This is a genomic window from Pelomonas caseinilytica, assembly GCF_021353235.1.
In the GTDB taxonomy this organism is placed as follows: domain Bacteria; phylum Pseudomonadota; class Gammaproteobacteria; order Burkholderiales; family Burkholderiaceae_C; genus Pelomonas; species Pelomonas caseinilytica.
In genome coordinates this window covers 165,113-220,391 of sequence record NZ_JAJTWT010000003.1, presented here as the reverse complement: position 1 = coordinate 220,391, position 55,279 = coordinate 165,113, and the positions used below count along the sequence as shown (strand labels likewise).

Annotated in this window: 50 protein-coding genes and 2 pseudogenes (2 of these 52 cut by a window edge); 21 read left to right on the top strand and 31 right to left on the bottom strand. The window is 70.6% G+C overall.

The genetic code is table 11. From position 1 onward, the window contains the following. The 3 genes in view from LXT12_RS08420 to LXT12_RS08410 are tightly spaced (at most 40 nt apart) and all read right to left on the bottom strand, a layout consistent with a single transcriptional unit that may run on beyond the window. Positions 1 to 626 carry the 5' portion of a bifunctional protein tyrosine phosphatase family protein/NAD(P)/FAD-dependent oxidoreductase gene (locus LXT12_RS08420; RefSeq protein ID WP_233391100.1) on the bottom strand. The gene continues 1,042 nt to the left of window position 1, outside the view, so 626 of the gene's 1,668 nt are visible here — the first part of the coding sequence; it begins with the start codon at positions 624 to 626; the stop codon falls past the left edge of the window. A 40-nt stretch (positions 627 to 666) separates the two neighbouring features. After that, complete coding sequence (locus LXT12_RS08415; RefSeq protein WP_233391098.1) at positions 667 to 1,563, bottom strand: MBL fold metallo-hydrolase; 897 nt, start codon at positions 1,561 to 1,563, stop codon at positions 667 to 669. Positions 1,564 to 1,588: 25 nt separating this feature from the next. After that, entirely contained in the window at positions 1,589 to 1,774 is a 186-nt protein-coding gene (locus LXT12_RS08410) for a YgaP family membrane protein (RefSeq protein WP_233391097.1), read from the bottom strand. A gap of 274 nt (positions 1,775 to 2,048) precedes the next feature. On the opposite strand from LXT12_RS08410, the pseudogene LXT12_RS08405 reads away from it, so the two are divergent. The 12 genes and pseudogenes from LXT12_RS08405 to LXT12_RS08355 all read left to right on the top strand — a co-directional run. Beyond that, positions 2,049 to 3,200: pseudogene (locus LXT12_RS08405) on the top strand (sigma-54 interaction domain-containing protein); the annotation flags it as partial. Between the two features lie 9 nt (positions 3,201 to 3,209). Next, positions 3,210 to 3,389: a winged helix-turn-helix transcriptional regulator gene (locus LXT12_RS27115; protein ID WP_419964768.1), complete on the top strand. Its 180-nt coding sequence runs from the start codon at positions 3,210 to 3,212 to the stop codon at positions 3,387 to 3,389. Positions 3,390 to 3,564: 175 nt separating this feature from the next. Further along, positions 3,565 to 3,747, top strand: coding sequence for a cytochrome oxidase putative small subunit CydP (gene cydP, locus LXT12_RS08400; protein WP_233391095.1), 183 nt, complete (start codon positions 3,565 to 3,567; stop codon positions 3,745 to 3,747). After that, the gene (locus tag LXT12_RS08395; protein WP_233391094.1) at positions 3,744 to 5,300 is read left to right on the top strand and encodes a cytochrome ubiquinol oxidase subunit I; all 1,557 of its coding nucleotides are present in this window, start codon (positions 3,744 to 3,746) and stop codon (positions 5,298 to 5,300) included. Before cydP ends, LXT12_RS08395 begins: the two co-directional genes overlap by 4 nt. A 10-nt stretch (positions 5,301 to 5,310) precedes the next feature. After that, complete coding sequence (gene cydB, locus LXT12_RS08390) at positions 5,311 to 6,453, top strand: cytochrome d ubiquinol oxidase subunit II (RefSeq protein ID WP_233391091.1); 1,143 nt, start codon at positions 5,311 to 5,313, stop codon at positions 6,451 to 6,453. A 21-nt stretch (positions 6,454 to 6,474) separates the two neighbouring features. After that, complete coding sequence (gene petA, locus LXT12_RS08385; RefSeq protein ID WP_233391089.1) at positions 6,475 to 7,080, top strand: ubiquinol-cytochrome c reductase iron-sulfur subunit; 606 nt, start codon at positions 6,475 to 6,477, stop codon at positions 7,078 to 7,080. 13 nt (positions 7,081 to 7,093) lie between these two features. Beyond that, positions 7,094 to 7,216, top strand: coding sequence for a cytochrome bd-I oxidase subunit CydX (gene cydX / locus LXT12_RS08380; protein ID WP_233391087.1), 123 nt, complete (start codon positions 7,094 to 7,096; stop codon positions 7,214 to 7,216). Further along, positions 7,213 to 7,509 (top strand): cyd operon YbgE family protein, encoded by a 297-nt coding sequence (locus LXT12_RS08375; RefSeq protein WP_233391085.1) that lies wholly within the window; start codon positions 7,213 to 7,215, stop codon positions 7,507 to 7,509. Before cydX ends, LXT12_RS08375 begins: the two co-directional genes overlap by 4 nt. A gap of 334 nt (positions 7,510 to 7,843) precedes the next feature. Then, the gene (locus tag LXT12_RS08370) at positions 7,844 to 8,086 is read left to right on the top strand and encodes a hypothetical protein (RefSeq protein ID WP_233391083.1); all 243 of its coding nucleotides are present in this window, start codon (positions 7,844 to 7,846) and stop codon (positions 8,084 to 8,086) included. Then, positions 8,079 to 10,052, top strand: coding sequence for an AAA family ATPase (locus tag LXT12_RS08365; RefSeq protein WP_233391082.1), 1,974 nt, complete (start codon positions 8,079 to 8,081; stop codon positions 10,050 to 10,052). The genes LXT12_RS08370 and LXT12_RS08365 overlap by 8 nt, the downstream gene beginning before the upstream one ends. A gap of 79 nt (positions 10,053 to 10,131) precedes the next feature. Then, positions 10,132 to 10,632: a YdeI/OmpD-associated family protein gene (locus LXT12_RS08360; protein ID WP_233391079.1), complete on the top strand. Its 501-nt coding sequence runs from the start codon at positions 10,132 to 10,134 to the stop codon at positions 10,630 to 10,632. A 462-nt stretch (positions 10,633 to 11,094) separates the two neighbouring features. Then, positions 11,095 to 12,285 carry a hypothetical protein gene (locus tag LXT12_RS08355; protein ID WP_233391078.1) on the top strand — a complete coding sequence of 397 codons (1,191 nt, stop codon included), beginning with the start codon at positions 11,095 to 11,097 and terminating at the stop codon, positions 12,283 to 12,285. Positions 12,286 to 12,405: 120 nt separating this feature from the next. Here the strand turns inward: LXT12_RS08355 and glmS are convergent, their stop codons facing one another. After that, a complete protein-coding gene (gene glmS / locus LXT12_RS08350) occupies positions 12,406 to 14,265 on the bottom strand; it encodes a glutamine--fructose-6-phosphate transaminase (isomerizing) (RefSeq protein WP_233391077.1) in 1,860 nt (619 codons plus the stop codon). A 133-nt stretch (positions 14,266 to 14,398) separates the two neighbouring features. On the opposite strand from glmS, the gene LXT12_RS08345 reads away from it, so the two are divergent. Continuing rightward, on the top strand, positions 14,399 to 14,878 hold the full coding sequence (locus LXT12_RS08345; RefSeq protein ID WP_233391076.1) for an Lrp/AsnC family transcriptional regulator: 480 nt from the start codon (positions 14,399 to 14,401) through the stop codon (positions 14,876 to 14,878). Between the two features lie 79 nt (positions 14,879 to 14,957). Beyond that, positions 14,958 to 16,034 (top strand): NF038122 family metalloprotease, encoded by a 1,077-nt coding sequence (locus LXT12_RS08340; RefSeq protein ID WP_233391074.1) that lies wholly within the window; start codon positions 14,958 to 14,960, stop codon positions 16,032 to 16,034. Here the strand turns inward: LXT12_RS08340 and LXT12_RS08335 are convergent. The 6 genes from LXT12_RS08335 to LXT12_RS08310 form a co-directional block, all read right to left on the bottom strand. After that, a complete protein-coding gene (locus LXT12_RS08335; RefSeq protein ID WP_233391072.1) occupies positions 16,024 to 17,205 on the bottom strand; it encodes a class I SAM-dependent rRNA methyltransferase in 1,182 nt (393 codons plus the stop codon). The genes LXT12_RS08340 and LXT12_RS08335 overlap by 11 nt on opposite strands. Further along, complete coding sequence (locus tag LXT12_RS08330; RefSeq protein ID WP_233391070.1) at positions 17,202 to 18,683, bottom strand: hypothetical protein; 1,482 nt, start codon at positions 18,681 to 18,683, stop codon at positions 17,202 to 17,204. Before LXT12_RS08330 ends, LXT12_RS08335 begins: the two co-directional genes overlap by 4 nt. Before the next feature lie 113 nt (positions 18,684 to 18,796). Further along, a complete protein-coding gene (locus LXT12_RS08325; protein WP_233391067.1) occupies positions 18,797 to 19,720 on the bottom strand; it encodes a tyrosine recombinase XerC in 924 nt (307 codons plus the stop codon). After that, positions 19,717 to 20,430, bottom strand: coding sequence for a DUF484 family protein (locus LXT12_RS08320; protein WP_233391066.1), 714 nt, complete (start codon positions 20,428 to 20,430; stop codon positions 19,717 to 19,719). The genes LXT12_RS08325 and LXT12_RS08320 overlap by 4 nt, the downstream gene beginning before the upstream one ends. Next, the gene (gene dapF / locus LXT12_RS08315) at positions 20,427 to 21,266 is read right to left on the bottom strand and encodes a diaminopimelate epimerase (protein ID WP_233391064.1); all 840 of its coding nucleotides are present in this window, start codon (positions 21,264 to 21,266) and stop codon (positions 20,427 to 20,429) included. The genes LXT12_RS08320 and dapF overlap by 4 nt, the downstream gene beginning before the upstream one ends. Positions 21,267 to 21,345: 79 nt before the next feature. Further along, entirely contained in the window at positions 21,346 to 22,227 is an 882-nt protein-coding gene (locus LXT12_RS08310) for a lysophospholipid acyltransferase family protein (RefSeq protein WP_233391063.1), read from the bottom strand. Positions 22,228 to 22,355: 128 nt separating this feature from the next. On the opposite strand from LXT12_RS08310, the gene metK reads away from it, so the two are divergent. Both metK and LXT12_RS26900 read left to right on the top strand, forming a co-directional pair. Beyond that, positions 22,356 to 23,537 carry a methionine adenosyltransferase gene (gene metK / locus LXT12_RS08305; RefSeq protein WP_233391062.1) on the top strand — a complete coding sequence of 394 codons (1,182 nt, stop codon included), beginning with the start codon at positions 22,356 to 22,358 and terminating at the stop codon, positions 23,535 to 23,537. A 393-nt stretch (positions 23,538 to 23,930) separates the two neighbouring features. Continuing rightward, a complete protein-coding gene (locus LXT12_RS26900) occupies positions 23,931 to 25,466 on the top strand; it encodes a methyl-accepting chemotaxis protein (protein ID WP_304622758.1) in 1,536 nt (511 codons plus the stop codon). A gap of 496 nt (positions 25,467 to 25,962) precedes the next feature. On the opposite strand, the pseudogene glcF (LXT12_RS08290) reads toward LXT12_RS26900, so the two are convergent. From glcF (LXT12_RS08290) to LXT12_RS08240, 11 genes and pseudogenes are all read right to left on the bottom strand, one after another. Then, positions 25,963 to 26,160 (bottom strand): annotated as a pseudogene (gene glcF, locus LXT12_RS08290) (glycolate oxidase subunit GlcF); the annotation flags it as partial. Between the two features lie 32 nt (positions 26,161 to 26,192). Then, on the bottom strand, positions 26,193 to 27,908 hold the full coding sequence (locus LXT12_RS08285; RefSeq protein ID WP_233391060.1) for a ricin-type beta-trefoil lectin domain protein: 1,716 nt from the start codon (positions 27,906 to 27,908) through the stop codon (positions 26,193 to 26,195). Between the two features lie 66 nt (positions 27,909 to 27,974). Further along, entirely contained in the window at positions 27,975 to 28,763 is a 789-nt protein-coding gene (locus LXT12_RS08280; RefSeq protein ID WP_233391058.1) for an NPP1 family protein, read from the bottom strand. A 280-nt stretch (positions 28,764 to 29,043) separates the two neighbouring features. Further along, entirely contained in the window at positions 29,044 to 31,044 is a 2,001-nt protein-coding gene (locus LXT12_RS08275; protein WP_233391056.1) for a phosphatase PAP2 family protein, read from the bottom strand. Between the two features lie 496 nt (positions 31,045 to 31,540). Beyond that, positions 31,541 to 32,782: a glycolate oxidase subunit GlcF gene (gene glcF, locus LXT12_RS08270; RefSeq protein WP_233391055.1), complete on the bottom strand. Its 1,242-nt coding sequence runs from the start codon at positions 32,780 to 32,782 to the stop codon at positions 31,541 to 31,543. A gap of 118 nt (positions 32,783 to 32,900) precedes the next feature. After that, entirely contained in the window at positions 32,901 to 33,971 is a 1,071-nt protein-coding gene (gene glcE / locus LXT12_RS08265) for a glycolate oxidase subunit GlcE (protein WP_233391053.1), read from the bottom strand. Continuing rightward, on the bottom strand, positions 33,968 to 35,446 hold the full coding sequence (locus LXT12_RS08260; protein ID WP_233391052.1) for an FAD-linked oxidase C-terminal domain-containing protein: 1,479 nt from the start codon (positions 35,444 to 35,446) through the stop codon (positions 33,968 to 33,970). The genes glcE and LXT12_RS08260 overlap by 4 nt, the downstream gene beginning before the upstream one ends. Positions 35,447 to 35,458: 12 nt before the next feature. Further along, positions 35,459 to 36,310 carry a substrate-binding periplasmic protein gene (locus LXT12_RS08255; RefSeq protein ID WP_233391050.1) on the bottom strand — a complete coding sequence of 284 codons (852 nt, stop codon included), beginning with the start codon at positions 36,308 to 36,310 and terminating at the stop codon, positions 35,459 to 35,461. A gap of 13 nt (positions 36,311 to 36,323) precedes the next feature. Further along, positions 36,324 to 37,121 carry a PhaM family polyhydroxyalkanoate granule multifunctional regulatory protein gene (locus LXT12_RS08250; RefSeq protein ID WP_233391048.1) on the bottom strand — a complete coding sequence of 266 codons (798 nt, stop codon included), beginning with the start codon at positions 37,119 to 37,121 and terminating at the stop codon, positions 36,324 to 36,326. A gap of 31 nt (positions 37,122 to 37,152) precedes the next feature. Further along, positions 37,153 to 38,076 (bottom strand): TraB/GumN family protein, encoded by a 924-nt coding sequence (locus tag LXT12_RS08245; RefSeq protein ID WP_233391046.1) that lies wholly within the window; start codon positions 38,074 to 38,076, stop codon positions 37,153 to 37,155. Beyond that, on the bottom strand, positions 38,073 to 38,564 hold the full coding sequence (locus LXT12_RS08240; RefSeq protein ID WP_233391044.1) for a retropepsin-like aspartic protease family protein: 492 nt from the start codon (positions 38,562 to 38,564) through the stop codon (positions 38,073 to 38,075). The genes LXT12_RS08245 and LXT12_RS08240 overlap by 4 nt, the downstream gene beginning before the upstream one ends. Before the next feature lie 75 nt (positions 38,565 to 38,639). On the opposite strand from LXT12_RS08240, the gene LXT12_RS08235 reads away from it, so the two are divergent. Together LXT12_RS08235 and LXT12_RS08230 are read left to right on the top strand one after the other, a co-directional pair. After that, the gene (locus tag LXT12_RS08235; protein ID WP_233391042.1) at positions 38,640 to 39,119 is read left to right on the top strand and encodes a BON domain-containing protein; all 480 of its coding nucleotides are present in this window, start codon (positions 38,640 to 38,642) and stop codon (positions 39,117 to 39,119) included. Positions 39,120 to 39,133: 14 nt separating this feature from the next. Continuing rightward, complete coding sequence (locus tag LXT12_RS08230; RefSeq protein ID WP_233391040.1) at positions 39,134 to 39,955, top strand: DUF6279 family lipoprotein; 822 nt, start codon at positions 39,134 to 39,136, stop codon at positions 39,953 to 39,955. A gap of 18 nt (positions 39,956 to 39,973) precedes the next feature. Here LXT12_RS08230 and LXT12_RS08225 read toward each other — a convergent pair whose 3' ends face one another. The 5 genes from LXT12_RS08225 to LXT12_RS08205 form a co-directional block, all read right to left on the bottom strand. Further along, on the bottom strand, positions 39,974 to 41,266 hold the full coding sequence (locus LXT12_RS08225; protein ID WP_233391038.1) for an ABC transporter permease: 1,293 nt from the start codon (positions 41,264 to 41,266) through the stop codon (positions 39,974 to 39,976). After that, entirely contained in the window at positions 41,266 to 42,573 is a 1,308-nt protein-coding gene (locus tag LXT12_RS08220; RefSeq protein ID WP_233391036.1) for an ABC transporter permease, read from the bottom strand. Before LXT12_RS08220 ends, LXT12_RS08225 begins: the two co-directional genes overlap by 1 nt. Further along, the gene (locus LXT12_RS08215; protein WP_233391034.1) at positions 42,573 to 43,859 is read right to left on the bottom strand and encodes a TolC family outer membrane protein; all 1,287 of its coding nucleotides are present in this window, start codon (positions 43,857 to 43,859) and stop codon (positions 42,573 to 42,575) included. The genes LXT12_RS08220 and LXT12_RS08215 overlap by 1 nt, the downstream gene beginning before the upstream one ends. 64 nt (positions 43,860 to 43,923) lie before the next feature. Then, positions 43,924 to 44,607, bottom strand: a complete 684-nt coding sequence (locus tag LXT12_RS08210; RefSeq protein WP_233391787.1) for an ABC transporter ATP-binding protein — start codon at positions 44,605 to 44,607, stop codon at positions 43,924 to 43,926. A 664-nt stretch (positions 44,608 to 45,271) separates the two neighbouring features. After that, positions 45,272 to 46,552: an efflux RND transporter periplasmic adaptor subunit gene (locus tag LXT12_RS08205; RefSeq protein ID WP_233391032.1), complete on the bottom strand. Its 1,281-nt coding sequence runs from the start codon at positions 46,550 to 46,552 to the stop codon at positions 45,272 to 45,274. A 203-nt stretch (positions 46,553 to 46,755) separates the two neighbouring features. On the opposite strand from LXT12_RS08205, the gene LXT12_RS08200 reads away from it, so the two are divergent. After that, positions 46,756 to 48,804 carry a methyl-accepting chemotaxis protein gene (locus tag LXT12_RS08200; RefSeq protein WP_233391031.1) on the top strand — a complete coding sequence of 683 codons (2,049 nt, stop codon included), beginning with the start codon at positions 46,756 to 46,758 and terminating at the stop codon, positions 48,802 to 48,804. Between the two features lie 136 nt (positions 48,805 to 48,940). On the opposite strand, the gene LXT12_RS08195 is transcribed toward LXT12_RS08200, so the two are convergent. From LXT12_RS08195 to LXT12_RS08175, 5 genes are all read right to left on the bottom strand, one after another. Continuing rightward, positions 48,941 to 50,167: a DUF1501 domain-containing protein gene (locus tag LXT12_RS08195; RefSeq protein ID WP_233391030.1), complete on the bottom strand. Its 1,227-nt coding sequence runs from the start codon at positions 50,165 to 50,167 to the stop codon at positions 48,941 to 48,943. 118 nt (positions 50,168 to 50,285) lie between these two features. Then, positions 50,286 to 51,824, bottom strand: a complete 1,539-nt coding sequence (locus tag LXT12_RS08190) for a DUF1800 domain-containing protein (protein ID WP_233391029.1) — start codon at positions 51,822 to 51,824, stop codon at positions 50,286 to 50,288. A gap of 102 nt (positions 51,825 to 51,926) precedes the next feature. Next, positions 51,927 to 52,304 (bottom strand): response regulator, encoded by a 378-nt coding sequence (locus LXT12_RS08185; protein ID WP_233391028.1) that lies wholly within the window; start codon positions 52,302 to 52,304, stop codon positions 51,927 to 51,929. Between the two features lie 212 nt (positions 52,305 to 52,516). Continuing rightward, positions 52,517 to 53,242, bottom strand: coding sequence for an Hpt domain-containing protein (locus LXT12_RS08180; protein WP_233391026.1), 726 nt, complete (start codon positions 53,240 to 53,242; stop codon positions 52,517 to 52,519). 6 nt (positions 53,243 to 53,248) lie between these two features. After that, positions 53,249 to 53,839 carry a response regulator gene (locus LXT12_RS08175; protein WP_349255013.1) on the bottom strand — a complete coding sequence of 197 codons (591 nt, stop codon included), beginning with the start codon at positions 53,837 to 53,839 and terminating at the stop codon, positions 53,249 to 53,251. A 114-nt stretch (positions 53,840 to 53,953) separates the two neighbouring features. Between LXT12_RS08175 and LXT12_RS08170 the strand changes: the two genes are divergently transcribed. Together LXT12_RS08170 and LXT12_RS08165 are read left to right on the top strand one after the other, a co-directional pair. Then, a complete protein-coding gene (locus LXT12_RS08170; RefSeq protein ID WP_233391025.1) occupies positions 53,954 to 54,598 on the top strand; it encodes an HD-GYP domain-containing protein in 645 nt (214 codons plus the stop codon). A 38-nt stretch (positions 54,599 to 54,636) separates the two neighbouring features. After that, positions 54,637 to 55,279, top strand: partial view of an ABC transporter substrate-binding protein gene (locus LXT12_RS08165; RefSeq protein WP_233391024.1) — the 5' portion only. Its footprint extends 131 nt past the window's final position; 643 of the gene's 774 nt are visible here — the first part of the coding sequence; it begins with the start codon at positions 54,637 to 54,639; its stop codon lies off the right edge, out of view.

Sequence of the window (55,279 nt, the reverse complement as noted above, 5' to 3'; positions counted from 1 at the left end):
ATGGTGCGCGCGGTGGTGGCGGCGTCGAAGACACCGCCGCCCACCAGGGTCCAGCCCGGCTGGTAGTAGTGGACGTCGGCGGGGTCGATGATGGCGATGTCCAGCCCCGGCTGGCGCGCCAGCAGGCTGGAGGCCACGGCGATGCCGGCCGCGCCGCCGCCGATGATGACGATCTCGTGCGTGGCATCGGCCACGTCCACCGGCGTCTTGCCGCCGTTGACGAGGCGGCGCACCACGCCCTTGAGGTCGTAGCCCGCGCGGGCGGCGCGCTCGATGATCTCCGGCAGGGGCCGCTGCCCCGCTTCCGACAGCGCCCACATGGTGGTCGAGCGCATGCCCGTGCGGCAGAAGGCCAGCACCGGCTTGGGGCTGGAGGCCATCAGCGCGCCGAAGGCCCGCCCCTGCTCGTCGGTGACCTTGCCCGATTCGGCCGGCAGGTAGTGCATGGCGATGCCCAGGCCGCTGGCCGCGGCCACCAGCTCGGCGAACACGGGCTGGTCGTTGCCCTCGCCGTCGGGGCGGTTGCAGATGAGGGTGCGAAAGCCCGCGTTGGAGATCTCGCGCAGGTCGCCCGCGTGGACCTGCGCGGCGACGGCCAGCTCGGGGGTGAGGGTCTTGAGTTCCATGCTTGTCTCCGTTCTATTTTTTGGGGTGTCTGCCTGGAACTCAGACGGCGTTCAACGGGATCTTCAGGTAGCGCAGCCCGTTGTCCTCGGGCGGCGGCAGCTCGCCGGCGCGCATGTTGACCTGCACGGACGGCAGGATCAGCGTCGGCATGCCGAGCGTCGCGTCGCGGGCGTTGCGCATGGCGACGAAGGCATCCTCGCTGATGCCGTCGCGCACGTGGATGTTGCTGGCGCGCTCCTCGGCCACGGTGCTGACGAACTGCACCTCGCGGCCGCCGGGCTGGTAGTCGTGGCACATGTACAGCCGCGTGCGCGGCGGCAGGCCCAGCACCTTGTTGATGGAGCGGTAGAGCGTGCGCGCGTCGCCGCCGGGGAAGTCGCAGCGGGCCGTGCCGTAGTCGGGCATGAAGAGGGTGTCGCCGACGAAGGCCGCGATGTCGGCGTCGGCGCCTTCGCCGGTCGACACCACATAGGTCATGCAGGCCGGCGTGTGGCCCGGCGTGTGCAGCGCGCGCGCGCGCAGGCCGCCGATGCCGAAGGCCTCGTCGTCGCGGAAGAGGTGGTCGAACTGGCGGCCGTCGCGGGCGAAGTCCGGGCCGGCATTGAAGAGCTTGCCGAACACCTGCTGCACCGTCGTGATGTGGCTGCCGATGCCGAGCTGGCCGCCCAGGGCCTGGCGCAGGTAGGGCGCGGCGGAGAGGTGGTCGGCGTGGACGTGGGTCTCCAGGATCCACTGCACGCGGGCGTCCAGTTCCCGGACGCGGTCGATCAGCCGGTCGGCGCTGGCGGTGCCGGTACGGCCCGACTTGGGGTCGTAGTCCAGCACGCTGTCGATCAGCGCGCAGTGCAGGGTCTCGCGGTCGAGCACGAGGTAGCTGACGGTCCAGGTGGCGGCGTCGAAAAAGCCTTCGACCTGCATTCGGGAAGTGGGGCTCATGGCGCTCCTCTGCGGCCGCGGCGGCTCAGCGCCGGCAGGTGTTGATGCCCAGCACCGAGTACAGCGGGCAGTAGCCCACGGCCCCGGTCAGCAGCGGCACGACGCCGATCCACCCCCAGACGCCGATCGTGCCGGTGGCCGTCAGCGCCAACAGCACCACGCCCGCCGCCACGCGCAGGCCACGGTCCACGGTTCCTTCATTCGCCTTCATGAGAGTCTCCTGGTTGAGTCATCGGCAGCCGCCAACCCTGGCAGCCACCGGCACCTTGCAAGTCGGAACTTTCAAGAGCCGTGCCAAGCCCGGTGCGTCGCCAGCGTGCCCACGCAAGTCTTTGATGCAAAAGAAAATCCTTCGCCGCCGCCGCGACGTCACGGCGTGCTCGCACCCGCGCCGCCCCGCCAATCGCCGCCAATTTGGCAGTCTCATGGCAGTCGATGGCAGCCGTCGCGCACAATCCGCGCACCGCCCGCCCGAGCCGACGCACATGCCCCCCAACGCCGCCGCGATCACCTCCCCGCCGCAGGTCCAGGCCCTGGTGTCCTACCTCGAGCACGAGGCCCAGCCCATGATCGTGCTGGACCCGGCCTACAACATCCTGGCCGCGAACACCGCCTACCGGCGCCAGTTCGGCACGGCGGACCGGCCCTTCCTCGGCCAGAAGTGCTACCGCGTCTCCCACCACTACGACCTGCCCTGCGACCAGGCCGGCGAGCATTGCCCGATGAAGCGGGCCTTCGAGCTCAAGGGCCTGGACCGGGTGCTGCACATCCACCACACGCCGCGCGGGCCGGAGCATGTGGACGTCGAACTGCGGCCCATCCTCGACGCCGACCACCAGGTCGTCGCCTACGTGGAGCGGCTGACCACGGTCAAGCAGGCCTCGGCGCGCGCCAGCCAGGCCGGCCTCGTCGGCCGGTCGCCGGCGTTCAACACCGCGCTGGAGGCGGTGCAACGCGTGGCCCGCTCGCGGCTGCCCGTGCTGCTGCTCGGCGAGTCCGGCACGGGCAAGGAGCTGTTCGCCAGCGCCGTGCACGAGGCCAGCGACCGGCACGACGGCCCCTTCGTCGTCGTCGACTGCTCAGGCCTGCCCGAGACGCTGTTCGAGAGCGAGCTGTTCGGCCACGAGAAAGGCGCCTTCACCGGCGCCCAGCATCGCAAGCCCGGGCTGGTGGAGACGGCATCGGGCGGCACGCTCTTTCTCGACGAGATTGGCGACGTGCCGCTGGCCATGCAGGTCAAGCTGCTGCGGCTCATCGAGTCGGGCACCTTCCGGCGCGTGGGCGCCACCGAGACCCAGCAGGCCGACTTCCGCCTGGTGGCGGCCACGCACAAGCCGCTGCAGCAGATGGTGGCCGAGGGCCGGTTCCGCCAGGACCTCTACTACCGCATCGCCGCCTTTCCCATCTTCCTGCCGCCGCTGCGCGAGCGCGCGGGCGACATCCCGCTGCTGGTGGACTCCTTCCTGCAGCGCGGCGGCAAGACGGCCCAGCGCATCGTCATCCAGCCGGCCGCCATGGCGCGGCTGCAGGCCCACGACTGGCCGGGCAACATCCGCGAACTGCGCAATGTGCTGGAGCGCGCCCGGCTCTTCGCCGACGACGGCATCGTGCGTCCCGAGGACCTGCCGGAATGGCTCAACGCCCCCTTGCAGGCGAGGCCGGCCCCAGCCGCCACGGCGGCGACGGCCGCCGCCGCGCCCGACCTCGACGAGCAGATCCGCCACCTCGCGGCCGAGGGGCGCCTGAGCCGGCGCGACATGGCCGCCCGCCTGGGCCTGAGCGAGCGCACCCTGTACCGGCGACTCAAGGCCCTGGACCTGGGCTGACCGCCGTCCGGCTGCCACGAGCCACTGCCATGGCGGCCCCCTGGCAGTGCCGACTGTCACCGCCTGACAGCCCCGGCGGCACGCCCTGCGCACGGGATTCTGCTGACGGGACAGTCTGTTAGCGCGCCGCGTGCGGCGCCGCGCCGCCTGGCACGGTTCTTGGGATGAACCGGCCATGCACAGCGACGAACGCCGACTGGTCCGCCACCTGGCCTGGGTGGTCGTCATCAAGCTGCTGGCCCTGGGCGGGCTTTGGTGGGGCTTGGTGCGCGAGCAGCGCACCAGCCCCGATGCCGATGCCGCCGCCCGGCACCTCGCAGCGACCGCGCCCCTGCCCACGCCAGGAGACTCCCGTTGATCCCGGAACACGTCGTCGACCTGTCGCGGCTGCAGTTCGCAGCCACGGCCCTGTACCACTTCCTCTTCGTGCCGCTGACCCTCGGCATGGTCTGGCTGCTCGTCATCATGGAGACGGTCTACGTCATGACGGGCAAGGCCGTGTGGAAGGACATGACCCGCTTCTGGGGCAAGCTCTTCGGCATCAACTTCGCGCTCGGCGTGACGACCGGCATCACGCTGGAGTTCCAGTTCGGCACCAACTGGGCCTACTACTCCCACTACGTCGGCGACATCTTCGGCGCGCCGCTGGCCATCGAGGGCCTGATGGCCTTCTTCCTCGAGTCGACCTTCATCGGCCTGTTCTTCTTCGGCTGGGACCGCCTCTCGCGCCCGCAGCACCTGCTCGTCACCACGCTGATGGCCGTCGGCACCAACCTGTCGGCGTTGTGGATCCTGATCGCCAACGGCTGGATGCAGAACCCCGTCGGCGCCGAGTTCAGCTACCAGACCATGCGCATGGAGATGACGGACTTCTGGGCCGTCGTCTTCAACCCCGACGCCCAGGCCAAGTTCGTGCACACGGTATCGGCCGGTTATGTGACGGGCGCGATGTTCGTGCTCTCCGTCAGCAGCTGGTACCTGCTCAGGGGCCGCGACGTGGAGTTCGCCAAGCGCAGCTTCCGCGTGGCCTCGGCCTTTGGCCTGGCCAGCGTGCTCAGCGTCATCGTGCTGGGCGACGAGTCGGGCTACACCGTGGGCGAGGCCCAGCAGACCAAGATGGCCGCCATCGAGGCCATGTGGGAAACGGAGCCCGCGCCGGCGAGCTTCAACGTCGTGGCCGGCATCAACGAGGCCGCGCAGAAGAACGACTGGTCGGTGGAGATCCCCTACGTGATGGGCCTCATCGGCACGCGCAGCCTCAGCAAGGAGATCCCCGGCATCCGCGAGATCAAGGCCCGCAACCGCGAGCGCATCCAGCGCGGCATCGTCGCCGTCGTGGCCCTGGAGGCCCTGCGCACCCATCGCAACGACCCCGTGGCCCTGGCCACCTTCGAGCGCCACAAGGCCGACCTCGGCTTCGGCCTGCTGCTGCGCAAATACGTCGGCGACGTGCGCCAGGCCACCGCGGAGATCATCGAGCGCGCCGTCGACGACACCGTGCCCCGCGTCACCCCCATGTTCTGGAGCTTTCGCGTGATGGTGGGCCTGGGCCTGCTGATGCTGGCGCTCTTCGCCCTGTCGTTCTGGACCACGCTCAAGGGCGGCTGCGCCGGCCGGCCCTGGCTGCTCAAGTGGGCGCTGTGGATGCTGCCCGCGCCGTGGCTGGCCTGCGAGCTGGGCTGGTTCGTCGCCGAGTACGGCCGCCAGCCGTGGACGATCTACGGCGTGTTGCCCACGCACCTGAGCGTCTCCACGATCAGTGTCAACAGCCTCTACGGCTCGCTCGCCGGATTCGTCGGCTTCTACACCGCGCTGCTGGTGGTCGAGGTCTACCTGATGGTGAAGTTCGCCCGCCAGGGGCCGGGCAGCCTGGGCACCGGCCGCTACCAGTCCGAACCCGTCCACGCCTGAGGAGGCCGCCATGCTCGACTACGCCACCCTGAAGATCATCTGGTGGGTCCTCGTCGGCGTGCTGCTCGTCGGCTTCGCCATCATGGACGGCCACGACATGGGCGTCGGCACCCTGCTGCCCTTCGTCGGCCGCAACGACGAGGAGCGCCGCGTCGTCATCAACACCGTCGGCCCGCACTGGGACGGCAACCAGGTCTGGTTCATCACCGCCGGCGGCGCCATCTTCGCGGCCTGGCCGCTGGTCTACGCCACGGCCTTCAGCGGCTTCTACTGGGCCATGCTGGCGGTGCTGTGGGCGCTGTTCTTCCGCCCGGTCGGCTTCGACTACCGCAGCAAGGTCCACGACCCGCGCTGGCGCAGCACCTGGGACTGGGGCCTCTTCATCGGCGGCGCCGTGCCGCCGCTGATCTTCGGCGTGGCCTTCGGCAACCTGCTGCAGGGCGTGCCCTTCCAGTTCGACGACTACCTCGTCAGCACCTACACCGGCAGCTTCTGGCAACTGCTCAACCCCTTCGCGCTGCTGGCCGGCGTGGTGAGCAGCGCCATGATCACCCTGCACGGCGGCGTCTACCTCGCCCACCGCACGGAGGGTGCCATCCAGGCCCGCGCCACCACGGCCGCACGAAGCGCCGCGCTGCTGGCGGTGCTGGGCTTCGTGGCAGCGGGCCTGTGGCTGCGCTTCGGCGGCATCGAGGGCTTCGCGATGGCCCAGGCGCCCGACCCGAACGCCATGCCCGACCCACTGGCCAAGCTCGTCGTGCGCAGCGCCGACGCCTGGTGGGCCAACTACCGCCGCCTGCCCGTGCTGTGGGCGCTGCCCGGCCTGGGCGTCGGCGGCGCGCTGCTGGCCGCCGGCCTCGTCGGCGCGCGGCGCACGCTGGCCGCCTTCGTCGCCTCGTCGCTGGCCATGGCCGGCATCATCGGCACGGCCGGCGCGGCGATGTTCCCCTTCGTCATGCCCTCGTCCAGCATGCCCAGCGCCAGCCTGACGGTCTGGGACAGCGTCTCCAGCCCCATGACGCTCGCGCTGATGCTGGGCGCCACCGTCCTCTTCATGCCGCTGGTCGTCATCTACACCGGCTGGGCTTACCGCGTGATGCGCGGGAAGGTGACGGTCGAGCACATCCGCGCCAACAGCCACAGCGCCTATTGAATCCCTCAAGCGAGGTTCGCCATGAATCCATCCGCCGTCCTGCCGCCTCTGCCCGACCCCGAACGCCGCACCTGGCTGCTGGCCACCGCCGGGGCGGGCGGCATCGCCGCCGTCGGCGCCGCCACGCCGCTGGTGGCCTCGCTGGCGCCGAGCGAACGCGCGCGCTCCCAGGGCGCCGCCGTGGAGGTCGACATCGGCGACATCCCGGCCGGCGGCATGAAGGCCGTCGAGTGGCGCGGCAAGCCGGTGTGGATCCTGCGGCGCACGCCCGAGATGCTGGCCTCGCTGCAGGCGCTGGCCCCACGCCTGGCCGACCCGGGTTCGCAACGCGACGACCTGCAGCCGGCGCTGCGCAACGTCGGCCGTTCGAGCAGGCCCGAGTTCCTCGTCGTCATCGGCATCTGCACCCACCTCGGGTGCTCGCCCAGCTTCACGCCGGCCGGCGGGGAGCGTCCCGCGCCGGACGCCGACTGGCCCGGCGGATTCTTCTGCCCCTGCCACGGCTCGACCTTCGACCTGGCCGGCCGGGTCTTCAAGAACAAGCCCGCCCCCACCAACCTCGAAGTCCCGCCGCATCACTATCTCGGCGACGCGCGCCTGCTGATCGGCGAGCCTGGACCCACCTGAACAAGGACATCCCATGTGGTACTTCGCCTGGCTCCTCGGCGTCGGCTTCGCCGTGCTGCTCGCCGTCATGAACGCGATGTGGGGCGAGATGGCCGAGGAACGTCGCGCCTCGCACCGGCCCGACGACGGCGAATGAGCCGCAACGCCGGCACGGGCCTGCACTGGCCGGCACTGCTGACCGGCCTGGCGCTGATGCTCGCGGGCACCGCCTACCCGCGCTTGTTTGCACAAGCCGATGGCCGGGCCGACCACGGCCTGGCGGTACTGCTGTTCTGGGCGATGAGCGCCGGCTTCGTGCGCGGCGTCGGCTTCGTGCCGCGGCAGCGCCCCTGGCGATGGCTGTTCTCGGGCCAGGCTTGCATGGCGGCCCTCGTGCTGGCCGCCTTGTGGGCAGGCCGGACCCACGGTCTTCAGTTCGTCCCGGCCTGACTGCGCGTCAAGAGAACTCGCCGTCGACCAAGTCGTTAGCGCTCCGACACCCGCTCGAGGCCCGGCCCGCGTTGGCGAGCCACAACACACGCCGCCGCAGCGGTTGTGCACCCACCACGTTCTCTGCATCATTCGCGCCCTTGCAGAAGGCGCCCACGACAGCGCCCGCATCACGGAGATTCCTCTCATGTCCTCCCTGTTCATCTCGACGATCGACTGAACACGGTTCCCGCGCCCCGGCTGAACCGTGTCTGTTCCCAGATACGGCCTCAGACCGCGCGGCGAGCAAAGCCCCGCAGCCATCGAGCCGGGGCTTTTGCTTTTCGGAAACCGAATGAGTGCACAACTCCGTTCCCGCGCCCTCCAGGAGGGGCGGGTCAAGGCCCTGCGCCGCATGAAACAGCCCATGACGCTGGTGCTCGAGACGAGCACGGGCGTGCGCGACCCCGTGGCGCGCGCGCTCGCCCAGCGCGGGCTGCGCGGCGCGGGCGAACACATCCAAAGCCGCGGCGCCCAGCGCCGCGCTGACCGCATGGCGCTGCAGGCGCTGTTGCGACGAAAGGACTGGAATGAATGACTCCAACGAACTGCGCGCACAGCTGGCGCAGAGAAACCAGCAGCTGCAGGAGATCGCCGCCCAGCTCAAGACCGAGCTCTTCGGCATCGACGACATCATCGACAGCGTCATCGACTCGGTGCGAGCCTGGTATGTGCTGCCCGAGCTGGTCTCGCGGCCCGTCATCGTCTGTCTCTGGGGCCTGACCGGCACCGGCAAGACCCAGCTCGTGCGCCGCCTGGCCCAGCTGCTGGGCTTCTACGACCGTTTCGTCGAAGTGCAGATGGACGGCTTCTCCAACGGCGCCGGCTGGCGCGGCGCCCAGAGCATCTCGGGCATGCTGGCGCAGTCCGGCGTGCGCGAGGGCGAGCCCGGCATCCTCGCGCTCGACGAGTTCCAGCGCTTCCGCACCATCGACGCCAAGCGCGGCGAGCTGCGCGTCGAGCGCTACCAGGACGTGTGGGCCCTGCTCTCCGACGGCCGCCTGCCGCCGGCGCTCTCGCTGCTGGGCGACATCGAATCGTCGATCGCCGAGGCCGCCTACGACGCCGAACGCGCCGAGGCCAGCGAGGCCAAGCTGCGCTTCAAGCTGCGCAGCTGGGAGGCCCAGGAGCTGCAGCGCAACCTCAAGCTCGACGCGCCGCTGATGGAGATCATGGGCTGGACGCCCGAGCAGATCCAGGCCCGGCTGCGCGTCTTCCGCGAAAGCGGCCAGCAGCAATGGGAGACGGACTACAGCCGCCTGCTCGTCTTCGTCTGCGGCAACCTCGACGAGATGTACGAGGACCTCGCCACCAGCGTGGACGACTGCGACAGCGATGCCGACATCTTCCACGCCATGACCCGCAAACTGAGCGTCATCGACGTCAAGCAGGCCCTCAACAAGCGCTTCAAGCCCGAGCAGGTCGCCCGCCTGGGCAACGAGCACGTCGTCTACCCGTCGCTGTCGCGGCGGGCCTACGAGCAGCTCATCGAACAGGGCTGCGAGCGCTATGCCCGGGAGACGCAAGGACGCTGCGGCCTGCGCTTCGAGCTGGACGCCAGCCTGCGCGAGCAGATCTATGCCAACGCCGTCTTCCCGGCCCAAGGCACGCGGCCCCTGCTGTCTTCGCTGCATGCCATCCTCGGCACCGGCCTGGCCAAGGCGGCGCTGTGGGCGCTGGCGCAAGGGGCCGGCCCGGGCGAACGCGTGGAGCTGACTGCGGACGGCCGCCACCTGACCGCGCATTGGCAAGGCCGGTCGCAGGCCATCTCCACCCCCTTCGAGATCAACCGCCTGCGCCAGCGCAGCAACGCGGATTTCCGCGCCCTGCTGGCGGTGCACGAAGCGGGCCACGGCCTGGTGCACGCCCTGCTCTTCGGCCGCGCGCCGAAGGAGATCAAGATCCATGTGGCCAGCTTCGAGGGCGGCTACAACACCTACACCTCGCGCAAGGTCTGGTCGCGGCGGAACCTGCTGGACTCCATCTGCACCAGCCTCGCCGGCCGCGCGGCGGAGCTGCTGGTCTTCGGCGCCGAGCTCGCGTCCAGCGGCGCCGAGAGCGACCTGCGCAAGGCCACCGAGACGGCCGCCCGCATGCTGCGCCACCTGGGACACGGCACGCGCATCGGGCGCAGCGACGTGACCACCAACAGCGACGACAACCTGTGCACCGACGTGGAAGCCAGCAACGCCCCCATCGAGGCCTTGCTTCACGCCGAGCACGTGCGAGCGACGAGGTTGATCGAGACGCATCGCGGCGCCCTGATGGCGCTGGTGGATGAACTCATGGACCAGGGTCAGGTCACGCCGGCACGATTCGCCGAGCTGGTGGCATTGCCGTTGGGCACTCCCGAGGATGCACTGGACCCCTATGCGAAGCGGCTGGCGGCGTTTCGCCAGGAGAGCGCGGCGGCTGCCAGGGGCGCAGAGCAGGCGCCGAGGCGAGGCCTGCCTCCCGCGCCCCGCCCTTGCTTGGCAGAAGCACTGGCGTCAACGACGGCCTGACGGCAGTACGCTCGACGCCGGCGGCGGGCGCCCCGCTCGCGGACCGACAATCCGCTTACCTCGAAAGTTAGCCATCGCCATGACCAACACTCCGACTCCTGGGCAGAAGATTTCGTTTCAGGCCGATCTCGAGGACTGGGCGGAAGGCATGGACTACTGCGCCGTTCGCGTCCCGGCCGAGGTCACCGAGGCCCTGGGCACGACCGGCCCCGTCCTCGTCCTGGCCCGCGTCAACGACTCCGAGCCCTTCCAGGTGAGCCTCTTCCCGGTCGGAGGCGGGCAGCACTACATCCGCATCAAGGCCAAGGTCCGCCGCGAGACCCACACCAAGACGGGCGACCGCATCCGTATCCGCTTCACCGTGCTGGACCGCTCGGACGTCGTTGTCCCCGACGACCTGGCGAGCGCGCTGAGTTCCGAGGGTGTCGAGGACGCCTTCAACGCCTTGCCGCCCGGCAAGCGGAACTTCCTCATCCGCAGGATCGACGAAGCGGCCAAGCCGGAGACCCGCGAACGCAGGATCCAGGACGCCGTCGTGGCGGCGCATGAGCGCAGGGAGAAGATGGCGGATCGGGGGTAGGTGATCTTGGCGATTGGCAGGTCTCAGGCACGAATGGCACGGATGTTCGTGGCCATCAAAGTCAGAGACACCTGCGTAGCCGTAGGCCTGGAGTCGAGCGGTCGGGCCAACAATGTCTGAGACGTCGCGGAGGGCCGCTGGACCGCCTCAGGCTGGTCTAAGTCATTCGCGGCCGACGGGGTGAGCGACCGCTGCGTTCCTCACCTGACGTTCGACCGGCTGCGGTGCGCATGGCGGCTGCATCCGCGAGGTCGGACGTCCGTATTCGCTACCCCTGTCTGATACAACTGTAGCCGTCGAGCCTTGGAAACCTGATTTCCCACTGTGTCCGTTTTGATCTTTCACCCCCAAGCCGATCCAAGGATTCGAACTCGGAACGAGCGAGTCGCCGGTTTGCTTTGCTCTGTTGAGCAGCACGCCCGGACGAAGTGGCTCTTCGTAGTTCCTCAGTGCCCACTTGATATGGCTATCGGAGCGGAGTTCGACGCTTTTATTGCGAGGTTGTTCGCTCAACTGGAAAGCAAGTTCGCGGTTTCAAGCCGCCATTCGAGAGGATTGACGTTCGAGGGGATGGAACTGAAGGCGCTCATGGTCTGGTCCATTGACTCTCATTGGATTAAGACGAAGCTTTCTGTCGTCCACTTCGGAGACGATCTTTATGCCTATGTCTCCGGTGAGTCCGAAGCTCCAGGACTAGACCTAAATCCATGGCTTATTTCGATTCAAGCGGCACTCGACAAAGTAGACGATCACCCAATGCATGCCTGGAGAGCTGTGCTGGGAATGGCTCGTTCAGGCGTCATAAAGGGTGGCGCGCTCCCGCGAAATTGGAAATTAGGTGCAATGGACTTCCAGCAAACAGATTTCGAATACGAGGAAAGGGTGCCTCTCCCGTCAGCCATGAACGCGTACACCGTTGAACGGTGGCTTCCCATTACCGTTTCTGGAGCAACGAAGGGACACAGCTGGAGCTGTGCTCAGTTTGCAACTCAAGAAGACTTGCACTTGGCGTGTGCGTTGCTGTCGATTCATGCCAACCAGATGTTCAAGCTTCGTCAAATGGCGGTTCCTGAAGGTGTGGGCCTGCACGACCTTCCAATTTCCACCCCGACCTTAGTGCAGGTCGAGGCGAGACCATGGCCGCAAGGTGCCGGCGCCGATGCCGAATTGCTTAGCAATTGGTGGACTGCCTGCCGTGAGCGGCGAGATATAGCTCGAATTGCGCGCGCCTACTACGAGGCGCTCACATTGACGGACCACCCGTCGTTCGCTTTGATTGGATTCGTCGGAGTAATCGAGGAGGTTGGCGCGCTTCTTTTCGAGGATGAGGCACAGGAGACGTGTGACAGCTGCGGCAAGCCCAAGCGCAGCAGTTCGGCGGCGCGATTTCGGAAGGCCTTGTCCCTTGTGCTGCCTGAAGACCGCGTGAAGATCGTCAGCGCACGGCTTTACAAGTGGCGGTCAGGGACCGCGCACAGCGGGCGAACCTTCTCGACCGAGACTTCATTCGGCCTGCTGCACATGTCGGAGAGCATGCTTGAGCCGAACTCAGCCTCGATGTTCAATGCACGCGGCCCTTTTCATGCTCAAGAGATCGCACGCGACCTGCTTGTTCACCTCTTCGCAGCGGCGTTGGTGCCTCAGGCAGACTGAATAGCTGCACCCCAGTTCAGGAAACGAAGAAGCAGACGCTCAAGCAAGCGCAAGGCGTCCGAGCGGAATGACTGCTTGGTGTTAAGCGGTGTGAGTTCGATCGACGGCGAGAGCGACCCCTCACTCCACCGTCACCGACTTCGCCAAATTACGCGGCTTGTCCACGTCCGTCCCCCGCGCGCAGGCGGTGTGGTAGGCCAGCAGCTGCAGCGGCACGACGTGCAGGATGGGTGACAGCACGCCGTAGTGCTCGGGCATGCGGATGACGTGCAGGCCGGTCTCGCTTTCGATGGCGGTGTCGCCGTCGGCGAACACGTAGAGCTGGCCGCCGCGGGCGCGGACTTCCTGCATGTTGCTCTTGAGCTTCTCCAGCAGGGCGTCGTTGGGGGCGACGGTCACCACGGGCATCTCGGCGGTGACGAGGGCCAGCGGGCCGTGCTTCAGCTCACCGGCCGGGTAGGCCTCGGCGTGGATGTAGCTGATCTCCTTGAGCTTGAGCGCACCCTCCAGGGCGATGGGGTAGTGCAGGCCGCGGCCGAGGAAGAGGGCATTCTCCTTGCGGGCGAACTCCTCGCTCCACGCGATGACCTGGGGCTCCAGCGCCAGCACGGCCTGCACGGCCACGGGCAGGTGGCGCAGGTCCTTGAGGTGGCGGGCCTCGTCGGCCTCGCTGAGGTGGCCGCGCGTCTGGGCGAGGGCCAGCGTCAGCAGGAAGAGGCCGACGAGCTGGGTCGTGAAGGCCTTGGTGGAGGCCACGCCGATCTCGGCACCGGCCCGCGTGATGTAGGCCAGGGCGCATTCCCGCACCATGGCGCTGGTGGCCACGTTGCAGATGGTGAGCGTGTGGTTCATGCCCTGGGCGCGGGCGTGCTTGAGGGCGGCGATGGTGTCGGCCGTCTCGCCGCTCTGGCTGATGGTGACGACCAGGGTGCGCGGGTTGGGCACGCTGTCGCGGTAGCGGTACTCGCTGGCGATCTCCACGCTGGTGGGGATCTTGGCGATGCTCTCCAGCCAGTACTTGGCCGTGGAGCCCGAGTAGTAGCTGGTGCCGCAGGCGAGGATGAGGACGCTGTCCACCTCCTTGAAGATGCGCCAGGCGCCGTCGCCGAAGAGCTCGGGGCTGATGCCGGTCACCGCATCCAGGGTGTTCGCGATGGCCACCGGCTGCTCGAAGATTTCCTTCTGCATGTAGTGGCGGTAGGGGCCCAGTTCGGCCGCGCCGCTGTGGGCGTGCACCGTCTTGACCTCGCGCTGCACGGTGCCATAACGGCCCGTCCGGGTGTCGAGCTGGCTGATCCAGTAGCGGCCCAGCTGCAGGTCGACGACGTCGCCCTCCTCCAGGTAGACGATCTGGTCGGTCACGCCGGCCAGGGCCATGGCGTCGGAGGCCACGAAGTTCTCCTCCTGGCCGACGCCCAGCACCAGTGGCGAGCCCTCGCGGGCCGCGACGACGCGGTGGGGCTCGTCGCGGCAGAACACGGCCACGGCATAGGCGCCCTTCAGGCGCGGCAGCGCCTGTTGCACGGCATCGAGCAGGTCGCCGCTGTAGTGCTGGTCGATGAGGTGGGCGATGACCTCGGTGTCGGTCTGGCTGACGAAGACGTAGCCGCGGGCCTTGAGTTCGGCGCGCAGCTCGTCGTGGTTCTCGATGATGCCGTTATGGACCAGGGCGATGCGGCCCGTGGCCGCCACGTCCGCCCCGGGCCCCGCCGAGAAATGCGGGTGGGCGTTGTGCACGGCCGGGGCGCCGTGGGTGGCCCAGCGGGTGTGGGCGATGCCGGTGCCGGCCTGGATGCCGTCCTGCTCGGCCTGGGCCTGCAGCTCGGCCACGCGCGAGGTGGAGCGGGCGCGGCGCAGGCCGCCGTCCTGGTGCACGGCCACGCCGCAGGAGTCGTAGCCGCGGTACTCCAGCCGCTTCAGGCCCTCGATGAGGATGGGGACGATGTTGCGCTGACTGACCGCGCCGACGATGCCGCACATGCAGGTTCTCCGTTCTGGGATGGGCGCATGCTAGGCAAGCCTGGTTGATGGATGCATGCAAAATTTCTCGATCGGCGAATGAAAATTTCCTCGAATCTCCTTAGAGAAATTTAGTTGCACAAAATTCCAATGCATGAATGAAATAGACGCCATCGATCTGCGCCTGCTGGATGCCCTGCAGGCCGACGCCTCCCTGAGCAACCAGGATCTCGCGGCCCGCGTGGCCGTCTCTCCGGCCACCTGCCTGCGGCGCGTGAAGCGCCTGGTGGACGCCGGCATCGTGGAGCGGCGCGTGGCCCTGCTCTCGCCCGACAAGCTCGGCGCCGGCCTGTCGGCCCTGCTGGAGATCACGCTGGACCGCCAGGGCGCCGAGCACCTGGACGCCTTCGAGGCCCGGGCCGTGCAGGAGGCGGCGGTGCAGCAGTGCTGGCGGGTGTCGCCGGGGCCGGATTTCGTCCTCGTCGTGCAGGTGGCGGACATGCCGGCCTACCACGCCTTCACGCAGCGCCTGCTCACGCAGGATGCCAACGTCCGCAACATCAAGGCCTTCTTCAGCGTGAAGCGGGCCAAGTTCGACACCCGCATCGCCTTGCCGCCCCCTAACTTGAAATGATGCGGCCACCCGCGTGGCGGCGACGGGCCGGGATGGCGCACCCAGAATGCCGCTCTCACGCCATGACCGGAGAGTCCGCATGCCCGCCCGCCGCCCACTTCGCCCCGCAGCCCTGCTGCTCGCGCTCGGCCTGACCGGCCTCGCGCCGGCCGCGCGCGCCCTGGACATCGTGCTGACCGACACCGGCAGCACCCCGATGAGCGCCCAGCAGTTCGCCGCCCTGCAGACCGCGGCGGGCTACTGGGAGAGCCGCATCGGCGACAAGGTGACCGTCTATCTGAGCGTGTCCTTCTCCGACCTCGGCGCCAACGTGCTGGCCTCCACCCGGTCCGACAAGGTCACCATCGACTACACCGACCTGCGCAGCCGCCTGGCCACGGACGCCAGCTCAGCCGTCGACGCCAGCGCCGTCGCCCACCTGCAGGCCGGCCCGGCGCTGAGCTTCGTCGCCACGCAGGGCGACCTGTCCACCCGGCTCGACAACGACGGCTCGGCCAACAACCGCCTGCTCTACCTGCACTCCGCCAATGCCAAGGCGCTGGGCCTGACGACGGTCAACGACGCCGGCACGCCGGACGCCCGCATCAGCTTCGCCAACGCCTTCGCGGGCAGCTTCGCCTACGACCGCGTCGACGGGCACATTCCTGCCGGCCAGACGGACTTCATCACCGTCGCCGAGCACGAGATGGGCCATGCCCTGGGCTTCTACTCGGGCGTGGACGACATCGACTTCTGCGTGGACCACGCCGCCCAGTGCGGCACCTCGACCGGGGCCGGCCGCTTCGAGGATGCGCCCTGGTATTTCCCGCTCGATCTCTTCCGCTACTCCGCGCCTGGCACGCTCAACGTCGCCGTGGGCGGCAACCCCCTGCCCTATTTCTCCGTGGACGGCGGGGCCACGGCCATCGAGTCGTTCTCGTCCGGCGCGGCCCATGGCAACGGCGCCCAGGCCAGCCACTTCGGCATCGGCTCGCCGACGCTGATGCAGCCCTACGTGGCCGACGGCGCCTCCTACGACGCCAGCCCCGCCGACCTGATGGCCCTGGACGCCATCGGCTGGAACCTCACCACGCCGGTGCCCGAGCCGCAGGCCTGGGCGCTGATGCTGGCGGGCCTGGCCGCCCTGGGCGCGCGGCGGCGCCGCCTCAGCGCTTGAGCAGGGCCAGGCCCTTGAGGTAGTCGCCCTCGGGGAAGCGCACCGTCTGCGGATGGTCGGCGGCGGCCGAGAGGCGGTCGACGATGTAGCCGTCCACGCCGGCATCCAGCCCCGCGCCCGCCACGATCTTGTGGAAGAGGTCGGGCGAGATGCCGCCCGAGCAGGAGAAGGTGTAGAGCAGGCCGCCGGCTTCGAGCAGTTGGAAGGCCAGGCGGTTGATGTCCTTGTAGGCGCGCGCGGCGCGCTCGGCATGGGCGGCCGTGGGCGCGAACTTGGGCGGGTCGAGCACGATGGCGTCGAAGCGCCGGCCTTCCTTCAGGCAGCGGCGCAGCGTGGCGTTGACGTCGGCGTCCCAGGCCTCGTGGCGGCTCGCGTCGAAGTCGTTCAGCGCGACGTGGGCGTTCGCACGCGCGAGCGCGGGGCCGGAGGAATCGACGCTGACCACGTGGCTCGCCCCACCCGCCAGCGCCGCCACCGAGAACCCACCCGTGTAGCTGAAGCAGTTCAGCACCGTCTGGCAGCCGTACTGGCGCACGGCGTCGGCAAAGCGGCGGCGGCTGTCGCGCTGGTCGAGGTAGTAGCCGGTCTTGTGGCCCTCGGCCACGTCCAGGGTCAGCCGCCAGTCGTGCTCGCGCAGGGTCAGCGCGGTCTCGCCGTCACCACGCAGCCAGCCGGTCTGCGGGGTCAGGCCTTCCCACTCGCGGGCCTGGGCGTCGGAGCGCTCGTAGAGGCGCGCAAGGCCCGTCGCGGCCAGCAGCGCATCGGCGATGACGGCCTTCCAGCGCTCGGCCCCGGCGCTGGCGAACTGCGCCACCAGCGTGTCGCCATAACGGTCCACCACCAGGCCGGGCAGGCCGTCGGCCTCGCCGTGCACGAGGCGCCAGCCATCGGAGGCGATGGCCAGCCGCGCCCGCATGGCGATGGCTTGGTCGATGCGGCGGCGGAAGAAGGCGGCGTCGATGCGCTCGGCCTCGTCGAAGCTCCAGGCGCGCAGGCGGATCTGCGACTTCGGGCTGAACGCCGCCCAGCACAGGAACTCGCCCTCGGCCGACTCCACGCGCACCGTCTCGCCGGCATCGGCGCCGCCGCGTGCGACCGAGCCTTCGAACACCCAGGGATGGCGCTTGAGGAGGGAGCGCTCCTTGCCCGGGCGCAGCCTGATCGTCTTCATCGCTGCAGCGTGCCGAAGGCGTAGCTCAGGGACAGATGTGTCAGCGGCGTGGACTGCTGGCGGTGGCGCAGCGTGCGGAACTCGCCCACGCCGGCGCGCAGCCTCAGCCGCTCGGCCAGTTGCCACTGCGCCCAGACCTCGGCCTGGGTCACTGCACCGCCACCCACGGCCACGCCGCCGCCGCCGGCCGCGCCCACCAGCCACTCGGCGCCCACGCGCATGCGGCCCCACGACGGGCTGAGCGGATCACTCTGCACGCCCGCACCGAAAAGGCCGAAGGAGTAGGCGCCCGCGCTGCCGGCCGCGGCACTGCCGGCCTGGGCCGTGCCGTACCAGCGCGGCGAGAACTCGCGCGACATGCTGACGGCCAGGTGGGTGACGGCCTCCTGGCGGCCGTCCTTGAAGCGCACGCGCGGCAGGTGCAGCACGCTGGCGCCGAGTTGCTGGGCGCGCACCGTGCCGCCGGGGTCGTCGGCGATCAGCGTGGGCGTGCGGTCCAGCGGCATGCTGAGGGCCGCGCGCACGAAGGTGCCGCCATAGGCGCCACTCGGGGCGTGGGTGTAGCCGGCATCCAGGCGCAGGCTGGGGCCCCAGGGCGTGATCCAGCGCAGCGTGGGCCCGGCGCGCAGCAGCCAGCCGTTGCCGGTGTCGAGGTTGCCGCCGCCGCCCAGGCCTGCACCCAGTTGGCCGCCCACGCGCAGGCGCGGCGTGCCGAACACCGCCCAGTCCTGGCCGATCTGGCCCAGCACCTCCATGTAGCCATCGGCCCCGCCCTTGGCGGCGCCCGAAGCCTCCACGCCCCACCAACTGCCCTCGGCGATGTACTGGCGCAGTTCGGCACCGGCCTTGCCGACCTTGGCCGTGCGCGGGTTGCCGCTGCGGTCGCGGGCGCTGGAGCGCGGCTTCTCGAAGCCGCCGGTCAGCGTGATCTCGTCGAAGCCCAGGCCGGTGCGCCGCCCGGCGCGGCCCGGCAGGCCGGCGTCGTCGGGCGAGAAACTGGCGAAGTCCATGGCCCGGCCGAGGGTGAAGGACAGGCCAGTGCCGCTCCTGACGTTGCCGCTCGGGAAGCGGATCTGCGAGATGCCGATGCCCGAGTACCAGCGGCCGACCTCGGTGCGCAGGGAGATCTCCGGGCGCAGCATCAGGCCGCCGCCGAAGCGCAGCTGCTGGCTCGACACGCCGCCGCCCGCACCGACGTAGAGGCTGGCCGCGAGGTGGGTGTTGCCCGTCAGGCGCCAGCGCCGCTGGCCGGTGAAGCCGACGGTGAAGATGCCGCCGTAGTTGCCCTTGGCGGCGCCGTAGACGCCCGGGCCGAAGCCCCAGTCGTCGTCATAGGCCATCAGGTAGCTGATCGACGCGAAGGCGGTGCGCCCGCCGTCGGGCATCTTCATCGAGGTCCAGTTGCTCTCGACGGCGGCGGGCCGGATGGTGTTGACGCGCGCGAACGGCGCTTCGTCGGGGAGGGCGCAGGCCAGCATCGGAGCGAGCGCCGAAAGCGCGGCGACAGATCGCGCAAACCCGGCCGAACCGGCTTTGCCGGGCGGCCTGGGTTGCCCCCTCGAGGGGGCGCGCGAAGCGCGTAGGGGGTGGGTCATTTCTTTGCGCGCGGGTGGGCCGCGTCGTAGATGCGAGCCAGGTGCTGATGGTCCAGCTGGGTGTACACCTGGGTGGTCGTGATGTGGGCGTGGCCGAGCAGCTCCTGCACCGCCCGCAGGTCGCCGCTGGACTGCAGCAGGTGCGAGGCGAAGCTGTGCCTGAGCATGTGCGGATGCACGTGGGCCGGCGTGCCGGCCGCCACGGCGCGGGCCGACAGCATGGCCCGCAGCGTGGAGCCGGCCACGCGGTGGCCGCGGGCACCGACGAAGAGGGCCGGCTCGCCCGGCGCGGCGAGCTCGCCGCGCACGGCCAGCCAGGCCTGCAGGGCCTCGGCCGCTGCCCGCCCGAGCGGCGTGCTGCGGCGCTTGCCGCCCTTGCCGAGCACGTGGACCTCCATCGACGGCAGGTCCACCCAGCCGGCGGCGCTGCCGCTGGCCTGGGCGTCCAGGCCGATCAGCTCGGCCGAGCGCAGGCCGGCGCCGTAGAGCAGCTCCACCATGGCGCGGTCGCGCGCCTCCAGCCGCGAGTCGGCGATGTCGTCGGGCACATGGCTGGCCAGTTGCACGGCGTCGTCCACGCCCAGGGCCTTGGGCAGGGGCTTGGGCGCCTTGGGCGCCTTCAGGCCGTCGAAGGGGTTGAGGGCGACGCGGCCCTGCAGCCCCAGCCAGCGGTAGGCGCTGCGCCAGACCGACAACAGCAGCGCGATGGACTTAGGGCCGAGGCCCTCGCGGTGGAGCTGGGCGGCGAAGCGCCGGGCCTGCGCGATGCCGAGGGCCCGCGGCTCGATGCCGCCGCCTGCCAGCAGGGTTTGCAGGCGCTCCAGGCCGTCTTCGTAGACCCGTAGCGTGCGCGGGCTCAGGCGCTGCTGCACGCGGGCGTGCTGCAGGTAGTCGCCAAAGTCAGCGCAGAGTCCATTCATCCGGCCAGCAGCCCCGCCAAGCCCGCGCTGGCGATCTCGCCGACGCGGGTGAGGAAGTCCGTACCCATCTCCGCGGTGTAGCGGGTCGGGTCGGGCGAGCCCAGCACGAGCAGGCCGAAGGGCTTGTCCTCCTGCACGCCCGGCTGGTGCAGCGGGATGAGGGCCAGCGAGGTGGCGATGCCGCCGCTTTCCGACAGGCCCAGCCAGCGCGCCGCCTCGAAGCCCGAATTGACCCCGCAGTAGGGCTGGCTCAGGCTGGAAGCGAAGCTCTTCACGTCGGCACTGACCGAAGCCGCGTACTCCGAGGCCTCGTGCTCGGGCGCCACGCCCCACAGGCGCAGGCTGGCCTGCGGGATCATGAACTGGTGGCGCAGCTCGGCCAGCAGCACGCCGGGCAGCTCGGCCGGCGTGCCGGCGGCGCGCATGACGGCCAGGGTCCAGCGGTGCAGGCGGTCGGCGATGGCGACGTTGTCCTGGCCGTTGCGGATCATGTCGACGATGCGCAGCTCCAGGCCCTTGATCTTGTCGCGCAGCATCTCGGCCTGGCGCTCCTGCAGCGACACGGCGCGCGCGCCGTGCGGGTGCTGCAGCTGCACCGAGGCCAGCAGGGCCGCGTGGCGCTCGAAGAAGCCGGGCGTGGCGGCCAGGTAGTTGGCGATGTCGGTTTCGGTGATGCCTTGCACCGCGTCGGCGGCCGGGTTGGAACTCACAGCGTGATCTCTCCGTCAAAAACTCGGGTGGCGGGGCCGGTCATGCGCACGGGGCTCGCGCCGCCGGCCCATTCGATGCGCAGCTGGCCGCCGCGGGTCTGCACCTCCACCGCCGCGTCCAGCCAGCCCAGGCGGATGCCCGCGACCACGGCCGCGCAGGCGCCGGTGCCGCAGGCCAGGGTCTCGCCGGCATCGCGCTCGAACACCCGCAGGGCGATGCGGTCGCGCGCCAGCACCTGCATGAAGCCGGCGTTCACGCGTCTCGGGAATCGCGCGTCGTGCTCGATCGCCGGGCCGAGGGTCGCCACGGGCGCCGTCTCGACGTCGTCCACGCGCTGCACCGCATGCGGGTTGCCCATGGACAGCACGGCCAGCTCCACGCCCTGCACGGGCCAGAGCTCGAAGCCGTTCACGTACCGCGGGGTCAGGCCGCTGGCGTCGAAGGGCAGGGCCGCGTGGTCGAACACCGGCGCGCCCATGTCCACGGTGACGCGTCCGTCGTCCTGCAGCTGCAGGCGCAGGCGGCGGTTCATGGTGTCGACGACGACCTCGCGCTTGTCCGTCAGCCCGGCGTCGACGACGTAGCGCACGAAGCAGCGCGAGCCGTTGCCGCAATGCTCGACCTCGGCACCGGTGTTGTTGAAGATGCGGTAGCGGAAGTCCGCGCCGGCATCGTTGCTGGGCTCGATGACCAGGATCTGGTCGCAGCCCACGCCGAAGCGCCGGTCGCCGAGGCGCCGCATCTGCTCGGGCGTCAGCGCGAAGGGCTGCCGCGTGGCATCGATGACGACGAAATCGTTGCCGGCACCCTGCATCTTGGTGAAGCGCAATCTCATGCCACGATTATCAGGGAGGGCCTGCAAGACCCCTCACGGTGGCGCCCCTCGGCATGGGGCCTGCGTCCGCCGGCTCGGCTCAGCCCGGCTCGCCGGCCGGCGGCGCCGCGCCAATGTCCAGGCCGCGCGGCCGCTTGTAGCGGTGGTAGCCCCACAGGTACTGGCCCGGTGCGCGGCGGATGAGGCCTTCCATCGCGGCGTTGATGGCCGTGGCGGCGGCTTCGGGCGTGGCGTCGGGGGCAATCTCGGGCGCGGGCAGCACGTGCACGACGTAGCCCCGCCCACCGCCCAGGCGCTCGCCCCAGATCAGCAGCGCCGCCGCGCCCGTCTGCTGCACCAGCCGGGCCGCCAGCGTCATGGTGTAGGCCGGGCGGCCGAAGAAGGGCGCCCAGACCCCCAGGCCATCGGGCGGCACCTGGTCGGGCAGCAGGCCGACGGCCTCGCCCCGGCGCAGCGCGCGGATCATCTGGCGCACCCCGGCCAGCGAGGCCGGCGCGGTGGCCAAGCCGGGCCGCTCGCGCGAGCCGGCCATGACGTCGCGCAGCGCGGCCTGGCGGGCCGGCCGGTAGAGCACCGTCAGGGGCGACTCGGGCGTCGTAAAGCGCTCGGCGATGGCCTGGGCGGTGATCTCGAAGCAGCCGAGGTGGGGCGTCAGCAGGACCAGGCCGCGCTTGCGGGCCAGGGCGGCCTCGATGAGTTCGGCGTTGCGCCACTGCACCGCGTCGCCGAAGGGCCGGTCCTTGTGCGCGACCCACAGCCAGGGCAGCTCCGCCGCCATGCGTCCGGCCGCGGCGATGGCCGGCCTCGCGGCGGCCCAGGGCAGGCCCGTCTGGGCCACATTGGCCTTGAAGCGGCGGCGGTAGCTGCCTGACGCCAGATAGACGATCCAGCCCAGGGCCGCGCCCAAAGCGTGCAAAAGCGCCAGAGGCAGCCAGGACAAACAGCGGAAAACCAGGCTCATGTTTTTTATACTGCGCGAATCGCCGAGTTATGGAACTACTTGCGGGGCGATCCACAAATCCCGCTAAAGCGTTCGCCGCATCTCCCGGAGCAACGGCAACGCCGACCAACATCAACCGGAGTTTAAAAGTGGCCAACGACTTCCTCTTCACGTCCGAATCGGTTTCCGAAGGACACCCCGACAAGGTGGCCGACCAGATCTCGGACGCCATCCTCGACGCCATCTTCGAGCAGGACCCGCGCAGCCGCGTGGCCGCCGAGACGCTGTGCAACACCGGCCTCGTGGTGCTGGCCGGCGAGATCACGACCAACGCCTACGTCGACTACATCCAGGTCGCGCGCGACACCATCAAGCGCATCGGCTACGACAACACCGAGTACGGCATCGACTACAAGGGCTGCGCGGTGCTCGTGGCCTACGACAAGCAGAGCAACGACATCGCCCAGGGCGTGGACCACGCCAGCGACGACCACCTCAACACCGGCGCCGGCGACCAGGGCCTGATGTTCGGCTACGCCTGCGACGAGACGCCCGAACTGATGCCCGCGCCCATCTACTACGCCCACCGCCTGGTGGAGCGCCAGGCCCAGCTGCGCAAGGACGGCCGCCTGCCCTTCCTGCGCCCTGACGCCAAGAGCCAGGTGACCATGCGCTACGTCGACGGCCGCCCGCACAGCATCGACACCGTGGTGCTGTCCACCCAGCACGCGCCCGAGTACTCGCTCGGCGACCGCATGACGGACGAGTTCTACGAGGCCATCCGCGAGGAGCTGATCAAGCCCGTGCTGCCCAAGGCCTGGCTGACGTCCGAGACCAAGTACCTCATCAACCCGACGGGTCGTTTCGTCATCGGCGGCCCGCAGGGCGACTGCGGCCTGACGGGGCGCAAGATCATCGTCGACACCTACGGCGGCGCCTGCCCCCACGGCGGCGGCGCCTTCTCCGGCAAGGACCCGTCCAAGGTCGACCGCAGCGCCGCCTATGCCGCCCGCTACGTGGCCAAGAACGTCGTCGCCGCGGGCCTGGCGCGCCAGTGCCAGATCCAGGTCGCCTACGCCATCGGCGTGGCCCGCCCGATGAACGTGACCGTCTACACCGAAGGCACGGGCGTCATCCCCGACGACAAGATCGCCGCCCTCGTGAACGAGCACTTCGACCTGCGCCCCAAGGGCATCATCCAGATGCTGGACCTGCTGCGCCCGATCTACTCCAAGACCGCCGCCTACGGCCACTTCGGCCGCGAGGAACCGGAGTTCACTTGGGAGAGGACCGACAAGGCGGCGGCGCTGCGCGCGGCCGCTGGGCTGTAAGCCCACCGCGAAGCGGCTTGGCGGTTCTCGAGCGACGCTCATGTCGCGCAGCGACGTGAGAGGAGACCAAAAGACCGACAAGGCCCAGGCGCTGCGTGCAGCGGCCGGGCTGTAGGCCCGGCGTTCGCGACAGCGAACCCTGGGACTTGGGGCGAAGCTCATGTCGCGCAGCGACGTGAGCGAAGACCATAAGGCGGCAGCGCTGCGCGCGGCCGCTGGGCTGTAAGCCCACCCCGCGAAAGCGCCGTTCGCCCTCACCGCCCTCCCCCGAACACCGCCCGCGAGGCGGTGTTTTTGTTCCTTCCTGTCCCCTCCCCTGACGGTTAGAGTCGACGCATCCGGCCATCCGTCGAAAGGCCATGGCCGGGCATACCACTGGAGGCGGAGATGAACATGCAGTCCTTGCGCATAGGCACACGGCTGGGCCTCGGATTCGGCCTCGTGCTGCTGCTGCTGGCCCTGGCCCTCGGGCTGAGCTACCGGCAGATCGGGTCGGTCGGTCCCCACATCGACCTGCTGGTGGAACTGCAGCACCGGCAGGACATGGCCCAGGACTGGCGCACGCAGACCCAGCTCAACGTGACGCGCACCGACGCCGTGGCCCGGGCCGGCGGCTCGGGGCCGGTGGCCGAGTTCTTCGCCCCGGTGATCAAGACGACGAGCGCCAAGATCTCGGAGCTGCAGGACGGCCTGGCCAAGCTCGAGGACACCGACCGCGGCAAGGCCCTGCTCGGCGAGATCGGCACCGCCCGCAAGACCTACATCGACATCCGCAACCAGGTCTTCGCCCAGCTCAAGGCCGGCGATGCGGCCACGGCCCTGCAGACGCTGGAAGGACGGATGCGGCCGGCCTCGGAAGCCTATGTCGCCACCATCAGCCGCATGGCCGACTACCAGGGCGAGCGCGTGCGAGACACGACCCGCCAGGTGATGGAAGAGGCGCGCCGCACGCAGATGCTGATGCTCTTCATCGCCCTGGCCTGCCTGAGCCTGGGCGTGGCCGCGGCGTGGCTGATCACCCGCTCGGTGGTCGGGCCCTTGCGCAGCGCCATCCAGGAGGCCGAGGCCGTCGGTCAGGGCGACCTCTCCCGCGAGATCCGCAGCGTCGGCAGCGACGAGACGGCCCAGCTCGCCCAGGCGCTGGCGCAGATGCAGCAGTCGCTGCGCCACGTGGTGGGGTCGGTGCGCGAGAACGCGAACGGCGTGGCGACGGCCAGCTCCGAGATCGCCATGGGCAGCAACGACCTGTCCTCGCGCACCGAGCAGCAGGCCAGCGCCCTGCAGCAGACGGCGGCGTCGATGGAGGAGCTGTCGGCCACCGTCAAGCTCAATGCCGACAACGCCGGCGCCGCCGACCAGCTCGCCCACGACGCCACCACCGTGGCCCGCCAGGGCGGCGAGGTGGTCGGCGAGGCGGTGCAGCGCATGCGCGGCATCGAGGAAAGCTCGCGGCGCATCGCCGACATCATCGGCACCATCGACGCCATCGCCTTCCAGACCAACATCCTCGCGCTCAACGCAGCCGTCGAGGCGGCGCGGGCCGGCGAGCAGGGCCGCGGCTTCGCCGTCGTGGCCGGCGAGGTGCGCATGCTGGCCCAGCGCAGCGCCGAGGCGGCGCGCGAGATCAAGAGCCTGATCGGCGACAGCGTCGAGCGCGTGGAGCAGGGCTCGGCCCTGGTGAACCGTGCCGGCGAGACCATGGCCCAGGTGGTGGAGGCCATCGGCCGCGTGGCCGGGATCGTCCGCGAGATCAGCTCGGCCAGCCGCGAACAGAGCACCGGCGTGAGCCAGGTCGGCCAGGCCATCACCCAGATGGACCAGGCCACGCAGCAGAACGCCGCGCTGGTGGAGGAAAGCGCCGCCGCGGCGGAGAGCCTCAAGCAGCAGGCGGACGAGCTGGTGAAGCTGGTGTCGACGTTCAGGGTTTAGGCCAACGGCAGACGCAGTTAGAAGCGGCGGCAGCTTGCGGCCAGGAGCAGTCGGCTGCGAGCGTCTGCTGACGCTTCCTGCGTGCAGCCGCATGGCAGTGGGACGCAGGGGAGCGCAATTGCTACGTGTCCCCCGGGCCGCTGCGCGTCCCTCCTCCTTTACCTTCGCAATTGCGCTCCCCCGCATCCCACTGCGGCACTGTTGGGTTTCCTCGACGAATAGGCCGGGCGTTGCGCAAGCGGGCAGTGGGGTGGGCCTGATGCGCAAGTAAAGGAGGAGGGCCGCGTAGCGGACCGGGGGACATGGAGCATCAGGCCCGCCCCGCTGCCCGCGCCCATCCCGACGGAAAGTCCGCTTCGGGTGGCATAGAGCCCGCAGCGCACGACCTGCGCCAACGTCGGGTGTTTCCAGCGTCGAACTTGGTGGAGGCGAATGTCCCAGATGGGTCGGCACCCGCCTCTCGCCGCCCCCTCACCTCACCGGCGCCCCGGCCGGCCTACCCGCCCACGCCCCTCAACGCATCGTCCAGCACCTCCACCCAATGCCGCACCGGCGTGGCCGTGCCGCTTTGCAGGTGCTGGATGCAGCCGATGTTGGCCGGCGCGATCTGCGCCACCGGCTTGCGGTCATGCAGCTCCTTCGGGAGTTCCGGCTGCAGCAGGGACTCGGTGTCAACCGAGCCGCGGCAGAGGTGTCATGTCGACGATGCTCCGCCTTAGGGCGGGCCTAAGGCCGCATCGCCCATCGCTGGTTGGCGCCGTTCCAGTCTTGATAGGTGATGACGTTGCCCGTGGCGGCCACGCCGTCCACCACCTGAACCGGGTTGTTGCGCACGGCCAAGCGGCCGGTAGCGGTGTCAAAGGTGTAGCGCTGGTTGCTGTTGCCGTTGCACGTCCACAGCATGATGTTGGCGCCGCTGTCGTAGCTGCCCGAGTTGTCCAGGCAGTAGTGCGGGTCCAGCATGCTGCGCACCAGGCCAGTCGTGGCGTCGTAACTCCACTGCTGGTTCTGCCCGCCATTGCAGGTCCACTGCAGCACGTTGCTGCCGTCGGCGGCGTTGGCGCGGTCCACATCCATGCAGAGGCCCGACTGCTTGTTGACGAAGCGCATCGGCGTCACCGCGGCGCCATTGTTGGGAAGGGCCGGCGCGTAGACCATGCCCAGCTTGTCCACGCCATCACCCGAGCGGCCGTGGAAGCCGACGATGGCCCAGCCGGCCGGCGCGGTGTAGGTGGTGCAGGTGGCGGTAGGGGTGCCGCCTGAAAGGCTGCGGTTCCAGTTGGTGCTGAAGCTGATCGAGAACAGCCGAGTGTGGCCGTTGTAGCTGTCAGTACACATGCTGGCGCGGGTGAGGACCTCGCCATTGCCGAGCGTCAGCACCTGCTCGTTGCCACCGCCGCCGCCGTGACCAAACGGATAGCCGTTGGCCAGGACGGTTTCGACCCTGTCCACGCGGGCTCCGGCGCGGATCTTCAACTGGCGCACGGCCGGGCTGGCGGGCAGCAGGCTGGCGTCGTCGAAGCTGGTGCCGTGCGGGCCACCGAAGGTGTCGCTCAGGCGCCGGTCGCTGGCCAGGGTGTAGCTCCAATTCACGGCGACGGGACGGTGGTCGGACAGCTCAACACCGCCCGCATCCTTGGCGTCGACCTGCACGTTGTACCCGGTGGCGTTGAGCGTCACATGGGCGCCATTGCGGTAGACGATCTTGTCGACGATTTCGCAGTTGGGGCTGGTGACGGCCGGTTCACACACCATGGCTGCCGCGCCCACGGCGGGCACGCTGCCGTTGCGGACGTTCTTCACCCAAGCGTCGGTAAAGCCATGGCGCAGAAACTCCCACATGTTGTCGCCGTCGCGGGTGTAGCGGGTGTTGGTGTCGCCCATCACGACGACGGCATTGCCGGCCGATTCCGCTTCGATGTAGGCCAGCAGTTGCTGGATGTCCGCGCGGCGGGCAGTCAGGTCGGCGCTGGCGGTCTGCGCTTGGGTGTGCAGGTTGTAGACATCCACGTAGACACCCTCGGCCAGCCGGGTGCGGGCCAGGGTGAAACCTTTGGGCGTGAGGCAGTCCACGCCATTGCAGTGGCTCCAGCTCACACGGTCCCAGTCGTCGTACCGGTAGCGGCTGAGGGTGTTGAGGCCGCTGCCCACCGCTGCGCCACCGCTGGTGGGCGAGCGGTAGGGATGGTTGTCGCAGCTGTCGTACAGCTCGGCGTGGTAGTTGAAGTCCTCCTGGACGTTGACGATGTCGAAGTTCTTCACGTAGCAGCTGATCAGCCGGGTGGCGGCCGCGCGGTCGCCGGCGGCGCTGGAAAGCACCTGTGGCAGGCCGGCCACGTTGTAGGTCAGGGTGGTAAAGCTTCCATCCGCCGCGTGGGCGCCGACACACGAGAGCCAGGCCAGGGCAGCGGCACCCAGACGCGGCAAAGCACGGGAATTCATGTTCATGAAAGTCCTGGAGAGTGACTGGAAAGAAAAGCGGCGGTGGCCGCCGCTTGTGCGTGCCGCTCAGGGCGCGGCGTCCATGCTGGACGCGGTAAAGGCCGGATAGCCCGGCGGCAGGAAGCTGTTGATGTTGTTGAGGAACCTGCCGTCGGTCACCGGCAGGTTGGCCGACCCGTAGTCAAAGCCGTTGAGCAGACTCCTCATGGTGGCGTTGCTCACACCATCGCCCCAAAGGGTCGTCCAGCTAACCAGGGCAGGCAGCACCCAACTGCCATAGGGGTTTTCGGCGGCGTACTCCGTGGCCCCGGCAAAGCGCATGGCATGGGTCAGAGCACCGTCCTTGTGGTAGACGAACTTGGGGTGGCCGTTGAGCGTGGCCAGCGTGCCGATGGCCGCGTTGGTGAGCTTGCCGTGGGCGCTGTAGCCCGCATGGGTGATCACACCATTGGTCGTCCACACCGCCGCGTGTTCCCAGTCGTGCCTGTGGCCGCCACCAAACGGCGTCGCCTGGTCCTTCAGGAAGTACAGCGCATAGAAATGGACGCAGTACGACGCGCCGCCGCTGCGCATGCAGGCATGGCGGTGCACGGTGTTGGAGTAATCCAGAAAGTTTGTGCGCCGGCAGCCGCCGATGATGCTGCCCGAAGGATTGAGACCGCCGTTTTGGGCGCCACTGCGGCTGATGCCGGCACTGGGCAGGCAGCCGTCCGTGTCGAAGTCAAAGACCGGATAGGTCGTAGCGATGGACACCACACTGGGCCAGGCGGCGCTGAGTGCGGGGAAATCAGAAGCCTGGGCAGGCAGTGCGCCGGCGGCCAAGGCTGCCAGCGAAAGTCGCAAGGTGAAGTGCATGGGAGGGGTTCCGAAACGAAAAATGGGGGCCGGGGACTTCTGATGGCCCTCGCCACCGCACACCGCTCCAATGCGGCACGCCAGCTAAGTGACCGACAAGAGGGCCCCCGGCCCGTGCTCAGAGGTTGAGAGGTTTTCGGCCGTACCCGAAAGGCGCGTCAAAACGCTGCCGATCTAGGCGCAAAGCACAGCCATAGCTCGGGCTATGGCGAGCATTTGCAACGACGAGCGGCGGCGTTTTGGCCTGCAAGGCGGGCATGGGTGAAAGCCTCTCAAGCTCTCAGGCGTCGATGCGCAACTGCAGGCCCTTGGCACCGTAAACGGGCGTGACCCTGTAGCCGTCCACCGTGATGGACTTGAAGCTGCCATGCAGGCCGGCGGCGCTGATGACGGTCAGCATGTCGCCCGCGGCCGGCTTGTAGCCAGAGGGGAAGCTGATGACCAGGCTGCCGCCATCCAGCGTGACGGTGCCGCTGACGTTGAGCTGCCCGGCCGTGCCGCTGCCCAGCGTGAGGGCCAGCGTGCTGCCGTCGCGCTGGGTGTAGCCGCCACTGATCGTCAAGGCCGTGGGACTCTTGCAGGCCAGGCTGCCTCCGCCCAGGTAGACATCGCCCTTTCCGAGGGCGTTGGCGGAGTTGGCCTGCAGCGTGCCCGCGACGATTTCGGTGCCACCGGTGTAGCTGTTGTTGCCGGTCAGGGCCAGCGCGCCGCTGCCCTTCTTGGTCAGCTTGCCGGCACCGCCGATGTCGTTGCGCCAGGCATCGGCCGCATTGAATCCGCCCAGGCTGGCGTCCATGGTGACCACCACGTCGCCATTGAACGCACCGTAGCCGTCGGCGGCGCCGAACAGGTTCAGGCGCCCCCAGCCCTCGGCGTCGTCCATGGCAGGGTAGCCCGACGGCAGGGCCGTCGTCTTGAGCACCACGCGACGCTGCCCGGCATCCAGGTAAGGCAGGCGCGTTTCCAGCAGCACTTCGGCCCCCTTGGGCACCACGGCAGGCTTGGCGGCGTCAGCGATCTGGCTGAAGCCATAGGTCAGGCGCTTGAGGTAGTTGGCCTTGTTGGTGGCGTGGTCTGCGAAGCGGTCGTTCGCCGGCGTGGCCGCGTGGGCATACGCATTGAAGGCGACCAGATCGGTCGTCCCGGCCGCCGCCATCAGGGCTTTGTGGGCCTGGTCATAGGCAGCCTTGCGTTGCTCGGGCGTGAGGGCTGCGAGGTTGGCTGCCGCCACCGCCTGGGCCTGAATGCGGCCACCGATCACGTCCAGCGGCGAATGCATGCCGGCGAGGATGCGGTTCTCACCGAGTTCGAGACCGCGCGCCACCAGTTCCTGGAAGCGCTCAGGCATCACGTAAGCCATGGCCAGCACGTCGCGGGTGGCTTCGGCCGCATGGCCGCTCAGGAAGCCGCCGTCGGTGGCGGGTGAGTTGCTCTTCACCGGCACCAGCGCGGGCAGCACGCTGACGCTGCCGCTCCAGGTGCCGGCCACGCTCGGGCTGTTGACGCTGTCGGTCCAGCGATAGGGACGGGCGTACTTGAAGTAGCGCTTGGCCGGCTCGGTCGAGCCGTTGGCGCCGATGGTGCTGTTCAGCAAGTCCACGACCAGGCCGAAACCGGGGTTGGCGGCACCCCCAACACCAACGTTGTTGCCCTTGTCGTCGTACTTGACCGTGGTGGCATCTGCGGGAATGCCGGAGATGGTCGTGGTCTGTTGGGCCGCAGTGCGCCAGGCCGCGGTCAGCGGCCCCAGGCCGTCCGTGACGCTGTAGCCCTTGCCACGGCGGTCATCCTCGTAGGCTGCGATTTCCTGGGCCGCCGTGCGCGCCTTGGTCGCATCGATCACGTACTGGATGTTGGCCTTGTGCACGGCCGCGTTCTTTACCGTGCCATCAGTCGCGGAGCCGGGGATGCCGGTCCAGGCAGAGGCCGCCACCGCCGGGAAGCTGCCATTCGCCGGCGCAGTCTGGCCGGCGTCAACCAGGGCTTCCGTCGACCCGGCAGGCAGGGTGGGGGTCCAGATGTCGAGGAAACCTGCCACCACGCGCACGCCTGCATTGGTGGCCCGCGTGGCGTAGCGGGCGTCGCCGCGCTGGTTGGTGGCCACGTTGTCGACAAAAGGCGGCGTTGCCGCCTCGTCGGCAACTGGCGCGCTGTCGGTGGTGCCCAGGCCTTGTGGCGCGCTGGGGATGGTGTAGCTGTCGTTGCCGCCGCCGCAGGCGGTCAAACACAAAGCCGCAAGGCCAGTCAGCAGAAAGGGGCGGCGAAACATGCGTGATGTCATGAAGCAGAAATACACGGGGTTGCAGAACCGTCGACCGCGTTGCGCGCGGGGCGACTCCAGGGCCGTGCAATCTAGTTTCGAAAGAAGTCATACTTATTAACAAGGCGCATGACTTCCACCTCAACGCGCTGGAGGCCTCGAGCAACGCTCAAGATCCACACGCAACCTCAGCAGGCCGCCGTCGGCCTAGGGCCTGTTCACACTACGGCAGGGGTCGCGTTGCGACCAAAAGGCCCGCGAGCAAGGCGCGAAACGAAGCTTGGGTAGGCCCCAAGCGAGGCTTCGCAACGCCGCGCGCGGGCCTTTTGGTCACAACCCGAAGGGAAGGCCATCCCCCAGGGGCCACTCGGCGTTGCACCGCTTGCCCGCATATCAATGCGGGCGGCGCGCTGCGCCTTGATTGGCCCCTGGGGGATGGCCTTCGCGACCCCTGCCGTAGTGTGAACAGGCCCTAGTTTTGAGAACGAGCGGCCAGACAGCCGAGCTTCTCAAGCTTTCAGACGCCCCTCAACGCATCGTCCAGCACCTCCACCCAATGCCGCACCGGCGTGGCCGTGCCGCTTTGCAGGTGCTGGATGCAGCCGATGTTGGCCGAGACGATCTGCTCGGCCTGCAGCGGGGCGAGCGCGGCCAGCTTGCGGTCGCGCAGCGTCTTGGACAGTTCGGGCTGTAGGACCGAGTAGGTGCCCGCCGAGCCGCAGCACAGGTAGCTTTCGGTGGGCGCGCAGCCGATGCGAAAGCCCAGCTCGCGCAGGCCCGCCTCGACGCCGCCGCGCAGCTTCTGGCCGTGCTGCAGCGTGCAGGGCGGGTGGTAGGCCAGCGCGCCCGGCCTGGCCTTGAGCCGGGCCTTGAGGGCCGGCACCAGCTCGGGCAGCAGTTCGCTGAGGTCGCGCGTGACCTCGCCGATGCGCCGGGCCTTGTCAGCGTAGGCGGGGTCGTGGGCCAGGGCGTGGGCGTAGTCCTTGACCATGACGCCGCAGCCCGAGGCGTTCATCACCAGCGCCTCGACGCGCTCGCCCGGGCCGGCGACGAGGGGCCACCAGGCGTCGATGTTGCGGCGCATCTCGTCGAGCGCGGCCTCGTGGTCGCCAAGATGCTCGCGGATGGCGCCGCAGCAGCCGGCGCCGTCGGCCACCACGGTCTGGATGCCGGCGGCGTCGAGCACGCGGGCCGTGGCGCTGTTGATGTTGGGTGCCATGGCCGGCTGCACGCAGCCCAGCAGCAGGCCGACCTTGCGGTTGAGCTGGCGCGTCGGCCAGTCGTGGGCGGTGGCGGGTGGCCGCGGCGGCACCTTGTCCTTGAGCGAGGCGGGCACCAGAGGCCGGAACAGCTGGCCCAGCTTCATCGCCGGCTTGAAGAGGGGTGAGGTGAGGCCATCCTTGAGCAGCCAGCGCACCCGCCGTTCGCCGCCAGGGCGCTCGACCTTGGCATCGACGACGCGCCGGCCGATGTCCACCAGCCGGCCGTACTCCACGCCCGAGGGGCAGGTGCTCTCGCAGTTGCGGCAGGTCAGGCAGCGGTCGAGGTGGAGCTGGGTCTCGCGCGTGGGCGCCTCGCCCTCGAGCACCTGCTTGATCAGGTAGATGCGCCCGCGCGGGCCGTCGAGCTCGTCGCCGAGGAGCTGGTAGGTCGGGCAGGTGGCGGTGCAGAAGCCGCAGTGCACGCAGCGCCGCAGGATGGCCTCGGCCTCGGTGCCGTCGGGCGTGCCGGCGAATTCGGGGGCTAGCGTGGTTTGCATGTCAGCGCGCGTTCGGCACGAGAACAAAGCCACAGAGGCACAGAGACACAGAGAGGACGGTCAACTGGCTACCTCTGTGTCTCTGTGCCTCTGTGGCTGTGTTGATGGGCATGAAAAGTCAAAGCTCAGGATAAAGGCGACCCGGATTGAAGACGCCATGCGGGTCGAACGACGCCTTGAGTCGCTTGTGGATGGCCGCCAGCGGCGGGCTCAGCGGGGCGAACACGCCGCAGCCCTTGTCGAGGGCGCGGAACAGCGTCGCGTGGCCGCCGGCCGAGGCCGCGGCCTCGCGCACGGCCGCCGGCGGCAACGGCGTGACGACCCAGCGCTGGGCGCCGCCCCATTCGATGAGCTGCTCGCCATGCAGCTTGAGTTCCGGCGTGGTGCTGGGCAGGCTGAGCCGCCACAGCCGGGCGCCGCCGGCCACGGCGCGCTCGGCGCCGACGAAGAACTCGTCGGACTGGTCGCGCAGGCCCGTCCAGAAGGGGGCGGCCATCTCGGCGGGGATGAGGTCGCCGCCGAGCTTGCGCGCCGCCGCGCCGACCGCCGCCTCGGCGCCGGCCAGGCGCAGCAGCAGGGCGCCGTCCCACCAGGCGCTGGCCTCGATGGGCAGGGGCTCCCCGCCCCAGCGGTTGAGGGCCATCAGCGCCGCGGCCTGGTCAAACTCGAAGCGCAGCGTGGCCGTCGCCGCGGGCAGGGGCAGCACCTTGAGCGTGACCTCGGTGATCAGGCCGAGCTGGCCCAATGAGCCGGCCAGCGCGCGGCTGACGTCGAAGCCGGCCACGTTCTTCATGACCGTGCCGCCGAAGCTCAGCAGCTCGCCCTTGCCGTTGACGAGGACGGCGCCGAGCAGGTGGTCGCGCACGGAGCCCAGGGCGGCGCGGCTGGGGCCGGACAGGCCCGCGGCGACCATGCCGCCCACGGTGCCGCGTCCGCCGAAGCGCGGCGGCTCGAAGGCGAAGCGCTGGCGGTGCTGCGCGAGCAGGGCCTCCACCTCGGCCAGCGGCGTGCCGGCCAGGGCGCTGACGAAGAGCTCGCTCGGCTCATAGGCCGTCACGCCGTGGAGCGACTGCGTCGACAGCGGCTCGCCCTGCAGGGCCTCGCCGTAGAAGTCCTTGCTGCCGTGGCCGGTGATGCGCAGCGGCGCGCGGGCGTCGCGGATGAAGGATTGCAGCTCGGCCAGCTTCAAAACCGCTCCAGCTCGGGAAAGGCCAGCAGCCCGCGCTTGACGTGCATGCGGCCGTACTCGGCGCAGCGGTGCAGGGTCGGGATCTGCTTGCCGGGGTTGAGGGTGCCGGCGGGGTCGAAGGCGGCCTTGAGGGCCAGCATCTGCCCGCGTTCCTCGGGGCTGAACTGCACGCACATGGAGTTGAGCTTCTCGACGCCCACGCCGTGCTCGCCGGTCACCGTGCCACCCAGGGCCACGCTGCGCTCCAGGATCTCGGCGCCGAAGAGTTCGCAGCGGTGCAGCTGGTCGGGGTCGTTGGCGTCGAAGAGGATGAGGGGATGCAGGTTGCCGTCGCCGGCATGGAAGACGTTGGCGCAGCGCAGGCCGTACTTGCGCTCCATCTGCTGGATGTCGAGCAGGATGGTGGCCAGGTGCTTGCGCGGGATGGTGGAGTCCATGCACATGTAGTCGGGGCTGATGCGACCCGACGCCGGGAAGGCGTTCTTGCGCCCGCTCCAGAACCGCAGGCGCTGGGCTTCGTCCTCGCTGACCTGGCAGCGCGTGGCGCCGCTGGCCTGCAGCACCGCCTCCATCTTGGCGATCTCCTCGGCCACCTCCTCGGGCGTGCCGTCGCTCTCGCACAGCAGGATGGCCTCGGCGGACAGGTCGTAGCCGGCGTGGACGAAGTCCTCGACCGCGGCCGTCATGGGCTTGTCCATCATCTCCAGGCCCGCCGGGATGATGCCGGCGGCGATGAGGGCGGCCACCGCGTCGCCGGCCTTGCGCACGTCGTCGAAGCTGGCCATCAGGCAGCGCGCGAGCTGGGGCTTGGGCACCAGCTTGACGGTGACCTCCGTCACCACGGCCAGCATGCCCTCGCTGCCGATGACCAGGGCCAGCAGGTCCAGGCCCGGCGCGTCCAGGGCCTCGCTGCCGAACTCCACCGGCTCGCCCTCGACGGTGAAGCCGCGCACGCGCAGCACGTTGTGCAGGGTCAGGCCGTATTTCAGGCAGTGCACGCCGCCGCTGTTCTCGGCGACGTTGCCGCCGATGGTGCAGGCGATCTGGCTGCTGGGGTCGGGCGCGTAGTACAGGCCGTGGGCGGCGGCGGCCTCGCTGATGGCGAGGTTGCGCACGCCGCATTGCACGCGGGCCGTGCGGGCCAGGGGGTCGATGGCGAGGATGCGATTGAACCTGGCCAGGGCCAGGGTGAGGCCGGCCTCGTGGGGCAGTGCGCCGCCGCTCAGGCCCGTGCCGGCGCCGCGTGCCACCACCGGCACGCCCAGGGCATGGCAGGCCTTGAGCACGGCAGCGACCTGGCCTTCAGTCTCGGGCAGGGCCACGGCCAGCGGGCGCTGGCGGTAGGCCGTCAGGCCGTCGCACTCGTAGGGCGCGGTCTGCTCGCCGCGATGGAGGAGGGCTTCGGGCGGCAGCAACGGCGTCAGCGCGGCGACGACGGCGGCGCGGCGGGCGGCAAGATCGAGCGGAGCGTTCATGGCGGGGCGACTTTAGCCTTCGAGCACCAGCCAGTAGCCCGGCCGGTTCAGCGGCGTGGCCGGCGGCAGCAGCGGGTTGCTCAGCAGGAACTGGCGGCGCTCGGTGAGGCGATGTCGCCGGATCAGGTCGCCGAAGCGCAGCTGGAACAGCCGGGCCAGGCTGCCATCGGCCACCGCAGCCTCCATGCCGCGCTGCAGCTCGGCGGCCAGCCGCGGACGGTCCGGCCGCACGAAGAAGTAGGAGGCCGCCGGATAGCGCAGCAGCACATGGGGTTCGATGGCGACGCCATGCGCCATCGGGCTGGCCAGCTCGTCGTCGATCTCGAAGACGGCGCGCGGGAAGTAGTCGATGCGGCCGATGCGCAGCATGTCGAACAGCGCCTCGTAGCGGCTCGTGCCCTGCACCGGCAGGCCATTGGCGCGCAGGATGTCGTAGTCCGGCCAGTCCTGGCCCTGGCCGGCGACGTAGCGCGACAGCTCGGCCAGGCTGCGCACCTCGCGCCAGCGCTCGACCGACTCCGGCCGCACGAAGGCGATGCGCCAGCCGATCAGGCCGCGGTCGACCGGCACCCGCACCGGCAGCAGCCGGGCCTCGCGCTCGGTGCTGGTCATGGTCCAGGCCAGGTCGACGAGGCCGCGCTCGTCCGCCAGCTCCCGCACGACGCGGGCCTGCGTCATCGGCAGTGGTGATTCGGCCAGCTCGTAGGCGCCGCCGCTGCGCTCGATGGCCAACCTGAGCACGGCCACCATGTATTCCCAGGCCGGCCGCCGGCCCGGGTCGTGCTGGGGGTAGACCAGGCGTTCGGGCGCCGCGGCGGCCAGCGCCGGCGCGGCGAGCGCGAGCAGCAAAGGCCGGCGCCTCATCGGCTGCGGCGGCTCAGGCCTTGCGCGGTGCGCCGGCCCGGGGGCGGGCCGCCTTGGTCGCCTTGGGCGCCTTGGCTGCCTTCGCGGCCGGCTTGGCGGTGGCCTTGGCGGCTGCCTGGGCCGCGGGCTTGGGCGCCGCGCCGGCCAGGCCCTTGGCCATGCTGCCCACCACCGCGCCGGGCATGCCGGCCGCGCGCTTGAGCGTGTCGCTCGCCGCATCGAAGCTCTGCTTGACGAGGTTGCCCGCCAGGTTGCGCGCCGCGTCGGTGGCGGTGTCCTTCATGGCCGAGGTGGCGAGCTGGGTGAACTGCTGGCTGAGCGCGGTCCACCATTGCGTCGGGTCGATGGGCAGGGCGGGGGCCGCGTCGCCGGCCGCCTTGACCGCGCGCGCGGCAGCCTTGGTGGTCTTGGCCGCGGCACCGGCGGCCGTCTGGGCCGCGGTCTTGGCGACCGCCTCGGCCACCGGCGCCGCCGCCTTGGCCACCTCGGCCGGCACGCCCGGCCAGGCCGCGGGCTCGGGCAGCTTGAGGCTGTCGCGCAGCTCGGCCAGCGGCACGTTCATGGTCTTGAGGGTCGACAGCGTCATGCGCTGCACCTCCAGCGCCTGGATGGTGGCGCCCAGCATGCGGGCGTTCTGCTCCAGCCAGAACTGCACGGTGCGCAGCTCCTCGATGCGCTTGGCCAGCTCCTCCGGGTTGAGCGTCGGCGCCACCCACTGGCCGATGCCGGGCAGGGCCGAGCCGGCGTTCTTCACAAGACCCTGCAGGAAATCGAAGCCGGGCACGAACTTGGTGAAGCTGTTGTCAGTCATGGTGTCTCCTGGGCGGTGGGGCCCCTGGATGCTACTGGCTGGGCCACAGGGCCTGCACCTCGAAACCCCGTGCCGCCAGCAGGCGCGGCAGGGCCTGGGGCCCGCTCATGTGCAGGGCCCCCACGGCCACGAGCAGGCGCTGGCCCGCGCCGTGCAGGGCGTCGATGCGTTCGGCCAGCGGCAGGTTGCGGTCGTCGTTGACACGCTTGAGCCAGGCGCGCTCGGCCGGGCTGTCGGCACAGCCGCACCAGCGCGGGTAGTCGGCCAGGGCCTTGAGGTCGCCGCGCGACCAGCTGTCGGCCAGCCGGCGCAGCGGCGCGCGCACGCGGCCCTGCTGGAGCTGACGCAGCGTGTCGTCGACGATCTCGGCCAGTTCGCCCGGCGCCGGCTCGAGCGCGGCGAGCTGGTCCTCCACCGTCTCCAGCGCCTGCACCGGCCGGCCCTCGGCCTTGGCGCGGGCCAGCAGCATCAGGTCCTGGCCGAAGAGGGCGTCGAAGCCATCGCGGCGGGCCTCCAGCAGGGTCAGGGTGCTGAGCTGCAGCATGGCCGGCAGGGTGCTCAGCGCGCCGGGCGGCAGGCAGGCCGCGCGGGCCTGCGTCTCGATGCGGCGGGCCAGGGCGGGCGCCAGCGGCGGCTGCCCCTGCTGCAAGGCCGCCAGGGCCGGGCCGACGTCGGCCGGGTCCAGCTCCACGGCCAGCACCTCGGTGTCCGCCCAGGCGCGGCGCAGGGCGGGCCCGGGGTAGGCCCAGTCCGCCCGGCCCAGGTGCAGGCTGCCGAACAGATAGCTGCTGTGACCACCCCGGCTGATGCGCCACAGCAGCCCGCGGTCCGGCGCCTGGGCGGTCCAGGCCTCGGCCTGGGCCGCGGTGGGCAGGGCCGGCGGCGGTGGGCAGGCGGCGCGGGCCGCGGGGGCCCCGGCCAGGCAGCACAGGGTGATCAACAGGGCTCGGATCATGGGCTGGGTTCGATGCGCAATTGCCCGGGCTGCTGGCTGAAGTGCAGGCGGCCGAGCACGTCCATGCCCAGCAGCGGGGCGCCGAGCGTCGGCAGCACGGTGACGGTCAGCCGCTCGGCGCGAACGCCGCCGTCCAGCGTCAGCGTGGCCTCGGCGACGAAGCCCTGCACCGGCCCGGCGGCCGTCTGGGCGCGCACCGGGCCGAGGGGCTTGAGGCCGGCGCGCTCGGCCAGGGCCTGCGGCAGGGCGGTGGAGGTGGCGCCGGTGTCGACGAGGAAATCCACCGCCTCGTCGCCGACGTGGCCCGGCCAGTGGAAGTGGCCGTCGTCGGCGCGGGTCAGCACCACCGTCTGGCCGGCCATCTGGAAGCGCCGGGCGGCGCGCTGGCGCTCCCAGGCCTGGAAACCGAGGAAGACGACGAGGCCGACGAGCAGCCAGATCGTCAGCAGCTTGAGGCTGTGGGGCAGGTCGGGGTGGTGGGAGGACACGGATGGCGAAGGCAGCGAGGCCCCGACCATAACCGCGCAGGGCGCGTCGCGGGCCCGCACGGCAGAATCGGCCGCATGAAGCTGCTGCCACTCGCCGTGCTGCTGCTCGCCGGCGCCGCCGACGAGGACGTGGCGCTGAACCGCTTCAACGACCCCTTCGAGCAGGTGTCGAGCGACATCGCCGACTGCCCCGAGCCGCGCGGGCCGCGGGTGACGGCCGCCGAGATGCGAGTGCAGGCCCACCACCGCGCCGAGCGCGGCACCACCTGCTGGCTCAAGGGCGAGTGCAGCGAACCCAATGCCTTCCGCTACGACGCCGCCATCGCCGCCGAGCTGGGCGGCCGGCTGGCCACCGCCGGCGCCCTGCATCCGAGCAGCCTGTGGGTGACGGTGCAGGGCCGTGTCGTCTACCTCGAGGGCTGCGTGGCGCGCGAAGACCAGGGGCCGGCGCTGGAAGCCCTGGCACGCGGCTTGCCGCAGGTGCAACAGGCCTTGGCGCTGGTGCGCGTCGGCCAAGGCGGCCCCCTGCCCTACCGGCGCATGGACGGCCAGTGAAGCCCACCATGCCAATGCTGAAGCGACTCGCCACCCTCCTCGCCCTGGCCGCGCTGGCCGGCCTGGTCGCCTGTTCGAGCGTCAGCCTGGCCTACAAGCAGTTCCCCCTGCTGGCCGGCCTGTGGGTGGACCACTACCTCGACCTCGACAGCGGCCAGCGCGGCCGCCTCAAGGTGCAGTTGCTGGCCCTGCAGGCCTGGCATCGCCGCGAGGAACTGCCGCAATGGCTGGCGCTGCTGCGCCAGGCCCGCCAGGCCCTGGACGACGGCGTGGCCACGCAGGACGAGTTGCTGGCCCTGGAGCGCGGTGCGCGCGCCAGCGTCGAGCGCTGCCTGCAGCATGCCGCGCCCCTGGCCGGCCCGCTGCTGGCCGAGCTGCGGCCCGAGCAGTGGCAACACCTGCAGAAAAAGCTCGACGAGAAGACCGCCGACTGGCGCGAGACGCAGTCCGGCCGCGACGGCCCCGACGAGCGCGCCAAGCGCTACACCAACAACCTCGAGCGCTGGCTGGGCGACCTCGACCGCGCCACCCGCAAGCAGGCGCGGGCCGACGCTCAGGCCTGGCACTTCGACTTCCCCGCCATGGCCCAGGCGCGCGCCCTGCGGCAAAAGCGCCTGGTGGACGCATTGCAGGCCTGGTCGCGCCAGGACCTGGCCGGCGGCACAGCCCTGCTGATGCAGGACCTGCAGCCCCAGCCCGCCGAGCAGGCCTACCGCGAGGAGATCATCGCCAGCCTGCTCAAGCTGCTCAACGGCATGACGCCCGCCCAGCTCGCCCGGGTGCGCCAGCACTGGGCCGACTGGAGCGAGGAGCTGCGTGCCCTGCAGGCGGGCTGACCGCCCAGCCGAGCGGCTTCAGCTGCGCAGGGCCGCCACCGGCGAGAGCCGGGCCGCCCGCCGCGCCGGCGCCCACACGGCCACCTGGCCCAGCAGCCACAGCGAGACGGCGCCGGCCGGCAGATAGCCCCAGGGCAGGCGCGGCAGCTCGTAGCTCTGCATCAGCAACTGGCTCAGCGCCATCGCGCCCACCAGGCCGATGAGGACGCCGACCGTCGTCAGCAGCAGGTTCTCGAGCTGGAAGTAGCGCAGGATCTGGCCCTCGGTGGCGCCGAGCGCCCGGCGCGTGCCGATCATGCGGGTGCGCTGCTGCACCCAGAAGCTCGCCAGGCCGACGATGCCCATGGCCGTCACCAACAGCAGGGCCACGCAGACGCCGCCCATCAGCCAGGCCATGGCGCGGTCCTGGGCGAAGAAGGCCGCGCGCATCTCGGCCAGCGAGCGGGCGCGGGTGACGACGCGGCTGGGGTCGACCGCCTCCAGCGCGGCGGTGGCGGCCTTGATCTGGGCGTCCAGCCGGGCGGCGTCGGTGCGCACCACGTAGCTGCCGCCGCCGCGCAGCGGGAAGAGCATGGCGTAGCCGCCCTCGCCGCGGGCGCGGTGCAGGTAGGGATGCGTCAGCGTCTCGACGACACCGATGACCGTGGACGGCGCCGAGCCGAACACGTAGATGGAGCGGCCCAGCGGCGACAGGCCGGGGAAGAGCTTGTCGGCCATGGCGCGGTTGATGATGACCTGGCCCACGCGCGGCTCGGCCTCGCTGAAGACCTTGTTGCCGTCCAGCACCTCGTCGGCCGTGAAGTTGCGCCCCTCGGCCAGCTTGAGGCCGAAGGCGGCCAGGAAATGCTCGTCACCGGCGTACTGGGCCGCGATGATGCGCACGCCCTTGCTGTCGGGCTCCAGCGTCACGCCGCTGTTGTTGCTGTTCTGGCCGAAGGCAATCTGGTTGGCGACCGTGGCCGCCTTGACGCCCGGCAGGGCGCGCAGCCGCGCCAGGTCCTCGGCGGCGATGACGGCGCTGCGCTCCGGCGGCGTGGGCTTGCTGCCGCGCACCTCCAGCACCGCCATCTCGGCTTCGGCCAGGCCGGTCTCGGCCGACAGGGCGTCGATGCGGGTCTGGATGAGGTGCAGGGCGTTGGTGACGATGGTGCAGGTGAGGGCCACCTCCAGCACGATGAGGCCGGCCGCGATGCGGTGGCGGCGCAGCGTGGACAGGATGGGCCGCAGGTCCAGCATCAGCAGGTGCAGCGACGCGGCGAGCGCGCCGATGCCGCGGCGGCGGGAGGCGGGGGAAGAGAGGGCGATGTCCATCACTGCACCTTCAGTTGAACGGCGGGGGTGACGAGGGCGGCGCGCCAGGCCGGCAGCAGGCCGGCGCACAGACTGGCGACCAGGGCCAGGCCCAGCGTCAGGGCCAGCATGGCGGCGTCGAGCTCGGCCAGGCGGGCGTAGTCGTTGGGGCTGTGGCGCACCAGCCAGAGGCCGCCGTGGGCGAAGGCCAGCCCGATGAGGGCGCCGACCCCGCCGAGCAGCCCCGCCTCGACGACGAACTGCATGAAGATGGCCCCGCGCGTGGCGCCGAGCGCCCGGCGCACGCCGATCTCGCCGGCGCGGCGCAGGGTCTTGGCCAGCAGCAGGCCCACCATGTTGACCACGCACACCAGCAGGAAGCCGAAAGCCAGCCAGGTCTGCAGCCGCACGTCGGCCGGCAGCACCTTCTGCGAATCGAGCCACTGCATCACGTTGCGCAGCCTCACGTTGGTCGGCCGCTCGAAGCGCCCCGCGGCGCGCTGGGCCTCGGAGTAATGCACCAGGTAATCGCGGTAGGCCGCGGCGTCCTCGGGCTTGTCGAGCTCCACCCAGTACTGGATGAACGCGCAGCTGGCGGCCATGTCGTAGGGCGTGCCGCCGTTAGAGCCCTTGCCCCAGCAGTCCATGTTGCCCCAGTGGCCCACCTTGAGCAGCATGGCCGTCGAGAAGGGCAGGAAGAGGTCCTCCGACTCGGCGAAGCCGCCCGTCGTCATGTCGTAGAAGTGGGGCTGGAACTTCCACGGCTTGAGCACGCCGACGACCCGCAGCGACTGGCCGCGCACGATGACCTCGCGGCCGACGCTGTCGCCGCCACCGAAGAGCTTGTCGTTCAGCGCCGACGAGATGACGGCCACGCGGGCCTCGCCCTCGTCGTCGGCCGCGCTCCAGCCACCGCCCTGGGCCCAGGGCGCGTCGAACATCGCGAAGAAGTCGGCCGTGCTGTAGCGGGTGCTCGAGAAGATGGGCTTGACGTGGTCGTCGGGCACGCCGACGGCGACGTTGGTGCCGCTCATCATGACCTGGCGCCTGGCCTTGCCGTCGCGCAGCAGGGCCGTGGCGTCGAAGCGACTGAGGTCGAAGGTGGGCTCCTCGCCAGCCTTGTAGCCCGCCATGTCGGCCGCATCGAGCTGCACGTTGAACAGCCGCGCGCTCTTGGCCGGGATGGGGTCGCCCGACAGCACGTGATAGACGGTCAGCGTCGTCATGCAGGCGCCGATGCCCAGGGCCAGGGCCAGCACCATCAGGGCCGACAGGCCCTTGGAAGCGCGGGCGCTGCGGGCGGCGAGTTCGAGGTAGTGCAGAAACATCAGGGTTGCTCCAGCAGGGCGTTGACGGCGGCGAGCTCGGCGTCGCCGAGCGACCCGGCCGCCTGGTGCAGGGCCAGCAGGGCGAGCACGTGGCGGTGGCGGGCCTGGGTCTGGGCGTTCTGGGCAGCGGCCAGGGTCTGGATGGCCAGCAGCAGGTCGGTGGTGCTGCGGGTGCCGAGGGTGAGGCCGGTGCGCGTGGCCTCCAGAGCGCGCTCCGCGGCCTCGACGGCGAGGCGGGCCGACTGCAATTGCGCCGCGCCCTGCCCCACCGCCAGGTGTTCGGCGCGCACCTCGCGCAGCACGGCGCGGCGGCCGGCTTCGAGCTGCTCGCGGGCGGCGTCGCGCTGGAAGCCGGCGCGGTCGGCCGCGGCGGCCGTCGCCCCACCGGCGAACAAGGGCAGGGTCAGCCGCAGCGCGACCTGCGTGGGCGTGCGGCCGGCGTCGGACAGCGGCACGCCGTCGCCGCGCTGGCGCTGGGTGTCGATGCCGAGCGAGAGCGTCGGCAGGTGGCCGGCGCGTGCCGCCGAGATGCGCTGTTCGCTGGCCTGCACGTCCAGTTGTAGGGCGCGCAGTTCCGGGTTGGCCTGCAAGGCCCGGCCCGCCCAGGCCTCGGCGTCGTCGGCCAGGGGCTGGGCCGCGAAGCCGCGGCGCAGCGGCTGCAGTGCGGGCGGCGCCGCGCCTGTCAGCTGGGCCAGGGCCTCGCGGGCGTCCGCCATGGCCGCTTCGGCCGCCAGGGTGTTGGCGCGGGAGAGTTCGCGGTAGGCGCGCGACTGGTCGGCCTCGACCTGGGCCGACAGCCCGGCCTTGAAGCGCGACTCGGCTTCGCTAACCTGGCGGTCGAAGGCCTCCTCGTTGGCGCGCGCGGTGGCGAGCTGGGCCTGGGCCGACAGCAGTCCGAAGTAGGCCTGCGCCACGCGCTGGCGGGCGGCCTGTTCGGCGGCGGCGAGCCGGGCTGCCTGGGCCGAGGCCTGGCTGCGGCTGGCATCCCATTCGCGCAGCGCGGCGAGGTCGACCAGGGGCTGGCTGAGGCTGCTCGTCGCGGTGTTCCAGCGGTTGCCGCCGCTCTCGCGCAGCTCGCTGGCTTGCAGCGTCCATTGCGGCAGCAGGGCGGCTCGCGCCTGGCGCGCCGAGGCCTCCTCGGCGCCGCTGAGGGCCGCGGCCTGGCGAAGCACCGGGTCGGCGGCGCGGGCCTGGGCCCAGACCTGCAGCAGGTCGTCGGCATGAACAGCCGCGGCGCCGCCGCCCAGCCAGAAGACAAGAACACAGCCACGGAGGCACAGAGACACAGAGGGAGCGCCAGCCCTCCGCCTCTGTGCCTCTGTGCCTCTGTGGCTTTGTTTGGATTTCATTTCAAGCCGCGAGTTCTGCCGCCAGGTCGACGACCTGGCCGTCGATGACGTGGACGTTGCGCTGGGCCCGCGCGGCGAGCTGCGGGTCGTGGGTGACCATGACGATGGTGGCGCCGTCGCGGTGCAGCTCCTCCAGCAGTTCCATGACGCTGCGTGCCATGGCGCTGTCGAGGTTGCCGGTGGGCTCGTCGGCGAGCAGCAGGCGCGGTTCGCCGGCCAGGGCCCGGGCGATGGCCACGCGCTGCTGCTGGCCGCCGGAGAGCTCGGCGGGATAGTGCCGGCCGCGGGCCGACAGGCCGACGCGGGCCAGGGCATCGGCGGCGCGCTTCTTGCGCTCGGCTGCGCCGTAGCCGCGGTAGCGCAGCGGCACCTCGATGTTGTCGAGGACGTTGAGGTCGGGGATGAGGTTGAAGGCCTGGAAGATGAAGCCGATCTTCTGGTTGCGGATGCGCGAGCGCTCGGCGTCGCCCATGCGGCTCACGTCAATGCCGTCGAGCCGGTAGCTGCCGCCGCTGAAGGCTTCGAGCAGGCCGGCGATGGTGAGGAAGGTGGTCTTGCCCGAGCCCGAGGGTCCGGTCACGGCGACGAACTCGCCTTCGCCGACGGTGAGGTTGAAGTCGCGCAGGGCGTAGGTCTCGACCATTTCGGTGCGGTAGACCTTCTGGAGTTTTTCCATTTGGAGCATGGTGTTCATCCCGTTCAGTTGGGGTGGCTTGCCGGCGTCCGGCTTTGCCTGGAATTGCTTCGCTTCGCGTTGCGCTGGTCTATTGGCAAGGTGCCGGGAGTCCCGCCCGGCGGCGGGGTAACTTTCTTCTGCGGCGCCAGAAGAAAGTCACCAAAGAAGAGGCGCTGAACCGCAAACCAGCGGGCCTGGGCGACGACTCGCGCGCGAAAACCACGGCTGGCCTCCTTCGACAAGGCGAGCCGCCGCGCTCTCGCCGCTGTCCTTGTGAAGAGCCCGATGCCCCCGCCGTCCGTGCGCCTAACGCGCGGCTGCACGCCGTGCTCACCAGGAGAAAACCAAGCGCCGCTCGGGTGGCGCGTCGTCGCATGTGGTGCCTTCAATGGTGAGCCCGGCGTGCAGCCGGCGTTGACCGGCGTGAAGGTCCGATCAGTGGTGCTCTTGACAGGGACAGCGGCGAGAGCGCAGCGGGTCGCCTCGGGGCTAATCAAAACTTCAAGCGCACAAGCGGGCTGGGATGAGGGCGCCTCTCTTTTGGTGACTTTTCTCTGGCGCGACAGAGAAAAGTTACCCGCCCTCGCGGGGCGGATTCCCGCGGCGGTGCACCGGGTCGAAAGGCTCGGCGCAAAAGCAACCGAACGACTCATCGCGCAGACACCGAACATGCTCAATCCGCAATCAGGACGCGCTCCGCGCCCTTGAAGTTGTCTGCCCCCGAGATCACCACCCGATCCCCCACCGACAGCCCCGAGACGATCTCCACCCGGTCCAGCGACCGCGCCCCCAGCTTCACCGCCACCTTCTCGGCCACGCCGTTGCGCACCACGTAGGCGAAGCCGCCGCCCTCGTCGACGAAGCTGCCGCGCGCCACGCCCAGCACCTTGTCGCGCCGGTCCAGCAGCACGCGCACGCTCAGGCGCTGGTTCTGGCGCAGCTGCTCGGGCTGGGCGCCGGCAAAGCGCAGCCGCGCCGCCACCTCGCCGTTGACGACCTCGGGCGACACCGAACTGACCTGCCCCGCCCAGCGCTGCCCGTTGCCGCTGATCTCGCCGGGCATGCCCGGCTGCAGCTCCCGCGCGAAGCTCTCGGCCACCTGCATCTGCACCTCCAGCGCCGAGAGGTCGATGACCGACAGCAGCTTGGCGTCGCGGCCGACGTTGGTACGGTCAGCGATGAAGAGCTGGCCCACCTGGCCGTCCACCGGCGAGCGCACCGCCAGCTCGGCCACCTGGCGCTCCAGGTCGGACACCAGCAACTGCTGGCGCGACAGGGCGCTCTGCTTGGCCCGCACGTCCAGGGCCAGGCTGTCGGTCTTGAGGCCGCGCAGGTCGCGTGCCTGGTCCAGCGCCAGCTTCGCCTTGGCCAGCGCGTCCTGGGCGCGCTCGACCTGCATGCGCGCCGTGGCACCGGCCTCGAAGGCCTGGGTCTGGCGGGCCAGGTCGTTCTGCGCCGTCTGCTGGTCGATGCGGGCGTTCTCGTAGGCGCTCTGCAGGGCGGCGGTCTGCTGGCGGGCCTCGACTTCGGCCCGGGCGAGGTCGGCCTTGAGGGCGTCGACATTGCTGCGCTCCTGCGCCAGCCGGTTGGTCAGTTCGGGCGACTCCACGCGGGCCAGGACCTGGCCGCGCTTGACCGGGTCGCCGGCCTGCACCGCCAGCGTGACGGTGCCGGCCCCGGGGGCGTAGAGCGTGGGGCTCTGGGCGGCGACGACGCGGCCCTCGCCGGCAACGTCCCGCGTCAGCGGGCCCACGTCCACGGTGGCCAGCGTCAGGCGCGCGGCGCTGACGGCCGAACCCGTGGACAGCCTCTGGGTCAGCTGCCCGCCGTACAGCACCGCCGCCAGGGTGAGGACGGCGAGGCCGACGCCGCCAGCCAGCAGCAGCGGGCGGCGCCGGGAGGGGCGGGCAAGGGGACGGTCCTGCTCGGAAGTGTCTCGAAAGCCGGTGTTCATGCCCCCCTCATCGCAAGCCATATGCCAGCGGCCGAGGCCTGCTGAATCAAGGACTTGGCGCTGCGGACGCTGTCCGCGGACAGTGTCCGGACAGTCCGTGCAGTTTTTATCGATTCATTCCGTATCTGGCGAATCCTGGCCCGCCGTGCCCGCCAGCCTTCCTAGACTGCATGGCTACGGACCTCAACGATGAGCACCTTCCGATGATTTCTGCGGGCCACCAGCCATCTTCCACCGCACCGCCGACGGCCGCGCAGCCGTGGGCGACGGGCGGGTTCTTCGCCTACCACGGCCTCTGGGCCCCCGGCGTGCGGCTGTTCCGCCAGTTGCGCTTCGCCAGCAAGGCGCTGCTGATCTCGGCGGCCTTCGTCATCCCGATGGTGCTGCTGCTGGGCTGGATGATCCGCATGCAGGACGAGCACCGGCTGGGCCTGCGCAAGGACGCCACCCGCCAGCACGTGGAGATCGCCCACGGGCTGCTGGCTTGGGCCCACGGCCTGGAAACCGGCGGCATGCCGAGGCAGGAGGCCCAGGCCCTCGCCCGCAAGGCCATCGCCCAGCTGCGCTACGACAGGCAGGAGTATTTCTGGATCAACGACATGCAGGCCGTCGTGGTCATGCACCCCATGAAGCCGGAGCTGGACGGCAAGGACGCCAGCGGCATCCGCGACCCCAACGGCCTGGCGCTCTTCAAGGCCTTCGTCGACGAGGTGCGCGCCCATGGCGAGGGCTTCGTCAGTTACCAGTGGCCGCGCCAGGGCCAGGAGCAGCCGGTCGACAAGCTCTCCTTCGTGAAGGGCTTCGAGCCCTGGGGCTGGGTCATCGGCTCGGGCATCTACGTCGACGACCTGCGCCAGGAGACCGTCGCCGAGGTCCGCCGCGCCGCCGTGGTGCTGGCGCTGACGATGGCCGTCGCCGGCTATCTTTTCCTGAGCTTCTACCGCGTCATCGACGGCGGGCTCAACGAGACGCGCCGGCACCTGCGCGCGATGACGGCCGGCGACCTGACGATGGCCCCTTCGCCCTGGGGCCATGACGAGGCGGCCGAGCTGATGACCGACCTCGCCGCCATGCAGGCCTCGCTGCGGCACATGGTGCTGCGGGTGCGGGAGTCCAGCCGGCAGATCCAGCATTCGAGCGACGAGATCGCCAGCGGCGCGCTGGACCTGTCGGCCCGCACCGAGCAGGCCGCCGCCAGCCTGGAGCAGACGGCCTCGTCGATGGAGGAAATCTCGACCACGGTGGCCAGCGGCACCGAGCACACGGCCGAGGCCGCCCAGCTCGCCCGCGGCAATGCCCAGACCGCCGCCGCCGGCGGGCGCGTGATGGGCGAGGTGGCCCGGACCATGGATGACATCCGCACCTCCTCCGCCCGCATCGCCGACATCATCGGCACCATCGACGGCATCGCCTTCCAGACCAACATCCTGGCCCTCAATGCCGCGGTGGAAGCGGCCCGGGCCGGCGAGCAGGGCCGAGGCTTCGCCGTCGTGGCCGGCGAGGTGCGCATGCTGGCGCAGCGCAGCGCCGAGGCGGCCAAGGAGATCAAGACGCTGATCAGCCGCAGCGTCGAGCAGGTCGAGGCCGGCGCCGCCACGGTGGGCCGCGCGGGCGAGACCATCGCCGAGATCGTCACCGGCTCCGACCGCGTGGACCAGCTGCTCGGCGAGGTGGCCTCCGGCGCCCGCGAGCAGAACAAGGGCATCGCCCACATCGGCCAGGCCGTGCAGGAACTCGACCGCGCGACCCAGCACAACGCCGCCCTGGTCGAGGAGACGGCCGCCGCCGCCGCGGCCATGAAACAGCAGGCCCACACCCTCGTCGGCGAGGTGGCCCGCTTCCAGCTGCCGCCCGACCTGGTCGCCGAGGCGGCCGACGGCGATGCAGCGGTGCCCGAGGCCGACTTCGACTTCGACGCCGCCATCGCCGCCCACCGGGAGTGGAAGGTCAAGCTGCGCAGCGCCATCGCCGACCACGGCCGCCTCGATGCCGAGACCATCTGCCGCGACGACCGATGCCCGCTGGGGCGCTGGCTGCATGGCGAGGGCGGCCGGCGCTGGAGTTCGCGCCCGACCTTCGTCGCGCTGGTGGACAAGCATGCCGAGTTCCACCGCACGGCGGCCGACGTGGCCCGGCGCATCAACGAGGGCCTCTACGAGCGCGCCGAGCAGTTGATCGGTTCGGGCTCGCAGTTCGCCCTCGTCTCGACCGAGGTCAGCACGCTGCTGACGCAGGCCAAGCGGGGTCTGTAAGGTCGGCCGCCGTCAGGCCCCCGCCGCCACGAGGAAGCAGTAGGCCAGCACCGCGCCACCGAGGCACAGGCCGAACAGCGGGAATGCGTCTCGCAACATCTCGTTCTCCCTGGAGTGGACGAGGGCTGCAGGGGCCTCAGGCCCGCAGCAGCCGGTCCGCATAACGCCAAGTCTGCGGTGCTTGCGGAAACACTGTCGCCAGCGCGGTCTCCGTCAGCCCGAGATGGCGTTCGAGCACCGGGGCGAGCACCTGGCGGAAGTCGGTGCGCACCGCGAGGTCGCGGCCGTCGGCCAGCGCGGCGGTGTCCAGCCCGGGCCATTCGCCGAGCACCTGGCCGCCCGCCACCGGGCCGCCGAGCAGCCACATCACGTTGCCGCGGCCGTGGTCGGTGCCGCCGTTGCCGTTCTGCCGCAGCGTGCGGCCGAACTCGCTGGCCACGACGATGACGGTGTCGGCCAGGGCGTCGCCCAGGCCGGTGCACAGGGCGTCCAGGCCCTCGCCGAGGCTGGCCAGGCGGTTGGCGAGCTGGCCCCGCGCCGCACCCTGGTTGACGTGGGTGTCCCAGCCGCCCACGGCCGTGAAGGCGAGCTGGGTGTGGGCGTCCTTGCGGATGAGGGTACCCAGGCGCCGGGCATCGGCCGCGAAGCTGCGGGCCGAGGGCGCGCCGGCATCGGCCTTGGCGTCCATGCCGCCCTCGCCGGCCATGCTGCGCCCCATCTCGCTGCGCGCCTCGGTCGTGTCGCGCAGGGTGCTGCCGAGCTGGGCATCGCCGGCATACAGGCGCGCCAGGCCGGCCTGCAGCCGCGGGTCGTCGATGGCGCGGCGCTGCAGGGCCTTGGGGCCCAGGCCGAGACTCGCGACGCTGGCGAGGCCGGCGAAGATGCGCGGCGGCGTCTGGCCCAGGCTGATGGCCCGGGTGGGCGCGGGCTCGCCGGGCAGGGCCGTCAGCAGGCGGTTCATCCAGCCGTCGGGCGTGGACTTGCGGCCCGGCGTGCCGGACTCGAAGAAGTCCTGGGCATCGAAATGCGAGCGCGTCGGATCGGGAGAGCCGCTGGCGTGCACGAAGGCGAGCTGGCCATCGTCCCAGCGGCGCTTGAGCGGCGCGAGCGACGGATGCAGGCCGAACAGCGAGTCCAGGCGGAGGAGGCCGTCGTCGGCACCCGGGGCCGGCAGGGCGATCTGCGGCCGGCTGGCGGCGTACTCGCGCTCGCCGTAGGGTGCGACGACGGACAGGCCGTCCACCGCGCCGCGCAGCATGACGACGACGAGCTTCTTCTGGCTGCTTCCCTGGGCCTGCACGAGCGAGACGGGCAGACCGCCCAGCGTGAAGGCGCCGAAATGGAGGAGTTGGCGGCGGAGCATGTCAGGACTCCAAATTGCAGGAACACAGCCACAGAGGCACAGAGAGAGAGCACCAATTTCTCTGTGTCTCTATGCCTCTGTGGCTGTGTTTTGTATTGAGTTCATTGGTACTCACGGGCTACCTCTTCATGAAGTCAGGGCTGGCGAGCAGCAGCGCCACCTGCTGGCCGGCCGGTTCTGCGGCCAAGGTGCGGCGCGTGGGCTCGCTGACCGAGGCGCCCAGCGTGGTGCTGAGCTGGTCGACACTGACACCGCTGCGCTGCCCTAACGTCGTGGCCAGCTGCACGCGCTGGGTCAGGGCCTCGGGGTTGCGCCAGGCGGCGGCGACGGTCTTGTAGCCATCGGGCGTCTGGGCGCCGTACAGCGGCTGGCCGGCCTGGGCCAGCGCGGCCAGCAGCGGCTGCGGGTCGTTCAGCGGCAGGTCCAGCGCGCGCAGGCTGGACAGCAGGTACTGCCAGGGCGTCTTGAACTTGGCCTGGTAGGCCTCGCGGCTCCAGAACTCGTCGGCGCCGACCAGGGTGCGCGTGAACTCCCGCAGGTCGCCGCCGCTGGCGCGGAAGGCATCGGCCAGCTTCTGCACGAGGGAGGCGGGCGGGTCGTCGGCGACGAAGGCCTGGGCGAACTTGAAGGCCAGGTGGCGGGCCGTGGCCGGGTGGGCCGCCAGCACGTCGAGCGCATGCTCGCCCTCGGCCTGGCCGGAACCGCGCACCGTCTCGCCCAGCCAGGTCTTGCTGCCGGCGTCGTGCCGGCGGGGGTCGAACTGGAAGAGGTCGCCGCGGCCACCGAACAGCGCCTTGCGGGTGTCCAGGCCCCAGCCGGTCAGCATGCGCGCCAGCTCGGTCACGTCGCGCTGGGTGTAGCCGCCGTCCACGCCGAGGGTGTGCAGCTCCATCAGCTCGCGCGCGTAGTTCTCGTTGAGGCCGCGGGGGCTGCGGGCCTTGGCCTCGGGGCGGCGCCCCCGACGTGGCGGCTCGAACCCCGCGACGACGCTCTGCGCGTTGTCCAGGTAGAGCAGCATGGCCGGATGCCGGGCCGTCGCGCCCAGCATGTCGCGAAAGCGCCCGAGCACGTGGGGGCGGATGGCGCGCTGCTCGTAGTCCGCCACGAGGACGCCCACCGGCCCCTTGCCGACGAAGACGTTGAAGTGGTTGAACCAGAACTCGGTCAGCACCTCCTCGAGCTGGGCCGGGCTTTGCAGGCCGCGGGCGATGCGCGCCGTCGCGGCCTGGGCCACGAGGGGCCTCACCTTGTCGCGCACCGCGTTCAGGGCGTCGGCTTCGGGGGCCATGCCCTGGACCTTCTCGCGCCGGGCCTCGCGGGCGGCCTTGACGGCCTCGCGATAGCGGCCGAACAGCTCGGCCTGGCTCAGGGCCAGCACCTCCAGCCCGGCCAGACGTTGCGTCAGCGCCGCGGGCTGGGGCAGGCGGCGGGGTTCGAACTGCCCGGCCAGGAAGCGGTCCAGCCAGCGCGCCGCGCCGTGCTCGGCGATGGCCGCGGCGTCCGCCGGGCTGGGTCCGTAGCCCAGGCGGTTGAGCGCATGCATGGCGCGTTCCTCGGCGCTGAGCGGGGCGGGCGCGCCGGCGTGGCTGCGGCGGGCCAGCATCGCCGCGCCTGCCAGGGCGGCAGCGCTGCTGATCACGTAGCGGCGGTTCTTCATCGCAGGGCTTTCGGTGTCCGTCGTCACCGCAAGCATCCCGCCAGGCACGCAAGGCCGTGTGGCCCAGGCGCAAAGATTTGTGTCAGCCGGCGCGACGCGCCGTCACCGCCCCACGAGCCAGTGTTCGAGGCTGGCCAGCGTGGCCGCCACGTCGAGCGGCTTGGTCCAGTAGCCGTCGAAGCCGCCGTCGCGGGCCAGCTGGGCGGTGAGCTCCTCGGACTCGGCCGTCACCAGCAGGGCCGGCACGGCCGGCGAGAGGCCCGCGGCGCGCAGCTCGGCCAGCAAGGCGTCGCCCGCCACGTCGGGCAGGCGCAGGTCGCACAGCAGCAGGTCCACGGGCCGCCCGGCCACGAATTCGCGCGCCTCGGCGCCGGTGCGGGCCACATGCAGCTCGCAACCCGGCCGCAGCTCGACGATGCCCTGCATCAGCATTGCGTTGACCGCGTCGTCCTCGACGTAGAGCACCGTGCGCGTGGGCATGCCGCGGCTCCTCAGCAGCCGTGGGGCCGCGCGGGCCCTTGCAGGTCTGAAGGCGGGAACGGGCGGCTGGAATTCATGGTCGGCGGCGGCTCGGAAAACGACTCCAACGATTATCAAATTTGCTGCTAGCCGCGAGCAATGCAGGCACCCCTGAACGGGTGGGGTCGGCGGAAATCTGCCAAATATTGCGAAGCGCGACCGGTGGATGTGGTCTAGGCGCGCAGGCGGCGCAGGCCCTCGGCCAGGGCCGTCCAACCGGCGGCGACGGGCGCGTCCGCGGCTGCGGCGTCCTCCAGTTCCCGGGCCGTGGCCGCCAGGCGCGCGTCGCCGAGCAGTTCCAGCACCGCCTTCAGGCCATGGGCGACGCGGCGCAGGCCCTGGCGGTCGCCGGCCGCCAGCGCGGCATCGCCCTCGGCGAGGTCGCCGGCGAAGCGCTCGATGCAGCCGGCGCGGAAGGCCTCGTACAGGCCTCGGTCGCCGCCGAAGTGGCGCGCGACGGGGTCGTCAGCAGCCGCCGCAGGTGACGCGGCGCACTGGCCAGGGTCGGGCTGCGCCCGCAGCATTTCGGCGATCACGTCCAGCAACTCGACCAGCGGCACGGGCTTGCGCAGCAGCCGGGCGACGCCGCGCTCGGCCAGGGCCACGCGGCGCTCCTCGTGCAGGCCGGCGCTGAAGACCACCCAGGCCGGCGCGCCCGGCGCCAGTGCCAAGCCCTCGACCAGCAGCGCCTCGGCCGAGCCGTCGGGCAGCATCAGGTCGCTGATGACGAGTTGCCAGCCGCCCTGGGCCAGGGCCGTGCGGGCCGAGGCCAGGTCGCGCACGACATGCAGCTCGACGGCGGGGGCGGTGGGGTCGTGGTGGGGGAGTTCCTGCAGCGCCAGCTCGACGAAGCGGGCGATCGAGGCGTCGTCCTCGATCAGCAGCAGGCGGGCGGTCATGGCGCCTCAGGCGGGTTGGGCGGCGGCCTGGGCCAGCAGGGCCGGCAGCTCCGTCACCAGGGCCGTCTTGTGCACAACCGGCACGCCTTCCAGCGCGAAGGCGTAGGGGGCGCGCTGGGCTTCGTCGAGGGCAGTGACGACGATGAGGCGGCTGCGCGCGAACTGCGGGTGTGAGCGCAGGCTGGTGATGAGGGCGGCGCCGTCGATGCCGGGCAGCAGGATGTCGATGAGCAGCACGTCCGGTTCCAGGCGGCCAGCCAGCGCGAGGCCGGCGATGCCGTCCGCGGCGACGTGGAGTTCCGCACCCGGCAATTCGCGCTTCACGATGAGGCTGATGAGGTTCTGGAAATGGACCGAGTCCTCGATGAGCAGCAGCGTCAGCGGCCGGCCGTCGCTCGCGGCCGGCGCCGGGGAGCCGGCGCCCGTGGAGCCGGCACGGGAGCTGAGCCAGGCATCCAGCGAACTGCGCAGGATGCGGCGATGGCCGCCGGGAGTCTTCCAGGCCTGCAGTTCGCCCCGGTCCACCATCAGCTGAACGGACCGAACCGCCATGCCGAGGCGCTGCGCGGCCTCGGTGGTCGAGCAGGTATCAGGCACGGTCGCGGGGAAATTCACAGCGACATTTTGCCGAATTCGCAAGCCCCTACGAGCTCCGGCATATTTGATAAAAAGAATTTATTCGACAATCCGGCGGCCGTCGGAGTTTCCACCATGCCTTTCATCACGCCGCTTCCGCCCTTTCCGTCCTCTCGGCCGGAAGCGCCTGCGTCGGTCCAGGACGCGGACGAACGTGCCCACCGCCTGCGGCTGGGCTATCTGTCCGAGGCGCTGGCGCAACGCCTCGGCCTCGACGCCGAGACGGCCCAGTTGCTGCGCCTGGCCGCGCCGCTGCACGACATCGGCGAATGTGACCCCACGGCCGACGCCTTCGAGCCCGACTGGCCGTTGACGGCGGCCGAGGAGCGCCGGCGCCGCCAGACCCAGCCCTATCGCGCCCCTGCCCTGCTCGGCGGCTCGCGGCTGCCCCTGTTCGCCCTCGCCGCCGAGATCGCCCTGCGCCACCGCGAGCGCTGGGACGGCAATGGCTATCCAGACGGCCTCAGCGGCAAGGCGATTCCGCTGTCGGCCCGCATCGTGGCCGTGGTGGACTGCTTCGACGCCCTGACGATGCGCCGCCACTACCGCCCGGCGCGCGCCGACGACCTCGCCCTGTCGATGCTGGCCGAACAGGCCGGCAGCGCCTTCGACCCGGAGATCGTCGCCACCTTCATCGCCCATGCCCCCGAGCTGATCGCGCTGCGCGACCGCGTCGACGCCACGCGCCCGGGCATGGCGCCGCCGGGGCAGCCCGCGTGAAGCGGCGCGCGGCTCTCCCGGGCCTGATCCTGGCAGGAATGCTGGCGGCTGGCACCGCCGTGGCCGCCCGCAACCCGGCGCCGCCGGCCACGGTGGAACAACGCGTGCACGCCCGGGGCGAGCTGCGGGTGTGCATCTGGCCGGAGTACTACGGCATTTCGCTGCGCAACCCGCGCACCGGCCAGCTCGCCGGGCTGGACATCGACCTCTCCGCCGCCTTCGCCGCCGAGCTGCACGCGACCGTGCGCTACGTCGATTCGTCCTTCGCCACCGTCGTCGACGACCTGGTGCAGGAACGCTGCGACGTGGCCATGTTCGCCCTGGGCATGACCTCGCAGCGCGCCCGCCTGCTGCGCTTCAGCCGGCCCTACCTGGAGAGCGACGTCTACGCCGTGACGACGCGCAGCAGCCGCGTCGTGCAGCGCTGGGAGGACCTGGACAAGCCCGGCGTGCGCATCGCCGTGCAGGCCGGCACTTTCATGGAACCCGTGATGGCAGGCGCCCTCAAGCGCGCTACCCTGGTCGTCGTGCAGCCTCCCGACACCCGCGAGCGCGAGCTCGAGGCCGGGCGCATCGACGCCTTCATGACCGACTATCCCTACAGCCGCCGCCTGATGGACAACGCCGAATGGGCGCGCCTGGTCGCGCCGCCGGCGCCCTTCTTCGTCATGCCCTACGCCT

What these genes read in the sequence shown, in the direction of transcription:
- LXT12_RS08205 (WP_233391032.1), bottom strand. Translation starts at nt 46,552, where the DNA reads ATGAACACCGGCTTTCGAGACACTTCCGAGCAGGACCGTCCCCTTGCC.
- LXT12_RS08310 (WP_233391063.1), bottom strand. Translation starts at nt 22,227, where the DNA reads ATGAGCCTGGTTTTCCGCTGTTTGTCCTGGCTGCCTCTGGCGCTTTTG.
- LXT12_RS08260 (WP_233391052.1), bottom strand. Translation starts at nt 35,446, where the DNA reads ATGAACGCTCCGCTCGATCTTGCCGCCCGCCGCGCCGCCGTCGTCGCC.
- LXT12_RS08225 (WP_233391038.1), bottom strand. Translation starts at nt 41,266, where the DNA reads ATGGACATCGCCCTCTCTTCCCCCGCCTCCCGCCGCCGCGGCATCGGC.
- cydP (WP_233391095.1), top strand. Translation starts at nt 3,565, where the DNA reads ATGCACAGCGACGAACGCCGACTGGTCCGCCACCTGGCCTGGGTGGTC.
- LXT12_RS08235 (WP_233391042.1), top strand. Translation starts at nt 38,640, where the DNA reads ATGAAGCTGCTGCCACTCGCCGTGCTGCTGCTCGCCGGCGCCGCCGAC.
- LXT12_RS08345 (WP_233391076.1), top strand. Translation starts at nt 14,399, where the DNA reads ATGAATGAAATAGACGCCATCGATCTGCGCCTGCTGGATGCCCTGCAG.
- LXT12_RS08415 (WP_233391098.1), bottom strand. Translation starts at nt 1,563, where the DNA reads ATGAGCCCCACTTCCCGAATGCAGGTCGAAGGCTTTTTCGACGCCGCC.
- LXT12_RS08365 (WP_233391082.1), top strand. Translation starts at nt 8,079, where the DNA reads ATGAATGACTCCAACGAACTGCGCGCACAGCTGGCGCAGAGAAACCAG.
- LXT12_RS08360 (WP_233391079.1), top strand. Translation starts at nt 10,132, where the DNA reads ATGACCAACACTCCGACTCCTGGGCAGAAGATTTCGTTTCAGGCCGAT.
- glcF (WP_233391055.1), bottom strand. Translation starts at nt 32,782, where the DNA reads ATGCAAACCACGCTAGCCCCCGAATTCGCCGGCACGCCCGACGGCACC.
- LXT12_RS08185 (WP_233391028.1), bottom strand. Translation starts at nt 52,304, where the DNA reads ATGCCCACGCGCACGGTGCTCTACGTCGAGGACGACGCGGTCAACGCA.
- LXT12_RS08220 (WP_233391036.1), bottom strand. Translation starts at nt 42,573, where the DNA reads ATGTTTCTGCACTACCTCGAACTCGCCGCCCGCAGCGCCCGCGCTTCC.
- LXT12_RS08340 (WP_233391074.1), top strand. Translation starts at nt 14,958, where the DNA reads ATGCCCGCCCGCCGCCCACTTCGCCCCGCAGCCCTGCTGCTCGCGCTC.
- LXT12_RS08195 (WP_233391030.1), bottom strand. Translation starts at nt 50,167, where the DNA reads ATGCTCCGCCGCCAACTCCTCCATTTCGGCGCCTTCACGCTGGGCGGT.
- LXT12_RS08355 (WP_233391078.1), top strand. Translation starts at nt 11,095, where the DNA reads ATGGCTATCGGAGCGGAGTTCGACGCTTTTATTGCGAGGTTGTTCGCT.
- glmS (WP_233391077.1), bottom strand. Translation starts at nt 14,265, where the DNA reads ATGTGCGGCATCGTCGGCGCGGTCAGTCAGCGCAACATCGTCCCCATC.
- LXT12_RS08245 (WP_233391046.1), bottom strand. Translation starts at nt 38,076, where the DNA reads ATGATCCGAGCCCTGTTGATCACCCTGTGCTGCCTGGCCGGGGCCCCC.
- cydB (WP_233391091.1), top strand. Translation starts at nt 5,311, where the DNA reads ATGCTCGACTACGCCACCCTGAAGATCATCTGGTGGGTCCTCGTCGGC.
- petA (WP_233391089.1), top strand. Translation starts at nt 6,475, where the DNA reads ATGAATCCATCCGCCGTCCTGCCGCCTCTGCCCGACCCCGAACGCCGC.
- LXT12_RS08410 (WP_233391097.1), bottom strand. Translation starts at nt 1,774, where the DNA reads ATGAAGGCGAATGAAGGAACCGTGGACCGTGGCCTGCGCGTGGCGGCG.
- LXT12_RS08285 (WP_233391060.1), bottom strand. Translation starts at nt 27,908, where the DNA reads ATGAATTCCCGTGCTTTGCCGCGTCTGGGTGCCGCTGCCCTGGCCTGG.
- dapF (WP_233391064.1), bottom strand. Translation starts at nt 21,266, where the DNA reads ATGAGATTGCGCTTCACCAAGATGCAGGGTGCCGGCAACGATTTCGTC.
- LXT12_RS08200 (WP_233391031.1), top strand. Translation starts at nt 46,756, where the DNA reads ATGATTTCTGCGGGCCACCAGCCATCTTCCACCGCACCGCCGACGGCC.
- LXT12_RS08210 (WP_233391787.1), bottom strand. Translation starts at nt 44,607, where the DNA reads ATGCTCCAAATGGAAAAACTCCAGAAGGTCTACCGCACCGAAATGGTC.
- LXT12_RS08275 (WP_233391056.1), bottom strand. Translation starts at nt 31,044, where the DNA reads ATGACATCACGCATGTTTCGCCGCCCCTTTCTGCTGACTGGCCTTGCG.
- LXT12_RS08325 (WP_233391067.1), bottom strand. Translation starts at nt 19,720, where the DNA reads ATGAATGGACTCTGCGCTGACTTTGGCGACTACCTGCAGCACGCCCGC.
- cydX (WP_233391087.1), top strand. Translation starts at nt 7,094, where the DNA reads ATGTGGTACTTCGCCTGGCTCCTCGGCGTCGGCTTCGCCGTGCTGCTC.
- LXT12_RS08335 (WP_233391072.1), bottom strand. Translation starts at nt 17,205, where the DNA reads ATGAAGACGATCAGGCTGCGCCCGGGCAAGGAGCGCTCCCTCCTCAAG.
- LXT12_RS08280 (WP_233391058.1), bottom strand. Translation starts at nt 28,763, where the DNA reads ATGCACTTCACCTTGCGACTTTCGCTGGCAGCCTTGGCCGCCGGCGCA.
- LXT12_RS26900 (WP_304622758.1), top strand. Translation starts at nt 23,931, where the DNA reads ATGCAGTCCTTGCGCATAGGCACACGGCTGGGCCTCGGATTCGGCCTC.
- LXT12_RS08190 (WP_233391029.1), bottom strand. Translation starts at nt 51,824, where the DNA reads ATGAAGAACCGCCGCTACGTGATCAGCAGCGCTGCCGCCCTGGCAGGC.
- LXT12_RS08370 (WP_233391083.1), top strand. Translation starts at nt 7,844, where the DNA reads ATGAGTGCACAACTCCGTTCCCGCGCCCTCCAGGAGGGGCGGGTCAAG.
- LXT12_RS08170 (WP_233391025.1), top strand. Translation starts at nt 53,954, where the DNA reads ATGCCTTTCATCACGCCGCTTCCGCCCTTTCCGTCCTCTCGGCCGGAA.
- LXT12_RS08230 (WP_233391040.1), top strand. Translation starts at nt 39,134, where the DNA reads ATGCTGAAGCGACTCGCCACCCTCCTCGCCCTGGCCGCGCTGGCCGGC.
- LXT12_RS08330 (WP_233391070.1), bottom strand. Translation starts at nt 18,683, where the DNA reads ATGCTGGCCTGCGCCCTCCCCGACGAAGCGCCGTTCGCGCGCGTCAAC.
- LXT12_RS08180 (WP_233391026.1), bottom strand. Translation starts at nt 53,242, where the DNA reads ATGACCGCCCGCCTGCTGCTGATCGAGGACGACGCCTCGATCGCCCGC.
- LXT12_RS08250 (WP_233391048.1), bottom strand. Translation starts at nt 37,121, where the DNA reads ATGACTGACAACAGCTTCACCAAGTTCGTGCCCGGCTTCGATTTCCTG.
- LXT12_RS08255 (WP_233391050.1), bottom strand. Translation starts at nt 36,310, where the DNA reads ATGAGGCGCCGGCCTTTGCTGCTCGCGCTCGCCGCGCCGGCGCTGGCC.
- LXT12_RS08375 (WP_233391085.1), top strand. Translation starts at nt 7,213, where the DNA reads ATGAGCCGCAACGCCGGCACGGGCCTGCACTGGCCGGCACTGCTGACC.